This is a genomic window from Sphingomonas sp., from assembly GCF_004799495.1.
Classification (GTDB): Bacteria; Pseudomonadota; Alphaproteobacteria; order Sphingomonadales; family Sphingomonadaceae; genus Sphingomonas.
In genome coordinates, this window is sequence record NZ_SSMY01000005.1 from 1 (window position 1) to 56167 (window position 56167).

General features: G+C 66.9%; 55 protein-coding genes and 4 tRNA genes (1 of these 59 cut by a window edge). 14 read left to right on the forward strand and 45 right to left on the reverse strand.

Annotation, left to right across the window (positions count from 1 at the left end; all coding sequences use genetic code 11):
- Positions 1–146: 146 nt before the first annotated feature.
- From xrtA to E7773_RS05285, 11 genes are all read right to left on the reverse strand, one after another.
- On the reverse strand, positions 147–1697 hold the full coding sequence (gene xrtA, locus E7773_RS05235; RefSeq protein WP_293989062.1) for an exosortase A: 1551 nt from the start codon (positions 1695–1697) through the stop codon (positions 147–149).
- Positions 1694–2890: a TIGR03087 family PEP-CTERM/XrtA system glycosyltransferase gene (locus E7773_RS05240; protein ID WP_293989064.1), complete on the reverse strand. Its 1197-nt coding sequence runs from the start codon at positions 2888–2890 to the stop codon at positions 1694–1696. The genes xrtA and E7773_RS05240 overlap by 4 nt, the downstream gene beginning before the upstream one ends.
- On the reverse strand, positions 2890–3963 hold the full coding sequence (locus tag E7773_RS05245; RefSeq protein WP_293989067.1) for a FemAB family XrtA/PEP-CTERM system-associated protein: 1074 nt from the start codon (positions 3961–3963) through the stop codon (positions 2890–2892). The genes E7773_RS05240 and E7773_RS05245 overlap by 1 nt, the downstream gene beginning before the upstream one ends.
- Positions 3960–4799, reverse strand: coding sequence for an XrtA system polysaccharide deacetylase (locus E7773_RS05250; RefSeq protein WP_293989070.1), 840 nt, complete (start codon positions 4797–4799; stop codon positions 3960–3962). Before E7773_RS05250 ends, E7773_RS05245 begins: the two co-directional genes overlap by 4 nt.
- 18 nt (positions 4800–4817) lie before the next feature.
- Complete coding sequence (locus tag E7773_RS05255) at positions 4818–5855, reverse strand: AAA family ATPase (RefSeq protein WP_293989073.1); 1038 nt, start codon at positions 5853–5855, stop codon at positions 4818–4820.
- Positions 5856–5866: 11 nt separating this feature from the next.
- The gene (locus E7773_RS05260) at positions 5867–7492 is read right to left on the reverse strand and encodes a hypothetical protein (RefSeq protein WP_293989076.1); all 1626 of its coding nucleotides are present in this window, start codon (positions 7490–7492) and stop codon (positions 5867–5869) included.
- Positions 7489–8445, reverse strand: coding sequence for an AAA family ATPase (locus E7773_RS05265; RefSeq protein WP_293989079.1), 957 nt, complete (start codon positions 8443–8445; stop codon positions 7489–7491). Before E7773_RS05265 ends, E7773_RS05260 begins: the two co-directional genes overlap by 4 nt.
- The gene (locus tag E7773_RS05270; protein WP_293989082.1) at positions 8442–9953 is read right to left on the reverse strand and encodes an XrtA system polysaccharide chain length determinant; all 1512 of its coding nucleotides are present in this window, start codon (positions 9951–9953) and stop codon (positions 8442–8444) included. The genes E7773_RS05265 and E7773_RS05270 overlap by 4 nt, the downstream gene beginning before the upstream one ends.
- 15 nt (positions 9954–9968) lie before the next feature.
- A complete protein-coding gene (locus E7773_RS05275; RefSeq protein ID WP_293989085.1) occupies positions 9969–10616 on the reverse strand; it encodes an XrtA/PEP-CTERM system exopolysaccharide export protein in 648 nt (215 codons plus the stop codon).
- A 103-nt stretch (positions 10617–10719) separates the two neighbouring features.
- Positions 10720–11895 (reverse strand): pyridoxal-dependent decarboxylase, exosortase A system-associated, encoded by a 1176-nt coding sequence (locus E7773_RS05280; protein WP_293989088.1) that lies wholly within the window; start codon positions 11893–11895, stop codon positions 10720–10722.
- The gene (locus E7773_RS05285; RefSeq protein ID WP_293989091.1) at positions 11892–13379 is read right to left on the reverse strand and encodes an acyl-CoA ligase (AMP-forming), exosortase A system-associated; all 1488 of its coding nucleotides are present in this window, start codon (positions 13377–13379) and stop codon (positions 11892–11894) included. The genes E7773_RS05280 and E7773_RS05285 overlap by 4 nt, the downstream gene beginning before the upstream one ends.
- An 80-nt stretch (positions 13380–13459) precedes the next feature.
- Here E7773_RS05285 and E7773_RS05290 point away from each other — a divergent pair, with 80 nt between their 5' ends.
- From E7773_RS05290 to E7773_RS05300, 3 genes are read left to right on the forward strand one after another with little or no spacing between them, the layout of a single operon-like run.
- Positions 13460–13732, forward strand: a complete 273-nt coding sequence (locus tag E7773_RS05290; RefSeq protein WP_293989093.1) for a phosphopantetheine-binding protein — start codon at positions 13460–13462, stop codon at positions 13730–13732.
- Positions 13729–14421 carry a hypothetical protein gene (locus E7773_RS05295; protein ID WP_293989096.1) on the forward strand — a complete coding sequence of 231 codons (693 nt, stop codon included), beginning with the start codon at positions 13729–13731 and terminating at the stop codon, positions 14419–14421. The genes E7773_RS05290 and E7773_RS05295 overlap by 4 nt, the downstream gene beginning before the upstream one ends.
- Positions 14409–15173 (forward strand): hydrolase 1, exosortase A system-associated, encoded by a 765-nt coding sequence (locus E7773_RS05300; RefSeq protein ID WP_293989098.1) that lies wholly within the window; start codon positions 14409–14411, stop codon positions 15171–15173. The genes E7773_RS05295 and E7773_RS05300 overlap by 13 nt, the downstream gene beginning before the upstream one ends.
- A gap of 35 nt (positions 15174–15208) precedes the next feature.
- On the opposite strand, the gene trxB is transcribed toward E7773_RS05300, so the two are convergent.
- Positions 15209–16177, reverse strand: a complete 969-nt coding sequence (trxB, locus tag E7773_RS05305) for a thioredoxin-disulfide reductase (protein WP_293989100.1) — start codon at positions 16175–16177, stop codon at positions 15209–15211.
- An 88-nt stretch (positions 16178–16265) separates the two neighbouring features.
- Here trxB and E7773_RS05310 point away from each other — a divergent pair, with 88 nt between their 5' ends.
- The gene (locus E7773_RS05310; RefSeq protein WP_293989102.1) at positions 16266–17324 is read left to right on the forward strand and encodes an alpha/beta hydrolase; all 1059 of its coding nucleotides are present in this window, start codon (positions 16266–16268) and stop codon (positions 17322–17324) included.
- Between the two features lie 531 nt (positions 17325–17855).
- Here the strand turns inward: E7773_RS05310 and E7773_RS05315 are convergent.
- Entirely contained in the window at positions 17856–19052 is a 1197-nt protein-coding gene (locus E7773_RS05315) for an acetyl-CoA C-acyltransferase (RefSeq protein ID WP_293989105.1), read from the reverse strand.
- Between the two features lie 65 nt (positions 19053–19117).
- Between E7773_RS05315 and E7773_RS05320 the strand changes: the two genes are divergently transcribed.
- Positions 19118–19990 (forward strand): CoA ester lyase, encoded by an 873-nt coding sequence (locus E7773_RS05320; RefSeq protein WP_293989108.1) that lies wholly within the window; start codon positions 19118–19120, stop codon positions 19988–19990.
- Positions 19991–20112: 122 nt separating this feature from the next.
- Here E7773_RS05320 and E7773_RS05325 read toward each other — a convergent pair.
- The 4 genes from E7773_RS05325 to E7773_RS05340 form a co-directional block, all read right to left on the reverse strand.
- Positions 20113–20189, reverse strand: a tRNA-Met gene (locus tag E7773_RS05325).
- Between the two features lie 55 nt (positions 20190–20244).
- A complete protein-coding gene (locus tag E7773_RS05330) occupies positions 20245–20751 on the reverse strand; it encodes a 2'-5' RNA ligase family protein (protein WP_293989111.1) in 507 nt (168 codons plus the stop codon).
- Positions 20748–22637 (reverse strand): potassium transporter Kup, encoded by a 1890-nt coding sequence (locus E7773_RS05335; protein WP_293989366.1) that lies wholly within the window; start codon positions 22635–22637, stop codon positions 20748–20750. The genes E7773_RS05330 and E7773_RS05335 overlap by 4 nt, the downstream gene beginning before the upstream one ends.
- Positions 22638–22790: 153 nt before the next feature.
- The gene (locus E7773_RS05340) at positions 22791–23234 is read right to left on the reverse strand and encodes an Lrp/AsnC family transcriptional regulator (protein ID WP_293989114.1); all 444 of its coding nucleotides are present in this window, start codon (positions 23232–23234) and stop codon (positions 22791–22793) included.
- Positions 23235–23358: 124 nt separating this feature from the next.
- On the opposite strand from E7773_RS05340, the gene ald reads away from it, so the two are divergent.
- Complete coding sequence (gene ald / locus E7773_RS05345) at positions 23359–24465, forward strand: alanine dehydrogenase (RefSeq protein WP_293989117.1); 1107 nt, start codon at positions 23359–23361, stop codon at positions 24463–24465.
- A gap of 26 nt (positions 24466–24491) precedes the next feature.
- On the opposite strand, the gene E7773_RS05350 is transcribed toward ald, so the two are convergent.
- From E7773_RS05350 to E7773_RS05420, 15 genes are all read right to left on the reverse strand, one after another.
- Positions 24492–25130: a hypothetical protein gene (locus E7773_RS05350; RefSeq protein WP_293989120.1), complete on the reverse strand. Its 639-nt coding sequence runs from the start codon at positions 25128–25130 to the stop codon at positions 24492–24494.
- A 141-nt stretch (positions 25131–25271) separates the two neighbouring features.
- On the reverse strand, positions 25272–26321 hold the full coding sequence (locus tag E7773_RS05355) for a Glu/Leu/Phe/Val dehydrogenase dimerization domain-containing protein (RefSeq protein ID WP_293989123.1): 1050 nt from the start codon (positions 26319–26321) through the stop codon (positions 25272–25274).
- Positions 26322–26340: 19 nt separating this feature from the next.
- Positions 26341–26417, reverse strand: a tRNA-His gene (locus E7773_RS05360).
- A gap of 47 nt (positions 26418–26464) precedes the next feature.
- On the reverse strand, positions 26465–27184 hold the full coding sequence (gspN, locus tag E7773_RS05365; protein ID WP_293989125.1) for a type II secretion system protein N: 720 nt from the start codon (positions 27182–27184) through the stop codon (positions 26465–26467).
- Positions 27181–27654, reverse strand: a complete 474-nt coding sequence (gene gspM / locus E7773_RS05370) for a type II secretion system protein GspM (RefSeq protein WP_293989128.1) — start codon at positions 27652–27654, stop codon at positions 27181–27183. The genes gspN and gspM overlap by 4 nt, the downstream gene beginning before the upstream one ends.
- Positions 27651–28748, reverse strand: a complete 1098-nt coding sequence (gene gspL / locus E7773_RS05375) for a type II secretion system protein GspL (protein ID WP_293989131.1) — start codon at positions 28746–28748, stop codon at positions 27651–27653. Before gspL ends, gspM begins: the two co-directional genes overlap by 4 nt.
- Positions 28745–29722: a type II secretion system minor pseudopilin GspK gene (gene gspK / locus E7773_RS05380; RefSeq protein ID WP_293989134.1), complete on the reverse strand. Its 978-nt coding sequence runs from the start codon at positions 29720–29722 to the stop codon at positions 28745–28747. Before gspK ends, gspL begins: the two co-directional genes overlap by 4 nt.
- Entirely contained in the window at positions 29712–30326 is a 615-nt protein-coding gene (gene gspJ, locus E7773_RS05385) for a type II secretion system minor pseudopilin GspJ (protein ID WP_293989137.1), read from the reverse strand. The genes gspK and gspJ overlap by 11 nt, the downstream gene beginning before the upstream one ends.
- Positions 30323–30730 carry a type II secretion system minor pseudopilin GspI gene (gene gspI / locus E7773_RS05390; RefSeq protein ID WP_293989140.1) on the reverse strand — a complete coding sequence of 136 codons (408 nt, stop codon included), beginning with the start codon at positions 30728–30730 and terminating at the stop codon, positions 30323–30325. The genes gspJ and gspI overlap by 4 nt, the downstream gene beginning before the upstream one ends.
- On the reverse strand, positions 30723–31166 hold the full coding sequence (locus E7773_RS05395) for a GspH/FimT family pseudopilin (RefSeq protein ID WP_293989143.1): 444 nt from the start codon (positions 31164–31166) through the stop codon (positions 30723–30725). The genes gspI and E7773_RS05395 overlap by 8 nt, the downstream gene beginning before the upstream one ends.
- A 6-nt stretch (positions 31167–31172) precedes the next feature.
- Positions 31173–31619 (reverse strand): type II secretion system major pseudopilin GspG, encoded by a 447-nt coding sequence (gspG, locus tag E7773_RS05400; RefSeq protein WP_293989146.1) that lies wholly within the window; start codon positions 31617–31619, stop codon positions 31173–31175.
- Between the two features lie 7 nt (positions 31620–31626).
- Entirely contained in the window at positions 31627–32853 is a 1227-nt protein-coding gene (gene gspF / locus E7773_RS05405; protein WP_293989149.1) for a type II secretion system inner membrane protein GspF, read from the reverse strand.
- A gap of 89 nt (positions 32854–32942) precedes the next feature.
- Positions 32943–34421 (reverse strand): ATPase, T2SS/T4P/T4SS family, encoded by a 1479-nt coding sequence (locus E7773_RS05410; RefSeq protein WP_293989369.1) that lies wholly within the window; start codon positions 34419–34421, stop codon positions 32943–32945.
- Positions 34422–34501: 80 nt separating this feature from the next.
- The gene (gene gspD / locus E7773_RS05415) at positions 34502–36709 is read right to left on the reverse strand and encodes a type II secretion system secretin GspD (protein ID WP_293989152.1); all 2208 of its coding nucleotides are present in this window, start codon (positions 36707–36709) and stop codon (positions 34502–34504) included.
- Positions 36706–37482 (reverse strand): type II secretion system protein N, encoded by a 777-nt coding sequence (locus E7773_RS05420; protein ID WP_363129929.1) that lies wholly within the window; start codon positions 37480–37482, stop codon positions 36706–36708. Before E7773_RS05420 ends, gspD begins: the two co-directional genes overlap by 4 nt.
- 121 nt (positions 37483–37603) lie before the next feature.
- On the opposite strand from E7773_RS05420, the gene E7773_RS05425 reads away from it, so the two are divergent.
- Both E7773_RS05425 and E7773_RS05430 read left to right on the forward strand, forming a co-directional pair.
- Positions 37604–38290, forward strand: coding sequence for a 2OG-Fe(II) oxygenase (locus E7773_RS05425; RefSeq protein ID WP_293989158.1), 687 nt, complete (start codon positions 37604–37606; stop codon positions 38288–38290).
- A gap of 200 nt (positions 38291–38490) precedes the next feature.
- Positions 38491–41148: a TonB-dependent receptor gene (locus E7773_RS05430; RefSeq protein WP_293989161.1), complete on the forward strand. Its 2658-nt coding sequence runs from the start codon at positions 38491–38493 to the stop codon at positions 41146–41148.
- A 231-nt stretch (positions 41149–41379) separates the two neighbouring features.
- Here the strand turns inward: E7773_RS05430 and E7773_RS05435 are convergent.
- The 3 genes from E7773_RS05435 to lon all read right to left on the reverse strand — a co-directional run bounded on the left by E7773_RS05435 (position 41380) and on the right by lon (position 44343).
- A tRNA-Val gene (locus tag E7773_RS05435) sits at positions 41380–41454 on the reverse strand.
- 55 nt (positions 41455–41509) lie between these two features.
- The gene (locus E7773_RS05440) at positions 41510–41782 is read right to left on the reverse strand and encodes an HU family DNA-binding protein (protein ID WP_293989164.1); all 273 of its coding nucleotides are present in this window, start codon (positions 41780–41782) and stop codon (positions 41510–41512) included.
- A 167-nt stretch (positions 41783–41949) separates the two neighbouring features.
- Complete coding sequence (gene lon / locus E7773_RS05445) at positions 41950–44343, reverse strand: endopeptidase La (RefSeq protein WP_293989167.1); 2394 nt, start codon at positions 44341–44343, stop codon at positions 41950–41952.
- A 247-nt stretch (positions 44344–44590) separates the two neighbouring features.
- Here lon and E7773_RS05450 point away from each other — a divergent pair, with 247 nt between their 5' ends.
- Together E7773_RS05450 and E7773_RS05455 are read left to right on the forward strand one after the other, a co-directional pair.
- Entirely contained in the window at positions 44591–46135 is a 1545-nt protein-coding gene (locus tag E7773_RS05450) for a M1 family metallopeptidase (protein WP_293989372.1), read from the forward strand.
- A 12-nt stretch (positions 46136–46147) separates the two neighbouring features.
- On the forward strand, positions 46148–46753 hold the full coding sequence (locus E7773_RS05455; protein WP_293989170.1) for an isoprenylcysteine carboxylmethyltransferase family protein: 606 nt from the start codon (positions 46148–46150) through the stop codon (positions 46751–46753).
- Here the strand turns inward: E7773_RS05455 and E7773_RS05460 are convergent.
- From E7773_RS05460 to E7773_RS05475, 4 genes are all read right to left on the reverse strand, one after another.
- Complete coding sequence (locus E7773_RS05460; protein ID WP_293989173.1) at positions 46750–47328, reverse strand: GNAT family N-acetyltransferase; 579 nt, start codon at positions 47326–47328, stop codon at positions 46750–46752. The genes E7773_RS05455 and E7773_RS05460 overlap by 4 nt on opposite strands.
- Positions 47325–47573: a DUF1272 domain-containing protein gene (locus E7773_RS05465; protein WP_293989176.1), complete on the reverse strand. Its 249-nt coding sequence runs from the start codon at positions 47571–47573 to the stop codon at positions 47325–47327. Before E7773_RS05465 ends, E7773_RS05460 begins: the two co-directional genes overlap by 4 nt.
- Positions 47573–48838 (reverse strand): ATP-dependent Clp protease ATP-binding subunit ClpX, encoded by a 1266-nt coding sequence (gene clpX, locus E7773_RS05470; protein WP_293989179.1) that lies wholly within the window; start codon positions 48836–48838, stop codon positions 47573–47575. The genes E7773_RS05465 and clpX overlap by 1 nt, the downstream gene beginning before the upstream one ends.
- A gap of 113 nt (positions 48839–48951) precedes the next feature.
- On the reverse strand, positions 48952–49629 hold the full coding sequence (locus E7773_RS05475) for an ATP-dependent Clp protease proteolytic subunit (protein ID WP_293989182.1): 678 nt from the start codon (positions 49627–49629) through the stop codon (positions 48952–48954).
- Between the two features lie 310 nt (positions 49630–49939).
- Between E7773_RS05475 and E7773_RS05480 the strand changes: the two genes are divergently transcribed.
- Both E7773_RS05480 and E7773_RS05485 read left to right on the forward strand, forming a co-directional pair.
- Positions 49940–50965, forward strand: coding sequence for an aldehyde reductase (locus E7773_RS05480; protein ID WP_293989185.1), 1026 nt, complete (start codon positions 49940–49942; stop codon positions 50963–50965).
- Positions 50962–51360: a DOPA 4,5-dioxygenase family protein gene (locus E7773_RS05485; protein ID WP_293989188.1), complete on the forward strand. Its 399-nt coding sequence runs from the start codon at positions 50962–50964 to the stop codon at positions 51358–51360. Before E7773_RS05480 ends, E7773_RS05485 begins: the two co-directional genes overlap by 4 nt.
- 141 nt (positions 51361–51501) lie before the next feature.
- Here the strand turns inward: E7773_RS05485 and E7773_RS05490 are convergent, their stop codons facing one another.
- The 3 genes from E7773_RS05490 to E7773_RS05500 form a co-directional block, all read right to left on the reverse strand.
- Complete coding sequence (locus E7773_RS05490) at positions 51502–52440, reverse strand: glycosyltransferase family 2 protein (RefSeq protein WP_293989192.1); 939 nt, start codon at positions 52438–52440, stop codon at positions 51502–51504.
- Positions 52441–52502: 62 nt separating this feature from the next.
- Positions 52503–54101, reverse strand: a complete 1599-nt coding sequence (gene tig / locus E7773_RS05495; RefSeq protein WP_293989196.1) for a trigger factor — start codon at positions 54099–54101, stop codon at positions 52503–52505.
- A 100-nt stretch (positions 54102–54201) separates the two neighbouring features.
- Positions 54202–54286, reverse strand: a tRNA-Leu gene (locus E7773_RS05500).
- 94 nt (positions 54287–54380) lie between these two features.
- Between E7773_RS05500 and E7773_RS05505 the strand changes: the two genes are divergently transcribed.
- On the forward strand, positions 54381–54530 hold the full coding sequence (locus E7773_RS05505) for a hypothetical protein (protein ID WP_293989199.1): 150 nt from the start codon (positions 54381–54383) through the stop codon (positions 54528–54530).
- 4 nt (positions 54531–54534) lie between these two features.
- The gene (locus E7773_RS05510) at positions 54535–54672 is read left to right on the forward strand and encodes a hypothetical protein (protein ID WP_293989201.1); all 138 of its coding nucleotides are present in this window, start codon (positions 54535–54537) and stop codon (positions 54670–54672) included.
- A 78-nt stretch (positions 54673–54750) separates the two neighbouring features.
- Here the strand turns inward: E7773_RS05510 and E7773_RS05515 are convergent, their stop codons facing one another.
- The 3 genes from E7773_RS05515 to E7773_RS05525 all read right to left on the reverse strand — a co-directional run.
- Positions 54751–55095, reverse strand: a complete 345-nt coding sequence (locus tag E7773_RS05515) for a hypothetical protein (protein ID WP_293989204.1) — start codon at positions 55093–55095, stop codon at positions 54751–54753.
- A 276-nt stretch (positions 55096–55371) separates the two neighbouring features.
- Complete coding sequence (locus E7773_RS05520; protein ID WP_293989207.1) at positions 55372–56007, reverse strand: peptidylprolyl isomerase; 636 nt, start codon at positions 56005–56007, stop codon at positions 55372–55374.
- A 93-nt stretch (positions 56008–56100) separates the two neighbouring features.
- A protein-coding gene (locus E7773_RS05525; RefSeq protein ID WP_293989210.1) for a GNAT family N-acetyltransferase crosses the window boundary here: on the reverse strand, positions 56101–56167 show its final stretch. 266 nt of this gene lie beyond the right edge of the window; only the last 67 of its 333 coding nucleotides appear in the window; the start codon falls outside the window, past its right edge; the stop codon is at positions 56101–56103.

Here is a 56167-nt window from a genome sequence, read left to right on the forward strand (position 1 = left end):
GCAGGTCGCCGTGTCCCCCGGACACGGCTAAACCGTCCGGGGGACGGTTTACCTGCGCATCGTCACTTGCTTGCGCGTAGCTTTGGCTACGCGACTGCGCTGCGTTCCTTGCCAGCGGGCTTCTCCGGGCGATCACGATCCCCATCCTAATTGAGTTTGGACCCTGAGTTCGCCATCCCCGCGCTGCGATCCGCCAGCCCATCGAGCGGGCCGAGCGCCGCGAGGAACCTCGCCATCGCCGCGCGCGCATCATGCCCCGGCAGTACTTCGGCCGACAGATGGATCGCCACCGCGCGTTGCGGACCACCGAACAATTTGGCCTTGAGCGTCTGGAGCTTCACGATCTTCCCGCTGCTGGTCGTCACGTCGCCGACGCGGTACCATGTTGCGACGTAACGCTCCACCGGTCCCGCCGCGGTCATGTCGATCACTTCGCCGCCGTCGAGGTCGTCGAGTTTCTTGACGAACACCCAGCGGTCGTCCTGCTGCATGATGCCGATTCCGAACCCGACAATCTCCTTGCCCTGGCGCTGGCTGCCATAGACCGCGATAGCGAGATCGACCGCGTTGCCGTCGGCGTCGACATAGCGGCCGAACAATTGGTGGTCGGCGCCGGGATAGGTCGGCGTCCACGGCGCGCGGGTGCTGACCGGGCCGCGAGTCCAACCCGCGACTTCGGGCAAGTCGATATGCGCGGGGAGCGGTTGCGACCGGCCGGCGATCGCCGCGCTCCACGCCGGGAACACCGCAGCGGTCGCCAGCACCAGCGCGCCCGCGACAGCGAGATCGAGCCGCCAGCGGATTGGCCCCTGCAACTTTGCCGGATCGAATGCCGGCGCATCGGGCGCGCGGTCGAACCACTTCCACCCGATCGCCAGCACCGCCGCCATCACCAGCCCGAAGAACACCCAGCCGAACACGATATGGTCGTACCCCGTCGCTTGCTCGACGCTGGTCAGCACCGCGGCGTAGATCGTCCCGAACGCGCGCACGCCGTTCGCCAGCACCGGCACGACGATCGCCATCGCCATGAAGACCATGCGCCGCGGCCAGGTGCGATAGCAGAGGTTGGCGACGAGCACGCCATACGCCACCATCGCGATCACAAACTTAGAGCCCGAGCATGCTTCCGCCACCTCGAAATATTTGTCGCCCGCGGTGATCAGCACGCCGTTCACCGTCGCGGCCACGCCGACGAGGTGCAGCAAATGCATCGTGATCCACACCGTGATCGTCTGGAGCGGCGGCTCGAGGAAATCGCCGAACGGCACAAGGAACAGCGCATAGGCAAGCGGGAAGAGCAGCCCGCGCGCGACATTTGGACCGAGCGTCGTCACCGCCGCGCCCTGCAGCATCATCACCAACCCGAGATGCCGCGCGAACGACACCCCCGCCGCATCGCCGAGCAGCCAGCCGAATCCGCCCGCCGCGACGAGCGCCAGCCCCGGCGCCCACGACTGCGGCGTCAGCTGCGCGAGTTCCCCGCGTCGGATCCATACCAGCCAGGCGATCACCGGCGCGATGAACAGGCAATGCCCGAAGGTCGTGTTGGTCCAGTAGAGCGTCGCCAGATCGCCGACGTCGCGGCGAAACATCAGCAACAGCGCCGCCGCGACGATGCCGAGCGCGAGCAGCGGCCGGCGCCAGGCGGGCGCGACCACGAAACTCTTCGGAACGCGTTGGGCGATACTGGTCATGCCGCATCCCTCACGGATCGCTCGGCACTAATAAACGCGTCAAGCGGCGCGAGCCGAGCGGCCCAGCCATAGCGCTTGCGCACCTGCTCGCGCGCACGCCGCCCCAAGGCTTCCGCCTGATCTTGGTCCTCGAGCAGACCGTTCACCGCCTGCGCGATTCCGTTCGCTCCCCGGCCAACGCGGATAGCGTCCTCGTGATCGATGCCCTCTGCCGCTGGCCCGCTCACGACGACGGGCCGCGCCATCGCCATCGCTTCGAGCACCTTGTTCTGGATCCCGCGCGCGATCTTGAGCGGCGCGACGACGCACGCCGCCGCCGCAAGCCAGCCGCGTACATCGGGGACTTCGCCGGTGACGATGACCGCATCGCTCGCCAACGCGCGGACCTCCACAGTCGGATTGCGCCCGACGACAGCGAACCGCGCGGCGGGGTGCGTCGCGCGGATAGTCGGCAGGATGTCACGCGCGAACCACGTCATCGCATCGACATTTGGCCGGTAATCCATCTGGCCAGTGAAGACGATGAGCGGCCCACCCCCGCCCACCGCGTCGAACCGCGCGGCAGGATCGAATAAATCGGTGTCGATCCCGTTCTCGACCACCATCACGTTCGCCGCGCCCGTCTTCTGCCGAAACAGATCAGCCTCCGCCGCACTGACAAACAGGCTCGCATCGACGCGGCGCGCGGTCGCCCGCTCGAACGCTTCCAGCTTGTCCGCCTCGCGCGTCATCAGCCAACGCATCGGGCCGTGCGCGTCCTTCGCGTAATCGGCGAACTTCAGCGAATCCATGTCGCAGAAATCCATGATCACGCGCCCACCGAAATCCGCCGGGACGTACTGCGCCATCTGGCCAGAGAAGACGTAGATCGTGTCGATCGCTTCGCGCGCCAGCACGTCGGCGACCGCATCGCGCATCGCCGCGCTGTCGAACGCGGTCAGCGAGGCCGGCTTGCCCTGCGCCAGCGCCTCCAGCGTCGCCGCAACGCGCGACTTGCCGCGCCACAGCACCTTGCGGCTTGCGGTGAGCGGCGCCAGCCCGGTATCGTCCAGATCGCGCCGGTCGTCGGCGAAGGCGAGCAAATGCACGCGCTTCTTCGCCGCCAGATATTTGAGTACGTTATACGCTCGGATCTTGTCCCCGCGGTCGGGCGGGAACGGCGATCGATGCGCAAGGAATAGCAAGTCGCCCATCAGCCCAGGCCTTTGGCGATCACCGGCCCCATCGTGTTGGCGAGCCATAGCGGCAGTTTCTTCCACACCGCGACCTGCAGCCGGTATTTGGGGCTCATCGGGTTCATTTCGCGTGGGCGTTCGCCCGCCGCGACGCGTTTCGCATAGCGCAGCGGCACGCCCTCGAACCCCCAATTCTTCTTGAACGCGGCGACCCCGGTGCCAGCCTTCGATCGCCCGAAATCGTACCGCGTGCAGCCTTTGTTGGCGCGCGCATGCCGCATCAGTTCGTAATAGAGCCGGTCGTTGGCCTTGAGCGCCCGCGCCTCGCGCGTGCCGCCGCCCCAGAACGGATAGACGGTGCCGTTGAGATAAAGGCTGAACACCGATGCGTGCGGCGTGCCCTTGTGGCTGATGGTGACCACATCGGCACGGTCGCCGAGTTCCTTCGCCACCTCGCGAAACAGCTTCGCCGGGAACACCGGCGTGCCGAGGTTGCGGACGCTTTCCGAAAACACCGTGTAGTGCATCGCGAGGTCGTTCGGCCAGTTGCCGATGGCGACCTGCAGATCGCCGTCGAGCGACTTTCGCACCTCGGCGCGCTGCTTGCGCGGGATCGCGAGCAGTTCGGCCTCGTCGTCCTTCGCCAGATCGCGCGAGAAGCCGAGATAGGTCGTTTCGTCGACGATCCACCCCTGCCCCGGCGCCGGGCCGCCGCGCAGTTCGAGGCTGGGGCAGCCGAGCTTTTCCGCCAGCACCCAAGCCGACGCCGCCAGCGCTTCGGCCACCGCGTCGCGCCGCGTCAGGATGCCGCCATCGACCGCGAACCCGATCGACACCAGCGCCTTGCCGAACAAGGGCGAGCGGATTTCGGTGAGCGGCAGCACGCCCGCGATCTCGCCGTCGGCCTGCTCGGCGATCAGGCAATGCGCGGTCTGGCCGCAGGCGCGCGCGACCGCGACGTTCCAGCCGGCCAGGTGGAACGGCGTCGCATCGGGATGCGCCCGCACATAGTCGTCGATCCGCGCCCGCGTCGCGGGATCGGTCAGGTCCGCCGGGACGATCGCGACCAGGGTGGAGATGGGCGCGTTCATGACAGCCGCTTTGCTTCGGCCGCGACGACCGCATCGACCCGGCCCCAATCGTGCCGCGACACCAGCCCGCGCAATTTGCCCGCCATCGCGCCGAGCCGGCTGTAATGCCGCAGCCGCGACTTGAGCGGTGCGCGCGCGACGCGCGGCTGGTCGGGATCGACCTCCCACGGATGGAAATAGAACACCGCCGGGCGCGCTTCGCCGTTCGCGCGCGCGATTGCGGCATCGGTGATCGACGCAGGGAACAGCCGAAAGAACCCGCCGCCCGTCGTGATCGGTTTCCCCGCCACGCTGCCGAGCGTGATCGGCAATTCGATCAAATCCGACCCCGCGACGGGCCGATAGGCGTGCTTCGGCGCGTCGGCCCAGCCATAATGGTCGTGCGCGAGCGGCGCGACACTCGATGAGTAACGATAGCCCTCTTCGGCCAATACCTGATGCGCCCACGGCGTGCGCCGATCGATCGAGAAGCTCGGCGCGCGATAGCCGGTTACCTTCTGCCCCGACGCATTCTCCAGCGCGACGCGCGCGCGCTTCAAATCCGCGCGAAAGGCATCGACAGTGAAGGTGAACACGCGATCATGGTCCCAGCCATGGCTCGCCACCTCATGCCCCTCGTCGGCGATGCGGCGGATTAGCGCAGGATAGCGTTCCGCCACCCAGCCGAGCGTGAAGAACGTCGCCTTCACTCCGCTCTCGCCGAACAGGTCGAGCACCTTGCCGGTGTTATATTCGACGCGGCTGCCCAGGCCGTCCCAATCGCTCTTCGCGATCACGCGTTCGAACGCGCCGACCTGGAACCATTCCTCGACGTCGACCGACAGGCCGTTCAGCACGGTGTCCTCCTCGGGGCGTCAGGCCGCGCGGCCGCCGCGCGCGGCCGCCTCGTTACCCTCTACCCAATCGACCAGCAACGCCAGCACGCGGCGCAACGCGGCATCCTGTTCCTCCAGCCGCGCCTCGATCGCGGCGAAGCGGTCGGGCGACACCGTGACGGCGTCGTTGGCGGGGCGCGACATCGGCAGCGGCTCGGCAACGGGCTGGGCCGACGGCGACGGCAACGGCAAGTGAACCACCGGCATGTCGCCCGCGATGTCCGCCGCGACCAGATCGACGGTGCGGCCGTCGATCACGTCGATCTTCTCGATCGCGCCATGCAGCAGCACGCGCGCTGCCAACTGGTTGAGCCGGCGCGGCACGCCGTCCGACCCGCGATACAGCGCGGCGAGCGCTTCCTGCGTGAAATCGGGGCGGCCCTGCCAGCCGGCGAGCGACAGGCGGTGCGCCATGTACGGCTCGACTTCCTCGGGTCCCATCGGGTCGAGGTGATGCACCGCGATCACGCGCTGGCGAAGCTGTTCGAGCCGGTCGGAGCCGTTGAGCGCCGCGCGGAACTCGGGCTGGCCGAGCAACACGATCTGCAACAGCGCGTGTCCGCCCGCCTGGAAGTTGGACAACATGCGCAATTCCTCGAGCGCGCCGGTGTGCAGCGCCTGCGCCTCGTCGACGATCAGCAAGGTGCGCCGCCCGGTGCGCGCCATCGCGTGCAACCCGCGCTCGATCGCCGTCAGCAGCTGCGCCTTGGCGAGGCCGGCGCTGTCGACACCCAGCCCGTCCGCGACCATCCGCAACAAGTCGTCGGCATCGATCTGGGTCGACACCAGCTTGATCACGTGCAGCCGTTCGCGGTCGATCGTCGCCATCAGGTGCCCGACGAGCGTCGTCTTGCCGGCGCCGACATCGCCGGTGATGACGATGAACCCCTCGCCCTGACTCAGGCCATAGCCGAGATAGGCCATCGCCTTGCGGTGCGTGGCGGTATCGAACCAGAATTTCGGATCGGGCGTCAGCGCGAACGGGCGTTCGCTCAATCCGTAATGGTCTTGATGCATCGTCACCATCCTCAGAACTGATACCGCGCGCCGAGCGTCGCCTGCGCCTGCGTCTGGTCGTTCTGGCCGTCCTGGCTGAACGTATAGACCCCGACCGACGCGGTCGTGCCGAGCCGTCCGAAGCTGCGCGAGAGTGACCCTGTCCCTCCCAGGCTCAGGATGCCGGGCGCCAACCCGCTGTCGTAATAATTGGCGAACAGGTCGCCGCTGAACGACGTCCGCGCGCCGATCGCCCGCGAATAGAAGAATTGCGCGTAATAGCTGTCGTCGCTGACGCCGTTGATCACGACGCCCGGGCTTTGCGGCGCGTAGAATTTGCGCGTGGCATAGCCGGCGCCGAAGCCCATCGACGTGCTGCCGCGCGTCAGGCTGATCACGCCGTCGACTCCACGCGCGCGATACGTCGCGTTGGACACCGACTGGAACACCGAATTGAGGCACCCGCCCGTGGCGCCGCCGCCCGTAGTACCAAACGTGCAGCCGCTGAACTGCTGCATCAGCAGGTCGCGCGTCGCGGTGAATTCCTTGGGCAGGCCGCGGATACCGCGCTGCAACTGGGTGCCGAACGTCTCGACATCGTCATACACGCCGACCTGGAGCCCGACCCCGGCGCGCGGCGCGTAGCTGAGCGATCCGGTATAGGTCCACGAATCGTAGCGCCGACCGACCCGCGCCTCCAACGTGGTGCGCGGGCTGGGACGCCACAGCACGCCGGCGTCCCAATAGATGCCGTCGGTATTGTAGGCGATCCGCCGCGGCGAGTTGGGATCGGTGACGAAGCGGCCGTGGCGGTCGAGCACCGGATTGCCGCCCGCGTCGACCAGCGGGTCGCGCGAGCTGGACTTGATCTTCTCGTACCCGACGCCGCCTTCGACCGCGAAGGTGCCGCTCAACGGCTGAACGACATCGCCGCGCGCGTAGAGCCCGTCGAAACGGCCGTCGAGCTGCCCCTGGTCCTCGCGCGTCCACCCCACGCTCAGCGTCGCGCCGAACGGGGCCACCGTGCCCGACTTGAACCCGACCGACGCGGTCGCGAGCTGAGTCGTCGAATCGTCGAAATAATCGAGCGACGGGCTGCCCGGGGCGACCCCGGTCGAATTCGGCTGAGTCACCTTGGTGTAGCCGAACAGGTACGACGCGTTGATCCCGATCGGGCCGCGCCCAGTCGACAGCGTCGGGCCGATATAGGCCGAATAGACGTTGCTGACGTTGCGGTCGTTGTTGCCGAAGAAGATCGGCGCCGCGCCGCGGATATCGGTCCGCGAGCGAGTCGCGATCCCGCCCGCGTCGATCGACAGCCCGCGCGCGACGCGCACCTGCGCGTTGGCGAGGCCTGTCACGACATCGGCATCGCTCGACCTTTTGTCGTAGGCGAACTGATGCTCGTAGCGCGCGCTGATATTGACCGACACGCGCTGCGTCTCGACCGACGCATCGACCCCGGCCGCGGCCGAGGTGTAGGTCAGCACGTCGTCCGACTGCGAATCCCAGGTCAGCACCTGGTCGAGCTCGATATACGGAGTGATGCTCACCCGCCGCTGGCTCTTCGCCGCCCCTGCATCGCGGTCCTGCGCGACCGCCGGCGTCGCCGCCAGCAGCATCGCGAGCGCGACCCCGCCTGAAATCCTGCCGATCATTGGCCCTCGTCCTCCTGGCCGTAATAGCTGCCGAAGCGTGCCCCCCCCGGGGCGAACGAAACGCTGTTCAACAAAAGCTGGATGTGCTCGCACCCGTCGAGCCGGTGCACCGCGTCGCGGATGTCGCTTTCGGGCGTGCGGTCGGCACGCACCACGAGCATCACTTGCCCGACGTGCAGCGCCAGCACCGACGCCGGGGATGCGGCCAGCGCGGGCGGCGAATCGAAGATCACGACACGTTCGGGATCGGCGGCGAGCAACTGCGCGATCAGTTCGGGCGTGCGCCCGCTCGCGATCAACTCGGTGTCGGAGGTCGACCCGGCGCCCGCGGGCAACAGGCTGAGATTGGGGATGTCGGTACCGACGATGCACGGCTCCACGTCGATCGCCGGATCGCCTAGCGCGTCCATCAGGCCGGGACCGTCGGACACGCCGAGGCGGTTCATCACGCCCGGCTTGGCGAAATCGGCATCGACCAGCAGTACGCGCAGGTCGCGCTCCGCCGCCATCGAGATCGCGAGATTGACCGCGCAATAGGTTTTGCCGTCGCCCGGCTTGGGCGAACAGACGAGCATCGTGCGCGCCTTGGCCGGATCGCTTGCGGCGAGGCGGCGTGCGGTCAGCAGCAACTCGCGCTTGGCGAGCCGGAATTCCTCGGCGAGCACGCCGACCGGGGCGCCGGGCACGAGCAGGCCGTTGTCGGCCAGCAGCGCGCGGTCGATCTCGGCGTGGCGGCTCGGGACCGGCGGCGCGCTGCGCGGCACGGGCGCGAACGCGACCGGCGACGGCGCGACCGGAGCGGCTGCCGCCGGCGCGCTGATCGGCCTGGCCACCGGCGCGGGCGGCAAATCGTCGAGCGGGATCGGCGCGCTGCGGAAATGCGCCGAGAAATCGTACGCTTCTGCCGCGCGTTCGAGCAGCGAACCCTGTTTGTTGATGATCGGCTTGTTCATGCCGCGAGCCCCCGCATCAGCATTTCGACGCCCAGCAGCCCGACGAACGCGACCGCCAGCCCTCCGGCCGCCCCCGCGAACAGCACGAGCTTGCGGCGGCGCAAGGCCGCATCGGCGCGCGACACGCGCTCGCTAATCGATCCGATCACGGGCAGCCCGGTCGCCTTTTCGAGACGCCCCGCGGTCGCGAAGGTCGGCTTCAACTGCGCCACGCCGAACGCCGCGGCGAGGCCGCCGCCGATCGCCAGGATCAGCACGCCGAACAGCAGCAACGGACGGTTGGGCGCGGCCGGCGCGCGCGGTGCCGCCGGCGGGTCGATCGTGCGGAACTTGATCGCATCGGTCTGCGCCTGCGCCTCCGCGCGGACGCGCAATTCCTCGCGGTCGCTCAGCACCTTATCGTATTGGTCCTTGAGCACCTGATAATCGCGCTCGATCTGGCTCTGCTCGCTGGCGACCGCGGGGTCGCCGTTCAGCTTCGCCATGATCGCGTTCATGTCGCCCTGCAGCTGGCTTTTCCGCGCGCTAAGCGCCGCGACCGCCGCCTGCTTGTCGGCCTGCATCGACTTGAGCGACAGATAGACCGGGTTAGGCGTGCCGCCCCCGCCCGCGCCGATCGGCTCGCTCGCCGCCGCGGCGCGCGCCGAGGCGAGCTGGCTCTTGAGCGCGACGACGTCGGGATGGCTTTCGGTATAGCCCCGCGCCCGCGCATCGGCGAGCTGGCCTTCGATCGCCGCCAGCCGCGCGCGCGCCGGGCCACCGGCGACACCGTTCGCGCCCGCGACGGTCTGCTGCGTCCCCGCCATCTGGCCGTTGATCGCCGCGAGGCTGGTCTGCGCGCCGGCCAGGTCGCCGTCGATCTGCGCCATCTGCGTGCGCGCCTGCGACATTCGGTCCTGCAACGTGCCGCTCCCGGGCAGCGCGCCGAGATATTGCGTCTGGAACGCAGTGCGCTTCGCATCGGCGTCGGCCAGCCGGTTCTGCATCTGCTCGACCTGGCTGTCGAGGAAGCGCAACGTCGTCTGCGTGTCGTTGCGGTCGTCCGACAGATTCTGGTCGACGAAGATCGAGATCAGCTTGTCGACGATCTGCTTGGCGAGCTTGGGGCTCGAGGCCGACGCCGTGATCTGGAACAAATTGTTCTGCTGCGCGACGATCTGGATGTTGGTCTGCAGCCCCGCGACGCGGTCGGCGATGTCCTGCGGGCTCGACACCGTGTTGGCGAGGTCGGTGCCGCGCACGACCTTTTCCAGATTGACCGCGCTGGTCAGCGTCTGGCGGATCGTATCGACATCGTTCTGCTGTTCCTGCGCGTTGATGCCGACCTTCGCCGACAGCACTTGCCCCATCTGGACGAACACGCGCGCCTTGGCTTCGTAGCGGTTGGGCAGCTGGCTGACGACCAGCCAGCCGAGGATCGCAATCCCCCACGCCACCGCCAGCGCGAGCCAGCGGCGTTGCCAGATCGAGTGCATTGCGACGCGAAGTTCGTCGTACAGGCCGTTCACTGGTCCCGGCCTCCCTTAGAACATCGATTCGGGGATGATGATGACGTCGCCCGGCTCCAGCCGGACGTTGGCCGACGGGTCGCCGTTCTTCAGCAGCTTGCCGATCCGGATGTTGAATTCCTGCTGCTTGCCGGTATCGCGGTTGTAGCGGATCAGCCGCGCGCGGTTGCCCGCCGCGTACTGGTTGAGCCCGCCGACCGCGATCATCGCGTCGAGCAAAGTCATGTTGGCGCGATACGGCAGCGACGCTGGCTTTTCGGTCGCGCCGACGATGCGGATCTGCTGGCTGAACGTGCTCTGCGCCGATTCGACGATGACCGAGACGATCGGGTCCTTGATGTAGGTCGACAGCGCGATCTTCATGTCGTCGGCGAGCATCGCGGGGGTCTTGCCGACCGCGGGCATGTCGCTGACCAGCGGCGTGGTGATGCGGCCGTCGGGACGCACCTGGACCTTCGCCGAGAGCTCGGGATTGCGCCACACGAAGATGCTGAGCTGGTCGAGCGGGCCGATGACATATTCCTCGCCCGGCTGCTCCTTCGCCGCGACGAACGGCGCGGACGGCAGCGAGCCACGGTCGCCGCCACCGCCAAGGCACCCCGTCAGCGCGCTCGCGCTGACGCCGACGAGGGCCAACGCCCTGGAAACATGCAAGAAACGCATAACCGGCCTCCGTGCTCACGCTTCAGATGCCGGTGACGTCATTCCGGCGCATGAGACTTTCGGGGCCGGCTATGCGGCCGGGCAGGTAAAGATAGCGTTAGGATTACGCGATCGCACCGACCAGCAGTTCGGCGGGGCGCGCGTGCCCGAGGAACTCCCACGGCGACGCGGTCAGGCCGTAGGCGCCGGCCATGAACACCGCAATGACGTCACCCGGTTGGGCGACGGGCAGCTCGACCTGGTCGGCGAGGCGGTCGAGCGGGGTGCAGAGTGGACCGACGACGGTCACCGTCTCAGCCGGGGCGCCGGACGCGGCGGTGACGACGGCGAGTGGATAGTTGCGACGCACAACAGTGCCGAGGTTGCCGGTCGCTGCCAACTGATGGTTGAGCCCGCCGTCGCACACCAAGAAGGTCTCGCCGCGGCTTACTTTCCTGTCGACGACGCGCGTGAAATACACGCCGGCCTCGCCGACCAGCCAGCGCCCGAGCTCGATCGCGAAGCGCGTGTCGGGAAATGATGCCAAACGCGGCACGAGTGCCGCGCCGATCGCCTCGACATCGACCGGCGCTTCACCCGGGAAATAGGGAATGCCGAACCCGCCGCCCAGGTTGACGAGCGGCGGCGCGGCGCCCGCCTCGTCGGACAGCCGCGCGACGAGGTCGATCGTGTGCGCTTGGCTGTCGATGATCGCCTGCGCATCGAGCGCCTGCGACCCGGCAAACACGTGGAACCCCTGCCAGTCCGCCCCCGCCACTATCAGCCGCTTGACCAAGGCCGGCACGCGGTCGGCATCGACCCCGAACGGCGACGCGCGCCCGCCCATCCGCATTCCCGATCCGCGCAGCTCGAACTCGGGGTTCACGCGCACCGCAAGCCGCGGCGTCTCCCCAATCTGCCCGGCGAAGGCGAGCGCACGATCGGCTTCGCCTTCGCTTTCGAGGTTGATCGTGATCCCGCTGCCGATTGCCATCGCCAGCTCGCCGTTGGTCTTGCCCGGCCCGGCAAAGCTGACCGGCTTGCCGTACATCGACACCCGCCCCGCTTCGCCGATCGACGCGGCGTCGAACCCGTCGACCAGCGGCGCCAGCGCCTCGAGCAGTGCGCCGAACGGATTGGCCTTCACGGCATAGTGGAGATCGATCCCAGGAAATGCTGCGCGGAACCGGGCGATGCGGTCGGCGACGATGCTGGTGTGATAGACGAACGCGGGCGTCGCGTCGGGAATGGCCAGCGCCAGATCGTCGAAATCGCGCGGGATTGCGCCCATCGGCTTCATGACGTCACTTCCCCCTTCAGCCGCGCGCGGTCGAACTTTCCGTTGGCGTTACGCGGCAATTCCGCGCGCCAATCATAGCGTGCAGGCTGCATGAAGTTCGGTAGCTCGCGGCGCAAGCGTTCGCGCAAAGCTCCCTCGGCCGATCCGTCCCCCTTCGCGACGACCAGAATCGCCTGGCCGAGCTTGTCGTCGGGTACGCCGAGCGCCACCGCCTCGCTCGTCTCGCCGCCAGCGGTGACCGCCTCCTCGATCTCGGTCGGGCTGATCCGGTTGCCCGCCGACTTTATCATCTCGTCGTCGCGCCCGACGAAGCGGAGCAGCCCGTCGGCGTCCGCGACCACGGTATCGCCTGACCACACCGCCATTCCACCCGATTTCGCCCAATCCGGCGCCGGCCGGAAGCGCACCGCCGTGCGATCGTCGTCGCGCCAATAGCCCTGCGCGACCAGCGGGCCGGCGTGGACCAGCTCGCCCGCCTCGCCCGGTCCAGCGCGGCCGCCATCGGGGCGGACGACCATCACCTCCGCGAACGGCACCGCGCGGCCGATCGAGTCGGGGTGATCGGCGACCAGCGCCGCGTCGAGACAGGTCGAGCGGAATGCTTCGGTCAGTCCGTACATCGGATAGAGATCGGCTTGCGGGAAACGATCGCGTAAACCGGCTATCATCTGCCGCGTCAGCGCACCGCCAGAATTTGTCACCCTCTTCAAGCTATTTAGCGATATTTCCTGTAGATCGATGTCAAGTAGTTGCACCCACAGGGGCGGCACGCCGGCCAGCGTCGTGATCCGCTCGCGCTCGATCGCGAGATACACGTCGCGCGGCAGGAGATAGTCGAACGGCACGACGCTCGCCCCGGCGGCCCAGGTCGAAAACAGCTGGTTCTGCCCGTAGTCGAAGCTGAGCGGCAGCACGCCGAGCACGCGGTCGGAGGGCGTGAGCTTGAGATAATGCGCCACGCTGATCGCGCCGAGCCACAGGTTCGCGTGGCTGAGCATCACGCCCTTGGGCCGCCCGGTCGATCCGGAGGTGTAGAGCAACGCCACGAGCGCATTCGGATCGGCTTCGGACGGCGGCAAACCCGGCCCGTCGAGCGGTGGCTCGTCGGTCACGACGCGGCAAGCGACGTCATCCAGCGTTTCCGCTCGCGCGGCCTGCGTCAGCAACAACGCCGCACCGCTGTCCGCCAGAATATGCTGGACCTGCAACTGCTTGAGCAACGGATTGATCGGCACATGCACCAATCCCGCGCGCGCCGCCGCGAGCGGCATCAGGCAGGCGATCCGCGTCTTGGGCAGCCATGTCGCGACGCGATCGCCCGGTGCTAGCCGTTGCCCCGCCAGCCACGCGGCCAGCGCGCCGACCGCTGCCTCCAGCCCGGCATAATCGAGCGCGCCCTCGCGCGTCACCAGCGCCACATTGCCCGGCGCCCCACACAACGTCAGGTGATCGATCGGGCGCGGCACGGGATCGAGCGGGATCATGGCCGCCCTGATAGCCGTCCCGCGCGGCTTCCCCAACATACTTCCCAACGCGGACCGGCACAGGTAACGCGCGGGACACGATGACCACGCGCCATGCCCCTTCCGTCGACACTGTCGTCCGTACCGTCCTGAAGGATGTGCTCGCGCTCAGCGACAAGCGCGTCGCGGCGTTCGACGATGCGACGCCGCTGTTCGGCAGCCTGCCCGAGCTCGATTCGATGGCGGTGGCGGGCGTGCTGACCGAGCTCGAAGACCGGCTCGGCATCCTGATCGAGGACGACGAAGTCGACGGCGAAATGCTTGAAACGTTCGGCGCGTTGCGCCGCTTCGCCGAGCACAAGGTGAAGGGTTGAGCGGCTTCTACAATTGGGCGGGCGGGCGCGAGGCGATGACGCGCTTCGGCCCCGCGGCGGGGCCGGCCGTGCTACTCGCGCTGCCGCTGTTCGAGGAAGCCAATCGCACGCGCACCTTCGCGGTCAGATTGCTACGGCACCTCGCCGTGCGCGGGATCGGCGGCGCGCTGCCCGACCTGCCTGGGCAGAACGAAAGCCCGGTCGCGACCGAGCACGCCATGCTCGCCGGCTGGCGCGCAGCGTTCGCGGCGGCGGTCGCATCAATCGGGTGCCCGGTCCACAGCGTGACGATGCGCGGCGGGGCGCTTATCGATCACGACGCCCAAGTCGTCAGCCGCTGGCAGCTGGCGCCCGCCAAGGGCGAGGCATTGATCCGCGAGCTGTTCCGCACCGCGCAGGCCAGGGGCGAGCCCATCAAGATCGAACTCGACGCCTGGAGCGACGAAGGCGGCCCGGTGACGATCGCCGGCAACCGCATCGGTAGGCCGCTGTTGCGCGACATCAACGCCGCCGATTGCGTGCGCGACGGCAAGGTGCGCGTCGTGCGGCTCGACACCGACCCTGCGGTTGCCGACCGCAAGGTAGAGGGCACGCCGTTGTGGCGGCGCAGCGAACCGGGCGACGACCCGGCGCTCGCCGCGCTGCTGGCCGACGACATCGCCGACTGGATCGCGAAATGCGCGAGCTGATTTCCTTCCCGTGCGAGGGCGACACGCTCGCCGGAACGCTCGACGACGCGCCGCGCAGCACCGGTCTGCTGATCGTGTCCGGCGGCAACGAAATCCGCTGCGGCGCGCATCGCGGCATGGCGCTGCTCGCGGCAGAGCTGGCCGGGGGCGGCGTACCCGTGTTCCGCTTCGACCGGCGCGGGATCGGCGATTCGGACGGACACAACCACGGCTATGCCGAAAGCGGGCCGGACATCGCCGCCGCCGTGCAATCGTTCCGTACGCTCGCGCCGCAGGTGAAGCGCATCGTCGGGTTCGGCAATTGCGACGCCGCGACCGCGCTCGCGCTGTTTCATCGCGACGCCGGGATCGAGTCGCTGGTGCTCGCCAACCCTTGGGTCGGTGAAGAGCATGACGGGCTGCCGCCAGCCGAAGCGATCCGCTCGCATTATGCCGACCGGGTGAAAGACCCGAAGCAATGGCTACGGCTCGCGACCGGTAGCATCAATATCGGCAAGGTGTTCAAAGGCTTGCGCAAGGCTTCTACCGCGCTGTCTGACACCGGCAATCCGATCGTCGAGCGGATGGCAGCAGCGCTGGAGGGCACACCGCATCGTTTCCTGCTGGCGAACCGCGATAACACCGCGATCCGCTTCGCCGGCGCGTGGCCGTATGGCGGCGACAAGCGCGAATGCTCGACCGACAGCCACAGCTTCGCGCGGCCCGGCGACGCTGCGTGGCTGGCAGCGCAGTTGAGGGAAGCGCTGAGCTAATTCCCCTCCCGGAAGGCCGGGAGGGGAGAAAGACGTTATTCCGCCGCCTCGGCGACCTTTTCGAAATCGGCCTCGGCCAGGAACTTCTCGGCATCCAGCGCCGCCATGCAGCCCGTCCCTGCGGCGGTCACCGCCTGGCGATAGACCTTGTCCATCACGTCGCCGCACGCGAACACGCCGGGGACGCTGGTGCGCGTCGACCCGGTCTCGACCTCGATATAATGGTCGGCATCGAGCTTCAGATGCCCGCGAAACAGTTCGGTCGCGGGATGATGCCCGATCGCGACGAACCCGCCCTCGACATCGACCCGCGACAGTTCCCCGGTCACCGTGTCGCGCAGCTCGAGCGCGACGAGCCCCGCCGTCCCGCCGCCGTCGACGAAGCTTTCGACTTCCTTGTTCCAGATCACCTTGATCTTGTCGTTGGCGTGGAGCCTTTCCTGGAGGATCTTCTCGGCGCGCAAGCTGTCGCGCCGATGGATCAGCGTCACGTCGGGCGAATGGTTGGTGAGGTACAGCGCCTCCTCGACCGCGGTGTTGCCGCCACCGATCACCGCGACCTTCTTGCCGCGATAGAAGAAGCCGTCGCACGTCGCACAGGCGCTGACGCCCTTCCCCTTCAACGCTTCCTCGCTGTCGAGCCCGAGCCACTTGGCCTGCGCGCCCGTCGCGATCACCAGCACCTCGCCCTCGTAGACATCGCCGCCGTCGCCGACGAGGCGGAAAGGACGCTTGGTCAAGTCGACCTCGACGATCGTGTCCCACATCATCCGCGTGCCGACATGCTCGGCCTGCGCCTGCATCTCCTGCATCAGCCACGGGCCCTGGATGACCTCGCGGAAGCCCGGATAATTCTCGACATCGGTGGTGGTGGTCAGCTGGCCGCCGGGCTGGATGCCCTGCACGACGATCGGCGAGAGGCCCGCGCGCGCGCCGTAGATTGCGGCGCTGAGGCCGGCGGGGCCGGAGCCGAGGATAAGCATGCGAGTGGTGTGCGTGGTCATGCGTGAAGTCCTACGGGCGAAGGCCCGGTCGGTGCAAACGTGGGTGCGCGGTTATCCACAACAAGGTGATGGCGGCGCGTAGAATTGCTTGCCTGACCCCAAGCGCCGCAACACGATCCGCCTTCCCAACGAGGAGACGATCGTGCTGCGCTTTCGGTTACCGCTGCTCGGCGCGCTAGCGCTGACGAGCATAGCGTGCGGCGCTTCCCCTGCACCGCAAGCGGACAAGCAATTCCCGCCCGCCAAGAACGAGCCGCCGGTCCGCACCACCGGCGTTTGGCAACCCGCGGCGGGGCTGACGCAGCAGCCGATCTGGCCGGGCAGCCCGCCCGACGGGACGCTCAACCCGCAGCCGCCCGAAAGCGTCGATACCTACCAGGAGCCGCCCGAATTCGGCGGCAAATCCTATGCCGTCAACGACATCGCCATCCCGACGATGACGGTCATGCCGCCCAAGGGCCGCAACACCGGCACTGCCGTGATTGTCTTCCCCGGCGGCGGCTTCCAGAAGGTGTTCGTCACGCTGGAGGGGACTGAAATCTGCGACTGGCTGGTCGCAAGAGGCATCACCTGCATCGTGTCCAAATATCGCGCGCCGGGCGGCAACGATTATTGGAATGCAGCGCTCAGGCGCCAGATCACGCCCAAAATCCCGCGCGCATTGCAGGATGCACAGCGCACGATCCGGCTGGTGCGGTCCAAGGCGAAGGAACTCGGCATCGACCCGAACAGGATCGGCGTGATGGGCTTCTCGGCAGGCGGCTATCTCGTCGCGCAGACCAGCAACATCCTGACGCCCACGTACAAGCCGGTCGACGCAATCGACAGCATCAGCAGCCGCCCCGACTTCGCCGTCGCGCTCTATCCCGGCCATATCTGCCGCGATGACGGCAAGACGTTCGATCCCAAGCTGCCGGTCATCAAGACCGCTCCGCCGACCTTCATCGCGCAGGCATGGGACGACCCGACCGACCCGATCTGCAACAGCCTGATGTACGCCAGCGCGCTCGATAAAGCGGGTGTATCGACGGAGGTTCATTTGTTCGCGAAGGGGGGTCACGCCTTCGGACTGCGAAAGAGGGGCCAACCGGTAGGCGAGTGGCCAGAGCTGGTCGAGCGGTGGCTGAACCAGATCGGCATGATGTAACGTGAGGATCGAAGTACCGGCAGCTACGACCCAATTGCGGACGTCGGTTTGATCGGCGATAAGCATCGATATGGCGACAAAGCGGTTGGTCGCCCTACTAATCTTTGCCGTCGTGCTACTCACGCTGATCGCGGTCGCTGCTCAATTTGGCCAAGGCTGTGCGACCCTAAATGGTAGGGGTGTCGTGCATCACAAAACCGACCCATCAGCTCATTGTGAGCGGTTCGGTTTCTGGCAGCGCTTCTTTTAAGCGCGCGTGATGGCGGGTCTGACCGCCAGCTTCCCACTCACTTGCAGCCAAGCCTTGAAATGTAGGATTTCGCCTGACACGCTCGCGGTTTGCTCTTTGACATCGTGAGTCGGCGACGATCTGTCGTTTTTTGTAAACGCCGCAAGGGCGACGGCGGGCCAGTATACCATCCCATAGCCAGTGCGAACTTTGGGAACATTCGGCCGTCGGGATCGCGGAGCCCCGCCGCTCGCGCTGGTGGCAACGTGCTAGTGTGAAGCTAGTGTGAAGTTAGCCGGCGATCAGGGTATCTCGAACAACCCCGCAGCGCCCATCCCGCCCGCGGTGCACATCGACACGACGACGTGGCGCACCCCGCGCTTGCGGCCCTCGATCAGCGCGTGGCCTACCAGGCGGCTGCCGGTCATCCCGAACGGATGCCCTACCGCGATCGCGCCGCCATTGACGTTGAGCTTCTCGGGATCGATCCCCAGCGTGTCGCGGCAATAGAGGCATTGCGACGCGAATGCCTCGTTGATTTCCCACAGGCCGATGTCCGCGACGCTAAGCCCGGCGCGCTTGAGCAGTTTGGGGATCGCGAAGACCGGGCCGATCCCCATTTCGTCGGGCTCGCACCCGGCGACCTGGAAGCCGCGATAGATGCCGAGAATGTCCTTGCCCTCGGCGTCCGCCGTCTTGCGCTCCATCAGGATCTGCGCCGCCGCACCGTCCGACAGCTGGCTGGCATTGCCCGCGGTGATGTTCCTGCCTTCCTTGATGACCATGCCGTCCTTGAACACGGTGCGCAGGCCCGAAAGAATTTCCGCCGTCGTCCCGCCGCGAATGCCCTCGTCCTGCGTGACGGTGACCTGTTCGGTGCCGGTCTGGTTGCCTTCCTTGTCGAAGTTCGCCTTCTCGACCGTGATCGGCGCGATTTCCTCGGCGAACGCGCCCTTCTGCAGCCCGTCGAAAGCGCGCTGCTGGCTCATCGCGGCGAATTCGTCCTGCGCCGCGCGGCTTATGCCGTAGCGCTCCGCCACTACCTCCGCCGTCTCTATCATCGGCATGTAGGCATAGGGCTTGGCCGCGATGACCGAGGCGTTCTGGTACGGCTTGGGCGCCTGTTTCATCGTCAGCGTGATCGATTCCATCCCGCCCGCCAGCGCGACGTCGAGCTCGTCGCACATGATCCCGCGCGCCGCGAGCGCGATCGCGGTCAGGCCCGAACCGCACTTCCGGTCGAGCGTGAACGCCGGCACGCTGGTCGGCAGCCCCGCCGCGAAGATCGTGTTGCGCGCGACGTTGTACCCCTGCGTCCCCCATTCGTTGCCCGCGCCGTAAAACACGTCGTCGATCCGCGCCGGGTCGATCCCCGCCCGCTCGACCGCGGCGTTCATCACGTGCGCGCCCAGCACCGGCGCCTCGGTCGCGTTGAAATAGCCGCGCCCGGCCTTGCCGATGCCGGTGCGGGCGGTGGACACGATGACGGCTTCGCGCATGGCGCTCTCCTGCTGGTATCGCGAGGACACTAGCGCGTGAGCGCCACCTCCGCCAGAATGCGGGCATGACGATCGCACCCCTCGCCGCCCGCTCGCTCCTGTTCGCGCCGGGCGATTCGCCGCGAAAGCTCGAGAAGGCCGGGCTGAGCGCTGCCGACCTGGTGATCGTTGATCTAGAGGATGCCGTCGCGGAAAGTGCCAAGCCCGACGCGCGCATCGCGGTGGCCGAGCACCTCAAGGCGACGCACCGCCGCCAGCCGCATTGGGTCCGCATCAACCCGCTCGACACGCCGCATGCGCTCCCGGACCTCGCGGCGATCGTCGCCTCGCGCCCCGATGGCGTCATGCTGCCAAAGGCGACGCGCGCCGATGCCGACCGGCTCGACAATTATCTGACCGCGCTGGAGACAGCCGCCGGCCTGCCGGTGGGCGAGATCGCCGTGCTGGTGCTCGCGACGGAGACCGCCGCTGGCATCTTCGACCTCGGCAACTACGCCGGTTGCCCGCGTCTCGTGGCACTGAGCTGGGGCGCCGAGGACAGCGCGACCGCGCTCGGCGCGACGGGCAACCGCGACGAGACCGGGGCGTACGACTTTCCCTACCAGATGTTCCGCGCGCTGACACTGACCGGCGCGGCGGCGGCCGGAGTGACCGCGATCGAGACGATCCATGGCGATTTCCGCGACACGGAAGGGTTGGACAAGGTCGCCCGCACCGCGCGCCGCGCGGGCTTCCGCGGGATGCTCGCGATCCATCCCGACCAGGTGCCGGTGATCAACGCCGCCTTCTCGCCCAGTGCCGAAGAAATCGCCCACGCCGAAGCAATCGTCGCTGCATTCGACGCCAATCCCGGCGCGGGCACGGTCGGCCTGAACGGCGCGATGCTCGACATGCCCCACCTGAAGCGCGCGCGCGCAGTGCTGGCGATGAAGCGGTAAGCTGCCCAAGCCCATCGCCATTGCGAGGAGCACAGCGACGCGGCAATCCAGACTGGCGCGCTGATGATGGATTGCTTCGCTACGCTCGCAATAGCGAGAAAGAGTTGGACGCCGACCAAAAGTGGTAGCGGAGGAGGGACTTGAACCCCCGACCCCAGGATTATGATTCCCGTGCTCTAACCAGCTGAGCTACTCCGCCCCGAAAGGCCCGCGTTGCCGCGAGCGGCGGGCTATAGGTAGCACCCCCGAGGCGGTCAAGCGCACATGTGGCGCGACAGCGGCTCCCACGGCCCGCCGCGATACCACCAGGCGGCATAGCCCGCGATTTCGACGGCACGCGGGCGAAAATCGGCCTGCAATCCGGCAAGCAACGCCTTGGCGGCGGCGGGCTCGACCTTGTTCTGGATCGTGACGTGCGGTCGCCACACGCTCGCGTCCTGCGGGGTCAGCAGCGGCGCCCAGCGATCGACCAGCGCCGCGCGGATTTCCGCCAGGCCGTCGCTTTCGATCCGATAGGCGACGCCACGCCCAAGCGACACCAATCCCGCGATCCGCGCCGCCGGCCGCCCCTCGCGCGCCGCCGCCGCGAGTTGCTCGCGCACCTCGTTGGCCAAGGACGGCGGCAAGTGATGGAACATCGTCAGATGCGCCGACAGGACATTGCGCTCGGGCGGGAAATACGCGTCGCGCTGCCGGTCGAACCACACCTGATCCTCGCGGCCGAACAATGCGGTCACCACGATCGGCGCCGGACCGGTCAAATCTCGACCTGGCTCCCCAGCTCGACCACGCGGTTGGTCGGCAGGCGGAAGAATTCCATCGCGCTTTCGGCGTTCCGCAGCATCCACGCGAACAGCTTTTCGCGCCACAGCGCCATTCCCGGCTTGGCCGAGGGCAGCAGAGTCTGGCGCGCGAGGAAGAAGCTGGTGTCCATCATCTTGAACTTGTCGCCGCACCCGGTGACCAGGGCGAGCGCGGCGGGCACGTCGGCTTCCTCCATGAAACCGTATTTGATAACCACGCGGTGGAAGCCGTGGCCGAGATGATCAAGATAGATGCGCTCGCCGACCGGGTGATACGGCACATCGGCGATCTTAACGGTCAGCAGGATGATGCGTTCGTGCAGCACCTTGTTGTGCTTGAGGTTGTGGAGCAGCGCGTGCGGCACGCCGTCGGGCGACGAGGTCATGAACACCGCGGTGCCGGGCACGCGGCTCGCCGACGTCGCGGCGGACTGGATGAACACCTTGATCGGCATCGCCGCCTCGCGCAGCCGCGCCATCATCAGCTGACGCCCCTTCGCCCAGGTCGTCAGCACGGTGAACACGATCAGCCCGACCAAGAGCGGGAACCAGCCGCCGTCGGGAATCTTGGTCAGGTTCGCGCTCAGGTACGCGCCATCGACCAGGAAGAAGAGCCCGAGCAGCGGCGCGATCGCCCATTTCGGCCAATTCCACACGCGGTACAGCGCGACCCCGAGCAGGCAGGTATCGATCGCCATCGCCCCCGTCACCGCGATCCCGTACGCGCTCGTCAGGTTGGACGAGGTGCGGAAGAAGGCAACGAGCAACAGCACCATCACCAGCAGCATCCAGTTGATCAGCGGGATGTAGATCTGCCCGGCGGTCGATGCGCTGGTGTGCTCGATCCGGAGGCGCGGCACGAAGCCGAGCTGGATCGCCTGCTGCGTGACTGAAAACGCGCCCGAGATCACCGCTTGCGACGCGATCACCGCCGCCGCGGTCGCCAGGATGACCAGCGGGAGCTGGAGATATTCGGGGGCGAGCAGGTAGAACGGGCTTTCGAGCGCCGAGTGCCCGGTGCGGGTCAGCAACGCCGCTTGCCCCATGTAATTGAGGATCAGCGCCGGCAGCACGAAGAACAGCCACGAAATGCCGATCGGCTTGCGCCCGAAATGCCCCATATCGGCGTACAGCGCCTCCGCGCCCGTCACCGCCAGCACGACCGAGCCGAGCGCGAGAAACGCGCGGCGCGGATCGATCAGGAAGAATTCGACCGCATAATGCGGCGAGAAGGCCGCGAGCACGCCCGGCGTCTGAACGACACTGAGCAAGCCGAGCGTCGCGATCACCGCGAAATAGAGCAGCATGATCGGTCCGAAAAACAGGCCGACCTTGGCCGTGCCCTGCTTCTGGATCGCGAATAGGAAGATCAGGATCGCGGCGACGATCGGCAGGACGAGATGCCCGAGTCCCGGCTGCGCCACCGCGAGGCCCTCGACCGCCGACAGTACCGACACCGCCGGCGTGATCATGCTGTCGCCATAGAACAGCGACGTCGCGAACACGCCGAGCAGGATGATCCCGGTCGTCCAGCGCTTGGTCTTGGTCCGTCCCGACACCAGTGCGAGCAGCGCGAGACTGCCGCCCTCGCCCTTGTTGTCGAACCGCATGATGATCGCGACGTACTTGACCGTCACGACGATCATCATCGACCAGAACATCAGGCTGGTGACGCCCATGATGTGGGGGTGATCGAGGCTCAGTTTGTGGTGACCGTTGAACGTTTCGCGGAACGCGTAGAGCGGGCTGGTGCCGATGTCGCCGAACACGATGCCGATCGCGCCGATCGCCAGCTTGATCAGCCCGTCATTGCCGTGGCCGTGCGCGTGTGCCGCGGGCGCGATATCCTCGCGCCCGATGGGTTCGGTGCCGGCGGGTGAAGTCGCTTCGCTCACGCGATCGCACGAAAGGTCATGATGACCGTTGATAGCCCCTGTTCACGGTGGCGGCGCGGTAGCATCCGACTGCAACGCCCGCAATGCGGATTGGATGCATCGTTACGGACGGCGAATTACCTCGCGGATGACGAAGTGCGAGGCGAGCCGGGTCACGCCGGGCAGCCGCGACAGCGTCTCGCGGTGGATTCGTTCGAAACTGTCGTCGCGCTTGACCTCGACGTGGAGCATGTAATCGGCCTCCCCGCTCATCAGAAAGCAGTCGTGCACCTCGGGAATGTCGCGGATTTCCGCCTCGAACGCCGCCATCGTCTCCTGCCGCTGGTCGCGGAGCGTCACGTTGACCATCACGACGCTGGGATTGCCGCGCGCTTCTTGCGACAGCACCGCGCGGAACCCCGCGATCAGCCCGCGGTCGCGCAATTGTCCGACGCGGCGATGCGCGGCGCTGGCCGACAGCCCGACCTTCTCGCCGAGCTCGGCGCTGGTCAGGTCGGAATTGGCCACGAGCTGGCTAAGAATCTTGCGGTCAAGCGCGTCGAGCATGATTTCGCGTCCTATCGGTATTCGATGCAAGATTATCCCGCTATTCGTCGCAACTACGGATAATTTTGCGAACCTCTCCCGGCCGTCTGGCGGTATTCCCGCCGCAGCACAATAGGAGAGCGAAATGCGAGTCGGTGTCCCCAAGGAAATCAAGAACCACGAATACCGCGTCGGGCTGACCCCCGCCTCGGTCGCCGAGCTGGTCCACGCCGGGCACGAAGTCATCGTCGAGACCAAGGCGGGCTGCGGCATCGATTTCGACGACAGCGCCTACACCGACGCCGGCGCGCGGATCGTGCCGACCGCGCAGGACGTGTTCGACCAGGCGGAGATGATCGTGAAGGTCAAGGAGCCGCAAGCCGTCGAGATCGCGATGCTCAAGCCGCATCACTTGCTCTTCACCTACCTCCACCTCGCCGCCGACAAGCCGCAGGCCGAAGGACTGATGAAGTCGGGCGCGACGTGCATCGCCTACGAGACGGTGACCGACCGCAAGGGCGGGCTCCCGCTGCTCAAGCCGATGTCTGAAGTCGCGGGCCGTATGTCGGTCCAGGTCGGCGCGCATTATCTCGAGAAGGAACAGGGCGGCCGCGGCGTCTTGCTCGGCGGCGTCCCCGGCGTGGCGCCGGCCAAGGTCGCGATCCTCGGCGGCGGCATCTCCGGCGTCAACGCCGCGCAGATGGCGGTCGGCATGCGCGCCGACGTCACGATCTACGACATTTCGAACGACCGGCTGGCCGAACTCGACATGTTCTTCTCGTCGCAAATCAAGACCGAATATGCCTCCAAGGCGGCGATCGCGAAGGCGGTGCAGGAAGCCAGCCTGGTGATTGGCGCGGTGCTCGTCCCAGGCGCGGCGGCGCCCAAGCTCGTCACGCGCGAGATGATCAAGACGATGCAGCGCGGTTCGGTGCTGGTCGACATTGCGATCGACCAGGGCGGTTGCTTCGAGACGAGCCATGCGACGACGCACGAGGACCCGGTGTTCCTGGTCGACGATGTGATCCATTATTGCGTTGCCAACATGCCCGGCGCGGTCGCGCGCACGTCTGCATTTGCGTTGAACAACGCGACGCTCCCGTTCGCGCTCAAGCTCGCCAACATGGGCGCCGAAGCCGCGATGAAGGCCGACCCGCACCTCGCGGCTGGCCTCAATGTCTACAAGGGCAAGATCGCGTTCAAGGCGGTCGCCGACGACCTCGACCTGCCGTTCGAGGCGTGGAACGGCTGAGTTTGCGAGCCGCGCGCCGTCGCGGGTTACTGCGGCGGCGCGGCGCCTGCTTGCGCAATATAAGCGTCGAGCATCGCTAGGCGTTGCGCGATGCCGTCGCGATACTCGGATTGTTGCGGCGCGAGCGCGAGCGCGAGCGCCCAATATTGCCGCGCCACCACGGGCTGGCCGTCGCGTAGATAGGCGAAACCGAGGAAGAAGGGCGGCCCCGGGTACTGCGGTGACAGCTGCATCGCTCGCTTGAACGCGAACAGCGCGGTCGGCGAGACGGCGCCGTGGTCGTTGATCGCGAGAACGTTGCCGAGCTCGGTCCAGAACGCCGTATTCTTCGGCGCGTATTGCACCGCACCGATCAGCACCGACGCCGCAGCCCGCGGATCACCCCCGCCGAGCTGGCTGTCGGAAATGCCGAAATAGATCGATTCGCCGCCGAACCGCCCGAACATCGCGTCGCGCATGTCCTTGTACGCTGGATCGACGGGATATTTCACCGCGTCGGCGACCACCGGATGCGCAGCCAGTGCCGGTTGGCCCTGCCACGCATAGCCCGCCGCCCCGAGCATCAGGAACGACGCCACCAGCGACCACAGCAACCGCGGCACGCGTAGCGCGACGAGCAGCCCCGCCGCCGCGATCCCGATCCCCGCGAGTGTGAACCAGCCCATGGATCAGCACTTCCAATGTAGGATTTCGTGTGTCAACGTCGCAGATCGCTCTTTGACATCGCGGCACCTTTACGCTCGGCCGTTCCGACGTGCGCGCTAGTGTGACCCTAGTGTGATCTTTCACCGCTCGGCCGCGGCCGATCAGCCCCGACCAATTAAACGCCGCGCGATCGCGTCCGCCACGTCCGACGCCGGCGCACCGGTACGGTCGCTTTCGTCCCACACCTCGACCAGCCGGTCGGGGATACGCGCGATCCGCGCCTCGACCTCGGCCTGGTCGCCCTGGCCGAGATATTCGAGTCCAACGTTGATGATCCCGCCCGCGTTGATCACGTAATCGGGTGCGTAGAGGATGCCGCGGGCGTGGAGCCGCGCACCGTCTTCCCTGGTCGCGAGCTGGTTGTTCGCGCCGCCCGCGATCACCCTGGTGTTGAGCGCCGCGATCGACGCTTCGGTCAGGATCGCGCCGAGCGCGTTGGGGCTAACCACGTCGGCCTCGATCGACAAGATGTCGTCGGTCGACACCGTCTCCGCACCGAGTTCCGCCGCCAACGCCTTCGCGCGGTCGGCGTTGACGTCGGCCAGCGTCAGCTTCGCCCCGTCCTTCGCCAGCAATTTCGCCAGCCCGCCGCCGACGCTGCCTACGCCCTGGATCGCGACATGCACGCCCGCCACCGTCTCGACGCCCAGCCCGCGCCGCGCGGCCGCGACGACGCCTTGATACACGCCGCTCGCGGTGTACGGCCCGGGATCGCCGCCCGCCCCGCCCGCCGCGACGGGCAAGCCGGAGACGTGACGCGTCCTGGTCGCGATGATCTTCATGCTCGCTTCGGACATCCCGACATCCTCGGCCGTCACGTAGCGCCCGCCGAGCGACTCGACCGCACGGCCGAACGCCTCCAACTGCGCGTCGGTGATCGTGTCGCCGGGCTTTGCCGCCAGCACCACGCCCTTGCCGCCGCCCAATGGCAGGCCGGCCATCGCGTTCTTGTAGCTCATCCCGCGCGACAGGCGCAGCGCGTCGGTGATCGCGCGGTCGCTGTCGGCGTAATGCCAGAAGCGCACGCCGCCCGCCGCGGGGCCCAGGGTGGTCGAATGCACCGCGATCACGGCCTGCAGCCCCGATGCCGGGTCGGTGAACAGATGGACGCCTTCGTGGTCGTCGAAGTCAGGGAAACCCCAGTTGGTCACGGATGAGCCTTTGAAAGAATGGGGCGACCGACGGGACTTGAACCCGCAACTTCCGGCATCACAAGCCGGCGCTCTAACCAATTGAACTACGGTCGCCGCGAAGCCGTGGCCCCTAGCGGGCGGTGGGGCGCATGGTCAAGGTATCAGAAGTTGCCCGCGACGGTCAGGCTGTATCCGGCGCCGACCTGCCTGAAGCCCGCGGCCAACAACCCGGTCGCGACTGTCGGGTCGGTTGGGCGCACCGACAGGACCGCGCGGTACTTGCCGTCGGCCTCGATCGTCAGGGCGATCGATTCGGTCTGCGCCTGACCGGTCAGTGGCACGAGCAGCGCGCCGCCCTCGCACCGGACGTTGCCCGATAGCGTCGGCGGCAAAGCGAGTTGCGGCATCGTCGCGGCGATGTTCGCGGTGATCTTGCCCTCTGCGCGTTCGCAGCGGCCGTCGCGGAAGCGCACGCTGACGTCGTCGAAGCCGATCGAGGCGATCGGTACCGGCGCGAAGGCATCGCCCGCCGGCACGGTCGCGGTGACGTCATCCATGCCCGCGGTGTTGCGGCTGAAGCTGAGCGCGCCATGCAGACTTTCGTTGGGCATGCCCTGCTGCCCTTCGACGTCGATCCGCGCGCGGCCGACGAACAGCTGGATCGGCGACAGCCCGGCGCTCACGTCGCCCAGCGCGACATTGCCGTAATGCGCCTCGTTCACGCCGCCCCACCAGACCGGTCCGGTCACTTCGCGCGCGCTCAGACCCTCGTCGGCCAGTCCGAACGCGCCGAGCGCCAGCCGCAGCGGGAAGAGCGCGACCAGCGCCACCGTCAGCATCGCGCCGAACAGCGCGACGGGGCGAGTCCTGAGCCCGATCATGGCGCCATCATCCGGAAGGTGATATCGGCGGCGACATTGTGGTTGCCGGCATCGGTGACGCTGAGCTGGTCGACCAGCACACCCTGCCCCTCGAGCTCGCCCAGCCAGCCGAGCAGCGCCCCCCCGCGCGCCGAGGCGATATGGACGCGCAACTTCGCCCCGTCCGCCGCGACCGAATCGAGCGCGAACCCGGCGTTCGACGCCGATTGCCGGACGACCAGATCAATCGGATCGGCCAGCACCACCGGCCGCGTACGGCGCAGGGCGCGAACCGCGTCGACCTGCCCGCGCGTCTGCGCCAGCTGGATCGCAGCGTCGGCGTTGCGTCGCCGCGCCGATGACAGCGCGTCGTCGATCGGCAGCACCACTAGCCACACGATCGTCACGCCGAGCAGCGCGAGCATGACCAGAATCATCCACTTCTCGCGCCGGCTACGGCCGTCGAACCAGGTTCTGAAGCGCGCGATCATTGCGGGCTCACCGTCAGCACGCCCGTCAGCCGCCCGGCGGTGCCGGTAAAGGTGCTCGGGTCGGCGTTGAACCCCTCGGCGGCGAGGCGCGTCTGGACGTCGACGATCTGCCCTTGGTTCGCCGCCGCCAGATTGACGCGCAGCTTGCCGGCGGGGTCGAATGACAGCCCGGTGATCTCCGCCCCCGGCACCGCCGCAACCGCCGCCGCGACGCTCGCGGCGGTCTGGCTGAACCCCGCGCCGCCGCCGCGCAACCGGACGAGGCGGTCGCTTAGCTGCTGGCCGGCGTCGTTGACCGCCTCGCCCCGCGCCAGCCCGGTTCGCGCCAGCGCATCGGCTTTGGCTTCGAGCGCGTCGGCGGACAGATTGTACTGCACGATCTTCACGAGCGTGATGAGCAGCGTCACGCTCATGATCGCGACGATCAGCCAGGCGAGCCGGCGCACCAACGGCCAGTCGATCGCGGCGCGCTTGCGCAGCGCAAACGCCCCTTGCCTTAGGTCGAGCGGTGGATCGGCGAGCGCGGTCACGACCGCCGCCTCCAACGCTTCGCCGTCGAGCGTCTCGACCGGCGCGTCGCCGACGATCAATGCCGTCAGTCCGTCTTCGTCGGCGAACCCGCTCGCCGCACCGCGCACGACGCGGCCATCGCCGAGATCGCCGATCACATATCCCTCGTCGGGACGCGGCAGCAGCATCGGCGCGGGCACGATCGACACCGGCTCGAGTCCCGCGTCGTGCAGCGCCGCGAGCCACGTGACCATTTGCGCAACGGCGACGACGCCGATTGGGCGCTCGACGACGTCCGCCTCCCGTCCCACCGCAACGTGAAGATCGCCGACCGGAGTAACGCTGGCCTCGGCGACGAGCAGCCGCGCGGCGGCGACCGCCTGCGCGAGCGATCGGTCGGGCAGATCGGCCCAATGCAGCGAGACCGCCTCAGCGGGAGCGATCGCGACGATAGCGGTATCGGCCGGCTGGTCCGGATTGGGCAGCCCTTCGGCCCGCGTCACGATGGCGCCATCACGAATCGCGAGCCAGCGCCACGGCGCATCGGCCTGCGCGGGCAGGAACAGAGCGAGCACCTCGCTCATCCCCCCTCGCCCCATTGCCGCGCAACGAGCCGTGGGTGCGCTTGCGACGCGTCGATAAGCCCGGTCTGGCGCAGCGATGTGCGCCCGATCGTAACGTCGGTGACCAACGCGAACCATTGCGTGGTAACCGCGGTCGCGGCGAGCGCATCGCCCGGCGCGGCACCCGCCAGCGCACCCCTTGACCAAAAGTCGTTGGTCGATGCCCAACCGGCATCGGGCCGCGTCAGTAACGCCTGGCGAACTTGCTCGACGCCGACGGTATCGGGCGCCATCGCCGCGATCAGCGCGGCGCGCTCCGGTTCGATCGTGTTGACGTTGATCCGCGCGGGCTGCGTCGTCGGGAACGTGCAGACGAACGGGCGGATTTTGTCATAAGTCTGCGGCGTCACCCCCAGCACCGCGCGCAACTCGCTCGGGTCGGCCATCAACGTGTCGGCGGGGCGATAGGCGGGTTGCAACCCGCTGTACGCCGCATCTTCCGCCCCGCCCGCGATCGGCGCATTGTCGCTGTCGATCCAGTCGGCGCTCGCCGCGGCGATCGAGTCGCCGCCGGAAATGCCGATCAGCCGCATCAGGCGGGCGAACTGCGCGACGCCCGGCATCCGCACGCCATAGGTATCAGGGCCAGTCTGAACGACGAGACTGTTGAGGTTGAAGCAATTGCCGCCGTCATGGACGCGCACGGTTACTGTGCCGTCGGGGATCGGCAGCGGAAATGGCCGGTCGCTCCATCCGCCGACCAGCGACACGCGCGAGCGGTCCTGCCCCAGCACCGCCTCGATCCGGATCAGCGCCATCGTCGCCGCCGCCTGCGACCAGCCGCGCGCCTGTTCCATGGCCTTCGCATTCGACGCCTGCCGCGTCGCGAGGTTGAGCTTTTCGAGCGTCGCCGCCGCCATCGCGCCGACGATCGCGACGAGCAGTAGCACGGTCAGCAACGCCGCGCCGCGCTCGCTGTGGCGGTCATCCCGCATTGGTCGCCCCCGCCGCCATGGCATTGCCCGTACCGACCAGGAACAGTTCGCGAAAGACCGTACCGTCGGTGCGCGCAATCGTCATCTCGACCGCGTCGGGCAACGGGACGTTGGGCCGCGCCTGCCACGTGTCGCTCCATGCGCCGGCGAGGCGATAGCGCAGGCGGACCGACCCGACATTGGTCAGCATCGTCGCGGGCGGCAACGGCGCGGCGCCGTCGAGCATCGGATAGGCGACGCGCTGTATCGTGCCGTCGTCGGTGAGCACATACGCCAGCTTCTGCACGCTCGCGCGCGGCGCGCCGTCGATATTGTCCCAGCCGCTCCGCACCAGCCGCAACAGTGTCCGCCCGTCGCTCCCCTCGAATGCGGGATGCACGCTCCCGCTTTCGTCGCGCGTCCGGCGCGGCACCGCCTGCGCGAGGTCGGCGACCATGACGCCGTCGAGCCGCGACAGTGCCGCGACATCGTCGAGCTTCTTCCCCGCCACGGCCTGCGCGCGCACCCCGAACGACAGCAGCGACACCCCCGCCGCCGCGAGCAGCCCGAAGATCAGCAGCGCAATCATCATTTCTACGAGGGTGAAGCCGCGCTCGTTGGTCATGGCGTCGGCGTTGGGCTGGGCGTTGGAACTGGCGCGGGCGGCGGATTATCGCGCAGCACGGTGAGCTTGCCCGCCGTCCCTTGGGCATCCGCGACCGTAATGTCGACGCGCAACACGCGGTTGCCGTCGCCGACCGGCGCCACGGTCCGCGTCCAGCGCCACGCGCGATGGCCGTTCGTCTCGTCGCCCTGCGTCGTGCCGAGCACCGGCGGCTGGGCTGAGGTCAGCGCATCGACCGCGACGTTGCGCGCCACGATCCCGGCGAGCAGCGAGCGGTCGACTGTCGCCGCGCCGCGAAAGCTCGCACCTTCCAGGCGGATCAGCGCGAGCGCCGCCAGGCTGAACACGACGAGCGCGACCATCATCTCGATCAGCGTAAATCCACGTTGCGAGCGCTTACCCACCGACCCGCACCGCCCCGTTGACGCCGATCGATACGCGCTCCGACTGTCCGTCGCGGCGCAGCTCGACCAGCAGCGGCTGGTCGCTCATCCCGGTCGGATCGAATATCACGCGGTCGCGCCCGTTCGCCGCCGTCGTCACCGCCTGCACGCCCTTGCCCCATTGCACGACGCGCAAGGCCTTGTCGCCCATCGCCTGCCAACGTCCGCCAGCGCGCTCGTCGAAACCATAGCCGCCCGCCGTCACCCACACGCTGACCGGTCGTGCCTCGACGATCGCCGCGTCGTGCGCAGCCCGGATGCGCGAGGCAAAGCGCTCGGCATCGTCGCGCACGCCCCCGCGCGGGTCGGGAATCACCATCACGACAACGACCGACGCGAGCGCGAAGATCGTCAGGACGATCATCAATTCTATGAGGGTGAAGCCGTTCTGGCGCATGGCCGCCTATTGCCAGCTGCCGATATCGGCGTCGGCACCGGTGCCGCCTTCCTTGCCGTCGGCGCCCAGGCTCCAGACGTCGAACGCACCGTGCTGGCCGGGCGAGGCGTAGAGATACGGGCGCCCCCACGGGTCCTTCTCGAGCTTCTTGATGTACCCGCCCTTCTGGTATTGCGACGGATCGCTCAGGTCTGCAGGCGGCGATACCAGCGCCTGCAACCCGTCCGCGGTCGACGGATAGCTCCCCATCGACAGCTGATACGCGTTCACTGCGCTTTCGATCGTCGCGATATCAGACTTGGCCTTCACCACGCGCGCCTTGTCGCCGAACGGCACGACATTGATCACGACGATTGCCGCGAGCAGGCCGAGGATGACGATCACGACCATCAGCTCGACCAGGGTAAACCCCTGTTCGTCGCCGCGGCGGCGATCCGGGTTCAGAATACGCATAAACACCTCATTGTCCGGCCAGGGTTTCGAGTTGCAGGATCGGCAGCAGGATCGAGAGAACGATCGATGCGACCACACCGCCCATCACAACGATGATCAATGGTTCGAGCAGCGACAGCGCGGTCGCGGTGAAGCGGTCGAACTCGCGCTCGAGATAGTCGGCGGCGCGTTCGAGCATCTCGTCGAGCCGCCCCGCTGCTTCGCCCGACGCCGCCATATAGGTCAGGAGGGGCGGGAAGACGGCGGACCGCCGCATCGCGGTCGACAGGCTGCCGCCACCGCGAATCGCATTGACAATCTCGTCGGTCGCCAGGCGCAGGCGCAGGTTATTGATCGTCCCAGCCGTCAAAGTCAGCCCGTCGAGCAGCGGCAGCCGGCTCGCCACCATCGTCGCCAGCGTCCGCGCCATCCGCGCGGCATGGAGATCGCGGATCAGCCGGCCGAGGAACGGCAGCCGCAGCAGCCAGCTGTCGAACCGCAGCTTGAACGCCGGGCTCTTCATCAGACGCCAGAACGCAAACCCAAGCCCCGCGACGACGATCAGCGCGAGCCACCAATAATGCGCCATTACCCACGACACGCCCATCACCGCGCTCGTCAGGAACGGCAGTTGCTGGCCGACATTGTCGAACTGCTCGACGACTTGCGGCACGACGAAGATCATCAGCGCGGTCACCACGACGACCGCGACCAGCGCGAGCACGCTGGGATAGGCGAGCGCGGTGATGATCTTGCCGCGGATCTCCGCCTGGCGTTCGAGCAGGATCGCAAGCCGGTCTAGGATCGTCGGCAAGGTCCCCGATCCCTCGCCCGCCGCGACCATTGCACGGTAGAGCGGGGGGAAGCTCTTGGGCTCGCGCGCCATCGCGTCGGACAGGCGGCGGCCCTCGACCACTCCCACATGGACGTTCTCGACCACCGCGCGAACCGCATCCTGCTCGGTCTGGCGGACGATCGTGCGGAGCGATTCCTCGAGCGGGGCGACACGGTTGAGCGTCGCGAGCTGGCGCGTAAAGAGCGTCAGCGCCTTACCGTTCATCCGCTTGGTGCCGCCAATTTCAAGCGTTAACAGCCCGCGCGACCTGGGCGGCGCGCCCGCCCCCTCCTCGATCCGGACGACGTACATTCGCCGCCGGTCGAGCGCGATCCGTGCATCGTCGATCGACGGCGCGGCGATATGCCCCTTCTTCTCGCGGCCGCCGGTGTCGATCGCGATGTAATCGAAGTCAGCCATGCCGACCTCTTTCGCCGTTCGCTTCGAGCGAAGTCGAGAAGCACTGCCAGCGTGTCTCGACTTCGCTCGACACGAACGGAGAGTCTGTATCAGCCATCGTCGGGCAGCTCGGCCATGTCGGCGCGCGACACGCGGACCGCTTCCTCGGGCGTGGTCAGCCCGTCGCGGACGAGCTGACGCGCCGCGGCGGCGAGGTCGGAGGACTTGGTGAACGCATGCTTGGCGATCGCGGTTTCGTCGGCGCCGTCATTGATGAGGCGGCGGATCGTCTCGTCGATCCGCACCGCCTCGAACACGCCGATGCGGCCCTTGAACCCGGTCTGCGAGCATTGATCGCACCCAGCTGGCTCATACACCGTCTCTCCCGCTTTGATCCCAAGCAATGCGGCCATGGACTCAGTTGCGGGTTCAGCTTTGCGGCAAACCTCGCACAACCGCCGCACCAGCCGCTGCGCGATCACCGCGCGCAGCGTGCTCGCGAGCAGGAACGGCTCAACCTTCATGTCGCGCATCCGCGTGATCGCGCCGACCGCGTCGTTGGTGTGGACGGTCGACAGCACGAGATGCCCGGTCAACGACGCCTGTACCGCGATCTCCGCCGTCTCGCGGTCGCGGATTTCGCCGACCATCACGACCTCGGGATCCTGCCGCAGGATCGCGCGCAGCCCGGCGGCGAAGGTCAGCCCGACCTTCGGGTTGACCTGCGTCTGGCTGACCCCCTCGATCGCATATTCGACCGGGTCCTCGATCGTCAGGATGTTACGCGTGCCGTCGTTGAGCAGCCGTAGCGCGCCGTAGAGCGTCGTGGTCTTGCCCGATCCGGTCGGACCGGTGACCAGAATGATCCCGTTGGGCTCGGCCAGCGCGCGCTTGAGCAGCTTGTTGGTGGCGGGCGTCATCCCGAGCACGTCGAGGTCGATTCCGGCATTGTCCTTGTCGAGGATGCGCAGCACGACGCGCTCGCCCGCCCGGCTGGGTAACGTTGAGACGCGCACATCGAGCAGCTTGCCGCCGAGCGTCAGGCCGATCCGCCCATCCTGTGGCACGCGGCGCTCGGCGATGTCGAGCCGCGCCATCACCTTGATCCGGCTGACCACCACCGGCGCGACGTGCGGCGGCATCCTGAGCGTCTCGCGCAGCACGCCGTCGATCCGCATCCGGACGACCAGCCCGGTCTCGTACGGCTCGATATGAATGTCCGACACGCCGTTGCGCGCCGCATCGGCGATGATGCCGTTGATGAGGCGGATCGCGGGGGCGTCGTCGGCGGTGTCGAGCAGATCGTCGGCGGTGGGCAGGTCGGTCGCGAGCATGTCGAGCTCGCCGATCCCGAGCGACCCAGCCGCCATCGCAGTCGCCTGCCCGTCCATCGCGTAGCGGTCGCCGAGCAAGCGGTCGAATGCGTCCGCCGCGACGCTTTCGACCGAGAATGGCCGTCCCAGCGCGCGGCGCAGCTCGAGAAGGACTTTGGGGTCGGCGCCCTCGCGCATGCTCACCGACAGCGCCTCGCCGTCACGATCGAGCACCACGCCGAAGCGCCGGGCGAACAGATACGGCACCGCGACCATCTCGACCGGCAGCACAGCGGGCTCGGGCAGCACGATCGCCTCGTCCCCCGTCGCGATCATCTCGCCGGTGCGGATGACGGTCATTTGGGCCGCTTGATCCGGGCGGTGGTGGTCGAGGTGCTGATCGTCGGCACGGCGATGCGCGGGTCGTCGATGTTGCCGGGGATCGGCGCGGACGGGATCAGCGGTGCGGCGCCCATGTAATCGCGCACGAGCTGGTCGATCGACGGCTCCTCGTCGGGGCGCTGCCCGGCCTGTTGCAGGCGCAGATAGCCGTAACGCTGCTCGGTCACGCGCCGCGTGTCTTCGGGCGTGCGCAGGATCGTCGGGCGGATGAACACCATCAGATTGGTCTTGGCGCGCGACTTGCCCTTCGACTTGAACAGATTGCCGAGCACCGGAATGTCGCCGAGCAGCGGGATCTTCTCGATCGTCCGCCGCTCGTCGTCGCTCAGCAATCCGCCGATCACCGCGATCTGACCGTCGTCGACCGTCAGCACGGTCTCCACCTCGCGCTTGTTGAGGATCAGGTCGGAATTGTCGTTGCTCACCGGTCCGGCGATCGAACTGACCTGCTGGCGCAGATACAGTTTGATCGCGCCGGACGAATTGACCTGCGGGCGCACCTGCAACTGGATCCCGACATTTTCGCGCTGCGTCGTGCGGAACGCATTGTCGAAATTGCTCGACAGCGCCTGACCCGTGGTCACCGGCACTTCTTGGCCGACCAGGATTCGCGCCTCGGTATTGTCGATCACCACCACCGACGGCGCCTGCAGCAGATTCGACGTCGTGTCGCTCTTCACCGCGTTGATGATCGACCCGAAAATCGCGTCCTTGCCGATGTTGAACGCGCCGCCGCCGAACCCGCCGCTCGCGCCGAGGATCGAGCTGATCGCCGACTGCGCGAGGCTGTCGCTGGCGGCGCTGCCGGTCGTCGTGACCGTCGTCGTGCCGTTGACCGTGGTCGTCGTGCTGGCGAGCGACCGCGCACCGATCGCGCCGGCGATCGTCAGCAGGTTCGGCGCCGAATTGCTGAAGGTGGAGGCGAAGCTGGGGATGCCGCTGCCCGGCAGCCCGCCGAGCAGGAACTGGACGCCCAGCTTCGACGCGGTGGTATCGGATACTTCGGCGACGATCGCCTCGACCAGCACCTGTTCGCGCCGCGTATCGAGCTTGGCGATGACGTCGGCGAGTTGGCGCTGAACCTCGGCGGGCGCGGCGATGACGATCGCGTTGGCGCCGGCGAAGCGCGTGATCACCGACGCGCTGCGCCCGCCGACCCCGGTGATCGCGGGCGTCCCGCCGCCGGTCGTGGTGGTCGTCGTGACCGGCACCGCAGCGACTGGCGCGCTGGTCGTGGTCGTCGTGGTGCCGCTCGACGCGCTCCCGCCGAGATTGCTCGCCGGACTCAGCCCCTGCGTCTCGGGCGGCTGCGTCACCGCCTGCCCGACAAGCTGCTGGAGCACCGGCAGCAATTGCGCGGCATCGGCGTTTTCGAGGAACACGACGCGGATTTCCTGCCCGCTCCTGGCCTTGCGGTCGAGGTCCTGCGCCAGCACCGCGAGCCGCGACACCGTCGCCGCGTCGCCGCGGATCGCGACAGCATTGGAGCTTTCGATCGCCACCACGCTGGCGTTCGACGTCCCCGTTCCTGGCCCGCCCGCCGCACCGCCCCCGATCAGCGCGGTCAGCGCCGCCGCGATTTCCTTGGCATTGGCGTTCTGCAACCCGACCACGCGAGTCGAGGCGCCATCGGTGTCGAGCCGCCGCAGCACTTCGCGCACGCGGCGGACATTGTCGGCGAAATCGACCACGACGATCGCGTTGCTGCCGCGGTTGGCGCTGACCGATCCTTGCGGGCTGACGAGGCTGCGCACGCTGTCGACCGCTTGCGTCGCGTCGACCGAGCGCAAGCGGATGATCTCGGTCACGAACTGGTTGCGGTTGGCGCCCGTCGCGCCGATCCGGCTGGGTTGCGCGGCGGCGCCCTCGATCGGCTGGATGCGGAACGCGCCGTTGGTGGTCGGCACCGCGACCAGGCCGTTGGCGCGCAGCGTCGACAGGAACATCTCGAAATATTCGGATCGCGACAGCGGCCGTTCGCTCACGACGGTCACCTTGCCCTGCACCCGGCTGTCGATGATGAAGGTGCGCCCGGTGACGCGTGCGGCGTCGGCGATGAACGCGCGGATATCGGCATCGCGGACGTTGACCGTGGTCTGCGCCAGCAACGGATCGGCGAGCGTCAGCGCGATCAGCGCGGCGGCGAGCGTAAACTTTTTCATTGGCCTCTAATCGTGACGGTGATCGGGAGCGTCTCTGCACCACGCTCCACGGTGATCGAAAGACTGCCGCCGGGGGTGACACCGGTCAGTACGCGGTCGAGGTCGGCCGGCGCAGTGATCGCGCGGCCGCCGGCGGCGGTGACGACGTCGCCGTCCTTCAGCCCGATCGCGCGAAACGCCGCGCCGCTGCCCTGCGCGCGGACGACGAGTCCGGTGACTCGCCCGCCATCGATGCGCGGCGTGAACTGCACGTCCGATCTGATCTGCGACGCGGCAATGCCTGGACCGGCATTGCCGGACGCGCCGAGCGGCGCGTTCCCCGGCGCAGGTGCCGCTACCGCAGGTGCCGCGGCGACCGATTGGTCGATGTACAATTCCTCGACCTTGCCGCTGCGGTCGATCGTGACGTGATCGAACGCGACCGACTTGAGCCGGACGCCGGGAACGATCTCCTCGCCCACGCCGACGCTGTTCTGAATCCCGTCGGGGCCGGCGATGATCGCCGCGCTCGTGCCCCCGGCGTCGTCGATCCGCGTGCCGAACAGCGTGAGCTGGAGCGAAGTCACGGTCGAAGTCGATACCGTCGCGCCGCTCACGCGGAAGAACGGGTCGGACCCGCGCAGGATCGCGACCGGCGACCCGCCCACCCCGGGCTGCGCGAGCCGCCAGTCGCCGAGCGGCCCGACCGGCGTGACCAGCGCCCAGAACAGCCGCGCGCACTGTACTGCCAGCACCGCGAGCAGGAACAGCTCGCCGAGCGAGTACAGGTTCACCGCCGGTATCCGGCGCAGTATCGCGCGCAGGCGTGGGCTGGGGCTAAGGCGCATAGGGGCATGGTTTTAGCGACTCAGGCTGATGTGGCGACAACCAAATTCGTTGGCTAGGTGAATAACGATGACCGCGCCTGCTTCCTCTGCGACGAAACCCGGTTTCGGGTCGGGTCACCCGTCCGAGCCCGTCGTCGCACACATCCTGTCGCATCCCGGCGTTCAGCGCACGCCGAGCGCCAAGCTGACCTTGTTCCAACAGCGCGGCTTTCTGCTGCCAGACCTATGTGCCGATTTGATCGCGCTGATCGACGCGCGCCGCCGCCCGTCGACGGTGTCGGATTATAATGGCGACGACGCCTATCGCACGAGCGAGACATGCGACCTCGACTCCGCGATTCCCGTCGTCGCCGAGGTCGAGCGGCGGATCATCGAGTTCATCGGGCTCGACGCGGCGCATGGCGAACCGATCCAAGGGCAGCGCTACGCCGTCGGGCAGGAGTTTAAGGGCCACACCGACTATTTCGAGCCGCAGGGCCTCGACTTCCACAAATTCTGCGCGGTCGCGGGCAACCGCACCTGGACGGTGATGCTCTACCTCAACGAGCCCGAGGCCGGCGGCGCGACTCGCTTCAAGGCGATCGACAAGACGATCCAGCCGGAGATAGGCAAATTGCTCGCGTGGAATAACCTTCGCCCCGATGGATCACCCAACCCGAGCACCATCCATCAGGGGATGAAGGTGCGTGCAGGCGTCAAGTACGTGATAACCAAATGGTTTCGCGAACGGCGCTGGGGGTTCAGCGAGGCCTGACCGTCACCGAACCGTCACAAGAGTCTCCAAAGCTTCATCCAACCGTTACGCACGCGTCACGCAACTGACCCCGAAGAGTCGCGCGGCCTTCCTAGAGCAGCCTTCGACGAGGCCACGCGGGGGATACCGATTCGCGGGCGGATCGTCGGCACTTTGATCGCTTGGCGACGCTTCGCCGCGCCACTCTGGGGACCGAAAACATGTACGCTGACCGACGCCTTCGCGCTCATCTGCTGCTGGGCAGCGCGCTGCTGGCCTTCACCGCCACGCCCGCGCTCGCGCAGACCACGCCGGCCACGCCACAATCGACGCCAACCCCCGCGCCGGCATCCACCGACGACAATGGCGAAGGCTTGAAGGACATCGTCGTCACCGCGACCAAGGTCTCGACCAACCTGCAGAAGACGCCGATCTCGATCAGCGTGGTCGACACCAAGGCGCTCGCCGACCGCCACGTCCTCAGCCTGTTCAACCTGGCCGACGGCTCGGTCCCGTCGCTGCGCGTCGCGACGTTCGAGGCGCGCCAGTCGGCGCTGACTATCGGCATCCGCGGCATCGTCCCCTACGACCAGAACCAGACCGCGCGCGATGGCGGGGTCAGCGTCTATATCGACGGGGTCGCGCTGGGTAAGACGCAGGGGCTCAACGCCGCGCTGTTCGACATCGAGCGGATCGAAGTGCTTAAGGGGCCGCAGGGCACGCTGTTCGGCCGCAACACGGAAGGCGGCGCGCTGTCGCTCGTCACCAAGGCGCCGACGGGTGAGCTCGGCGGCAACTTCACGGCCGGCGTCGGCAACTACGGCAGCCGCAACGCCAACTTCAACATCGACCTGTCCGAGTTCTTGGGCTTTTCGTTCAAGTTCGACGGCGTCTACCAGCACCAGGACGCGACCGTGAAGGATCCGCTCGCGGGCTCGACCGGCTGGAATTATTACGACCGCAAGGGTGGCCGGGTCGCGGCGCGCTGGAAGCCGTTCAGCGGGTTCACCGCCGACTTCGCCTATGACTATGCGAAGGACGACAATACCCCGCAATACAGCCAGCTGCTTAACTACAACCCGAACGGCTACACCGTCGGCACGTTCGTCAACCCGCTGACCGGCACGGTCGACGCATCGCCGACGCTGTATCTGCCGGGCACCCCGGCCGGCATGGCCGGCACCAAGTGCGGCGGTACCATAACCGCCGGCGCGACGACGCCGATCTGCATCGCGCCCAAGGCACCGCTCGTCGGCGTTCATCCCGGCCGCCAGACCGTCGCCGATGTCGGTGTGCCGCAGCAGCCGAGCGTCGACATCACGCATGGTTTCTCGGCGAACCTGCGTTACACCGCCGCACCGTGGCTCGAGTTGCGCTCGATCACCGCGTGGCGTGGCGTTTCCACCGACCAGTGGGATAACTCGGGCGGGCCGGAGCGCGTGACGTTCCAGCCCGGCGTTTCGGCGTCCACGGGCCTGTTCAGCCGCTACAGCCTGTCGTACCTCCGCCAGCACCAGTTCAGCCAGGAACTCCAGGCAGTCGGCAGCTTCGACAAGTTCAATTACGTCGTCGGTGCCTACTACTACACCGAGCATGCTACCGAATATGCGGCGACTCCGTCGAGCAATCAGTGGAACATCGACGGCACGGCTTACACGATCCGCAGCCCGATCGTGACCGGCACCGTCACCTCGGCCAATTCGGGTTATCAGCCTTATGCGGCGTCATGCATCAACACGCTGGCGACCACCGTCCCGCAGTTCGCCAACAGCTGCCAGTTCATCACGCGCGCCAGCGAAGCGTATGACCACAACTACTCGCTGTTCGGCAATCTCACCTATTCGCCGATGGACACGGTCCACATCTCCCTCGGCGGGCGCTGGACCAGAGACAAGCGCCGTGGCCAGCTCTATGTCGTGAACAATCGCGCCGACCTTGTTACCGCCGGCACCGTGTCACCGTTCACGTTTTCGAACAGCATCAGCCGGTTCGACCCGATGGTGAACATCGCGATCGACGCGACGCCGGATGTCCACCTCTACGCCAAATACTCGACCGGCTTCCGCGCCGGCGGCGCCAACGACCGGTCGCAGCGCTTCGACCAGTTCGGGCCGGAATCGGTGAAGTCGTACGAAATCGGTCTCAAGACCGATTTCTGGGAGCATCGCGGGCGCTTCAACCTGGCCGGCTACATCATGGACCGGACCAACACCCAGTTCGACTTCGACATTTATGATACGCAGGCAGGCAGCCCGACCTTCAACAGCCATATCGAGCAGACGGTGAACGCGGGGAGCAGCAAGATCCGCGGCATCGAAGCCGACCTGACGTTGAAGCCGATCCCGCAGCTGCAGCTGTCGGCGTCGTACGCCTACACCTACTGGAAGGCGCCATCGGCGGTGAACCCGACGCTGGGCGGCCCGCCGCAGCAGTTGTACATCGTCTACACACCGAGGAATGCGGCGTCGGGCGCGATCGACTTCGAGCAGCCGGTCGGCGGCGGCAGCGCCAAGGTGCGCGTCCACCTCGACGCGAACTATGCGAGCAGCCAGTATAGCTTCCAGCTCGAGCCGACCAAGACCGACCCCAGCTTCATCGTGAACGGCCGGATTTCGCTGGCGGACATCGCCGTGTCGGCCAACGACAAGGCCACGCTGGCATTCTGGGTGCGCAACCTGTTCGACCGGACGTACATCTATCGCCGGTCGGCGGCGAACTCGGCGCCGGTGCTCAACTATTGCGGCAGCAACGGCTTGAACGGCGCCACGCCGTGCACGCCGAACACGCTGATCTCGACCAACTATGGCGGCATCCTGGGCGACTACGGCAACCTCAACCCGCCACGGACCTGGGGTTTCGAGCTCAGCGCTAAATTTTGATTTTCCTCTCCGGAAAAACACTAAGGGGCGGCCTTCGCGGGCCGCCCTTTCTTTTGCGCGGGCGTACAGCGAGTACGCGAAGCAGCCTCGTCTGACGGCGTGGTGTTCTGGTGCAGGAATGGATGCAGCGCCGCGGCAAAGCCGCGGCGTCGGACCTCGGCGACGCCGAGGCCGGCCGCGCTTGGCGGGCCTGCGGATTAGCTTCGCTAATCCGTCTCGCCGCCGGCGCGATGGTGGGCGCGACAGGGATTGAACCTGTGACCCCACCCGTGTGAAGGGTGTGCTCTACCGCTGAGCTACGCGCCCCGATCCCGTCGGGAGAGCGCGCCTTAGAGAGCGGCGCGCAGGCTGTCCAGCCGCTTTAGTTGACCGAGTCCTTCAGGCCCTTGCCCGCCTTGAACTTGGGCTGGGTCGACGCCTTGATCGTCATCGGCTCGCCGGTGCGCGGGTTGCGGCCGGTCGACGCCTTGCGCTTCGACACGGAGAAGGTGCCGAACCCGACCAGGCGGACCTCGTCGCCCTTCTTGAGCGAACCGCTGATCACGTCGAACACGGCCTCGACCGCTTTCGAGGCATCGCCTTTGCTCAGGCCGGCCGTGTCGGCGACAGAAGCGATCAGCTCTTGCTTGTTCATCGGACTCGAAACCCCCGTTTTGAGTTTGCTGTCGGTAAGAGACTCGCCGTTGGCGGCAAGTCGCGCAGTAAGGCGATTGACCCCAGCCGAGTCAAACCGAATCCGCCGCAAATCCAATCCCGTCGGGGGAATTTGCGGCGGACCGTTTCGGTTGCGGATCGAGGCCCCTAATGGTGCATTTCGCCGGCGGGCGCGATCGGCGCGGGTGGTTGCGCGGCCAATTCGTCCGCTTCGGTCCAGTCGATCGCTTCGAGCGGCCCGGTCAGCGCAAGTCGCAGCACTTCGTCGACATGCTCGACCGGCACGATCTTGAGCGCGCTCAGGATGTTCGCCGGAATTTCGGCGAGATCCTTCTCGTTCTCCTTGGGAATCAGCACGGTCTCGATCCCACCGCGCATCGCCGCGAGCAGCTTTTCCTTCAAGCCACCGATCGGCAGCACGCGCCCGCGCAGCGTGACCTCGCCGGTCATCGCGACTTCGCGTCGCACGGGCACCCCGGTCAGCGTCGAGACGATCGACGTCACCAGCCCGACGCCCGCTGACGGCCCGTCCTTCGGCACCGCGCCCTCGGGCAAGTGGACGTGGATGTCCTTGCGCCCGAACAGGCTCGGCTTGATGCCGTAGGACGGCGACCGCGCCTTGATGAAGCTCATCGCGGTCTCGGCCGACTCCTTCATCACCTCGCCGAGTTTGCCCGTCAGCTTGATTGCGCCTTTCCCGGGCACCGTCACGCTCTCGATCGTCAGCAACTCACCGCCGACCTCGGTCCAGGCGAGCCCGGTGACCGCGCCGATCTGATGCTCGGTTTCCGACAGGCCGTGACGATACTTCTGCACGCCGGCGAATTCGTGAAGGTTGTCGGGCGTGATCGTCACGCTCGTCACCTTGCCCTCGAGGATCTGGCGGAGCGCCTTGCGCGCCAGCTTGGCAATCTCGCGTTCGAGTGTGCGGACCCCCGCCTCACGCGTGTAGCGCTGGATCAGCGCGCGCAGGCCTTCGTGGGTCAACTCGAACTCGTCGGGCTTCAGGCCATGCGCCTCGATCTGCTTCTGGAGCAGGTGCCGTTCGGCGATCTCGACCTTCTCGTCCTCGGTATAGCCCTCCAGGCGGATGATCTCCATGCGGTCGAGCAGCGGCTGCGGCAGGTTGAGCGTGTTCGCGGTGGTCACGAACATCACGTCCGACAGGTCGATGTCGATTTCGAGATAATGATCGTTGAACTTGTTGTTCTGTTCGGGGTCGAGCACCTCAAGCAGCGCAGAGGCGGGGTCGCCGCGGAAATCCTGGCCGAGCTTGTCGATCTCGTCGAGCAGGAATAACGGGTTTGACGCCCCCGCCTTCTTGAGGTTGGTGACGATCTTGCCCGGCAGCGAGCCGATATAGGTGCGCCGGTGGCCGCGAATCTCGGCCTCATCGCGCACGCCGCCGAGCGACTGGCGGATGAACTCGCGCCCCGTCGCCTTGGCGATCGACTTGCCGAGCGAGGTCTTGCCGACGCCGGGAGGCCCGACGAGGCACAGGATCGGGCCCTTGAGCTTGTTGGTCCGCGCTTGCACCGCGAGATATTCGACGATCCGGTCCTTGACCTTCTCGAGCGCGTAATGGTCCTCGTCGAGCACCGCCTGCGCCGCCGCAATATCCTTCTTGAGCTTGGACTTCTTGCCCCACGGGAGACCGAGCAGCACATCGAGATAGTTGCGCACGACGGTCGCCTCGGCCGACATCGGCGCCATCGTCTTCAATTTCTTGAGCTCGGCGGTCGCCTTGGTGCGCGCTTCCTTCGACAGCTTGAGCGTGGCGATCTTCTGCGTCAGCTCGGCGATCTCGTCGCCGTCGCCTTCCTCGCCCTCGTTGCCGAGTTCGCGCTGGATCGCCTTCAGCTGCTCGTTGAGGTAATATTCGCGCTGGGTCTTCTCCATCTGGCGCTTGACCCGCGACTTGATCTTCTTCTCGACCTGCAGGACGCCGAGCTCGCCTTCCATGAAGGCATAGACCATCTCGAGCCGCTTCGACTGGTCGAGCTCGACCAGCAGCGACTGCTTGTCGGCGACCTTGATCGCAATGTTGCCGGCGATAGCGTCCGACAGATGGCTGGCGATGTCGATCTCCGAAAGCTGAACGGCTGTTTCGGCGGGCAATTTACGGTTGAGCTTGGAATAATTTTCGAACTGCTCCACGACCGATCGCATCAACGCAGCAATTTCGACACCCGACATCGGCGGCTCGTCGATCCGCTCGATCGTCGCGGTCAGGTGATCGCCGCTGCCCGACAATTCCTTCAGCGTCGCGCGTGCCTTGCCTTCGACCAGCACGCGCACCGTGCCGTCGGGAAGCTTGAGCAGTTGCAGGATCGTCGCGACGACGCCCATGTCATAGAGGTCGTCTCGTCCAGGGTCGTCCTGGCCGGGATCGAGTTGGGCGACGAGGAAAATCTCCTTGTCGGCGGCCATCGCGCTTTCGAGCGCCGCAACCGACTTGTCGCGGCCGACGAACAGCGGCACGATCATGTGCGGAAAGACAACGATGTCGCGCAGCGGCAGTACGGGGAAGGATTGGGTCATGGATACTCCGACGGCGCCCGATCCGGACGCATTTGCCCTCTTATATGGGAATGGTGAGCGAACCATCAATCGCACGCGCCGTTTTGCCGCAGCATTGCTGGGGATAAGCGCGGTGCTGGCGGTCGCGGCGAGTGCGGCGACCTTGCCGAAGAAAGGCGAACCGCCGATCAGCGCGCAGACGCAGCGGTCGGGCGGGCCGATCGATCCCGACCAGGCCAAGCTGCAATTCGACGTCGCCGATCTGGCGATGGAAGTGCTGCCCGAAACGGAGCAGATCAAGGGGCTCGCCCGCCTCGCCTTCACCGCCAAGGCGCCGATCGACAAACTGGTGATCGACCTCGACACCAACCTCGGCCCGACTGCGATCGCGATCGACGGCCAGCGGCTGCCCGCAACGGCGTTCGCCAATCCCGACGGGCGGCTGACGATCAAATTGCCCCGCACCTACGCAGCCGGTGAAAAACTGGTCGCCACGATCGCTTATGGCGGCACGCCGCACGTCGCGGTCAACGCGCCGTGGGACGACGGCATGGTCTGGTCGAAGACCAGGGACGGCCGCCCGTGGATCGCGAGTACCAGCGAGGGCTATGGCTGCGACATCCTCTGGCCCTGCCTCGACTTCCCGACCGGCGAGCCGGACAAGGTGATGCTCCACATCACCGTGCCCAAGGGGTTGAAGGCGCCGGCCAACGGCGTGTTCAAGGGGATGGATACCGAAGCCGACGGCCGCACGACGTGGAACTGGGAGGTGCGGCATCCGAACACCTATGCGATCGCGCTCAACATCGCGCCGTACGAGGTGATCGAGGGCAGCTACAAGAGTCGCTTCGGCAACACGATCCCGATGTTCTACTGGTACCTGCCGGGCGAGGAAGCGCAGGCCAAGGCGCTGTTCGCCGAATTCGCCCCGACGCTCGATTTCTACGAGGCTAACATCGGCCCCTACCCGTTCGGCGACGAGAAGGTCGGCGTGGTCGAAACGCCGCATCTCGGCATGGAGCACCAGACGATCAACGCCTACGGCAATGCCTATCGCAAGGCGCCCGAGGGGTTCGACTGGCTGTTCCAGCACGAATTCGGCCACGAATGGTTCGGCAACCAGATGACGGCGGCCAATTGGGACGATTACTGGCTGCATGAGGGATACGAGCAATACATGCAGCCCGCCTACGGCCTGTGGCGCGAAGGGTTCGCGCGATACGCGACGATGATGGACAAGCAGCGCAACCAGGTCCTCAACCTCGTCCCGATGGTGCGCGACCGCGAAGTGACCGAAGAGGAAGTCTACGAACTCGACAAGGGCGGGCCGGGCCAGGATATCTACAACAAGGGATCGTGGATGCTCCACACCCTGCGCTGGCTGATCGGCGACAAGGACTTCTGGGAGGTGACTCGGCTGGAGGTCTACGGGCGTACCGACCCCAAGCCCGGCAATTTCGCGCCACGCTACGGTTCGACGCGCGAATATCAGGGGTTCGTCAACAAGGTGACGGGCAAGGATTACGACTGGTTCTTCGACGTGTACCTGCGCCGCGCGGCGCTCCCCGAACTGGTCGAGGCACGGAGTGGCGACAAGCTGACCCTATTGTGGATCACGCCCGACAATCTCCCCTTCCCGATGCCGGTCGAGGTGATGGTCGGCGACAGACTGACCAAGGTGGCGATGCCCGACGGCACGGCGACGATCGACGCACCCGCCGATGCCCATGTCGTAGTTGATCCGTATGCCCGAGTGCTCAAGCGGTCGAAGGCGGTCGAGGATTATCAAAGGGGCCTGCGCAAGCCGAGTTGAAGAGGACAGGCGATGCTGAAGTATTTTCCGAACGACCCGGTCGGGCTGCCGGGTTTCTTCATGATCATGCTCTGGTTCGTGGTGTTCATTGCCGCACTGGCGGTGGCACGGGCGCGGGTGAAGCGCGTCGCGGCAGCGCCCATTTCGCAGAGTGCCCCGATCACGCGGCTGTGGATCGTCGTACAGGGGATCGGCATCGGCGCCGCAGGGTTCGGCCCGATCCGCATCGCGCTCGATCCATGGTCGATCACGGCGATCGTCGAGGCGATCGCGATCGCGCTGTTGATGGGTGGCGCGACCGCGCTGTTCAACGCCTCGTCGCGCGCGATGGGCGCGAACTGGGCGATCGTGGCGCAAACCCGTAGCGACCATGTCCTCGTCCAGACCGGCCCCTTCGCCTGGGTGCGCAACCCGATCTATGTCGCGATGACGCTGTTCCTGTTCGCGATGACGCTGGCGTTCGGGCATTGGCGCAACCTGATCGTCGCGGTCCCGGTCTTCGCGCTCGGGACGTGGATGCGCGTGGTGCGCGAGGAGGGGCTGCTGCGCAGGCAATTCGGCGCGGCGTACGATGACTATGCTGCGCGGGTGAAAAGGTTCATCCCTGGGCTATTCTAGGCCGGGCGCAGCATCGACCAGAATTTGGGACCGCCCCTGGGCACGTGCCATTCGCTCGTCACCTCGAAACCGAGCGATTGGTAGAGCCCGACGTTGCGCTCGGTCGCGGTCTCCAGATAGGCGGGCAGTCCGTCCCCCGCGACGCGCGCCAGCCCTTCGCGGATCGAGGCGCCGCCCAGTCCCTTCCCCTGTCGCGCCGGATCGACCCCGGCGATGTGGAGATACCAGTGCCGCTCGGGCGGAGCGTGCTCGTCGAGCGCAGCGCCCACGCGCATTGCGCGTGGTAAGGCCAGCCCCAGCGCGCCGAGCAGCGGGCCGGCGCGGCGCAGCGCGTCGAACAGGGTCGGCGCGGGCGTGCCCGGGCGCTGCCACAAGGTCGTGGCCTCGGCGTCCCCGGTGATCAGCCGCATCCCCGGCGCGTCGGCATCGAACAGCAGCGCGAACAGGCGCGGCAGACGCTTGGCGCGATCGCGCGGGTCGGGGAAGATATAGCTCATCGCCGGATCGTCGGCGAACGCGCGTGCCAGCATCGCCGCGACGGGTTCGCGATCGGCGAGAGCAGCGTCGCGTATCATACCGCCGCTTCGCACCCCTCGGGCTTCAGCACGCGCTCGGTCGACGCCGGATAGCGTTCGAGCATCGCCGCCGGGCGGATCGGCCGCGGCACGAACCCGCCGCCGCAATTGGGGCAAACGCCGGCGAGCAAGCCATCGACGCAATCGGCGCAAAAGGTGCACTCGAACGTGCAGATGCGCGCGTCCGCACTATCCGGCGGCAAGTCGCGGTCGCAACATTCGCAGTTGGGCCGCAACGCCAGCATCAGGCGGCGTCGCCGGTCTTTTCCTTCTTGGCATAGACCCGAATCGGCTCCTTGGTGCCCGCGACCACGTCCTTGTCGATCATCACCTCGTCAACGCCGTCCATGCCGGGCAGGTCGAACATCGTGTCGAGCAGGATGCCTTCGAGGATCGAGCGCAGCCCGCGCGCGCCGGTCTTGCGGTCGATCGCCTTCTTCGCGACCGTCACCAGCGCGTCGTCGGTGAAGCCGAGCTTCACGTCCTCCATGTCGAACAGCTTCTGATACTGTTTGACCAAGGCGTTCTTCGGCTCGGCGAGGATCTTCACCAGCGCGTCGGTGTCGAGGTCCTCGAGCGTCGCGATCACCGGCAGGCGTCCGACGAATTCGGGGATCAGCCCGAACTTGAGCAGATCCTCGGGCTCGACATTCTTGAGCACGTCACCAGTGCGGCGCTCGTCGGGCGCGGCGACATGCGCGCCGAAGCCCATCGATTTGCCTTCCAGGCGGTCGCCGATGATCTTTTCGAGGCCCGAGAACGCGCCGCCGCAGATGAACAGGATGTTGGTCGTGTCGACCTGGAGGAATTCCTGCTGCGGATGCTTGCGGCCGCCTTGCGGGGGGACGCTCGCGACGGTGCCTTCCATCATCTTGAGCAGCGCCTGCTGCACGCCCTCGCCCGACACGTCGCGCGTGATCGAGGGATTCTCCGCCTTGCGGCTGATCTTGTCGATCTCGTCGATGTAAACGATCCCGCGCTGCGCCCGCTCGACGTTATAGTCCGAGGCCTGGAGCAGCTTGAGGATGATGTTCTCGACGTCCTCGCCGACATACCCCGCCTCGGTCAGCGTTGTCGCATCGGCCATCGTGAACGGCACGTCGAGGATGCGCGCGAGCGTCTGCGCGAGCAGCGTCTTGCCGCATCCGGTCGGGCCGACGAGCAGGATGTTCGACTTGGCGAGCTCGACATCGGCGCCCTTCGCGCCGTGGTTCAGCCGCTTGTAATGGTTGTGCACCGCCACCGACAGCACGCGCTTGGCGCGGCGCTGGCCGATCACGTAATCGTCGAGCACGTCGCAGATTTCCTGCGGCGTGGGCACGCCCCCATCCTTCTTCGAGACGAGCGCCGACTTGGTTTCCTCGCGGATGATGTCGTTGCACAGCTCGACGCATTCGTCGCAGATGAACACCGTCGGGCCGGCGATGAGCTTCCTCACCTCGTGCTGCGACTTGCCGCAGAACGAGCAATAGAGCGTGCTTTTCGAATCGCCGCCGCTGAGTTTCGTCATTCAAATCTTCCTTCGCCCGAACCGGGCTTGAGCGCCGGGCAGTGTAACCCGACGCTCCCGAATACCACAATCACCAAAATCAGGCGTTTACGACGCTGCCGCTTAACCCCGTCTTACGCCGCGGGCGTCTCACCGTCGGCGGGCGCCGGGCGCTTGTCGAACACTTCGTCGACCAGCCCGAATTCCTTCGCCTCGTCGGCCTCGAGGAATTTGTCGCGGTCCATCGCCCGCTCGATCACCTCGAGCGGCTGGCCGGTGTACTTCGAATAGAGCGTGTTCATCCGGTGCCGGATGCGCAGGATTTCCTTGGCCTGGATCTCGATGTCCGACGCCATGCCCTGCGCGCCGCCCGACGGCTGGTGGATCATGATCCGCGCGTTGGTGAGCGCGACGCGCATCCCCGGCTCGCCCGCCGCGAGCAGGAAGCTGCCCATCGACGCCGCCTGGCCCATGCACACCGTCCCGACGCGCGGGCGGATGTATTGCATCGTGTCGTGGATCGCCATGCCCGCCGTGACGACCCCGCCCGGCGAGTTGATGTACATGAAGATGTCCTTCTTCGGATTTTCCGATTCGAGGAACAGCAGCTGCGCGCAGATGACCGAGGCCATCATGTCCTCGACCCCGCCGGTCACGAAGATGATGCGTTCGCGCAACAGCCGCGAGTAGATGTCGAAGCTGCGCTCGCCGCGGTTCGACTGTTCGATGACGATCGGCACCAGGCCACCGGTGATCGGGTCGACGCGAAAGCCCGGAGGCGCGAAATTGCCGGTGTCGAACGGGTTATGCATAGAAAGTCTCGTGGTCCTTATGCCCTTGCGAGAGCCTACATCGGCGCTCGGTTCGCGGGGCGCAAGGGGGGCACGTGGTGAATGGTCAGGCGCCGCGGTTCGCATTGGAAGATTACAAAGATTACACACTCTCCCCCGGGTTTTGACGCGGCCGAATGTTCCCAATGTTCGCACTCGCCATGGCGGCGCTCGGAAGGGCCATCGCCCCGAGACGCCGATATCGCTGGTTGACGGGCGAAATCCTACATTGCCAGCGCAATCTTGCGCCGTGGCGCGCCGCGTCCCAGATTGGCGCCGAAGGGGAGCGGTCATGAGCACGGTTCTGGTCACCGGCGGGTCCGGGTTCGTCGGCGGGCATGTCATCCTGCAATTGCTCGCGGCGGGGCACGAGGTGCGGACGACGGTACGCAACCTCGCCAAGGAAGACGCGGTGCGCGACACGCTGGCAAGTGCGGGCGCGACCGATCTTGGCAAGCTGACCTTCTTCGCCGCCGATCTCGAAAAGGACGCCGGTTGGGCAGAAGCGGTCGCGGGGTGCGACTATGTCCAGCACGTCGCCTCCCCCTTCCCGATCGCCCAGCCCAAGGACGAGAACGAACTGATCCGCCCCGCGGTCGACGGCACCTTGCGCGTCCTGCGCGCGGCGCGCGACGCCGGGGTGAAGCGCGTCGTCCAGACCTCCAGCTTCGCCGCGGTGGGGTACGGTCACGGGCACCGCGATACGCCCTACACCGAGGAAGACTGGACCGACGTCGACGGCCCCGCGGTCCAGCCGTACATGAAATCCAAAACGCTAGCCGAGCGCGCCGCGTGGGACTTTATCGCGCGCGAAGGCAACGGGATGGAGCTTGCCGTGGTCAACCCGGTCGGCATCTTCGGCCCGGCGCTCAACAACGACCTGTCGACCTCGATCGAGCTGGTCAAGCGGATGCTCGAAGGCGCGCTTCCGGGCGCGCCCAGGCTCTACCTCGGCGCGGTCGACGTGCGCGACGTGGCGGGGCTACAGGTCAAGGCGATGACCGACCCGGCGGCCGCGGGGCAGCGCTTCCTGGCGGTCGCGGACGGCGCGCTGTCGATGTTCGAAATGTCCGAGATCCTGCGCCGCAACCTGGGCGACAAGGCCGCGAAGGCGAAATTCCGCGAACTGCCCGACTGGCTGGTCAAGCTGGTCGCGATCTTCAGCCCGCTGGCGCGCGAGGCGGTGCCGCGGCTGGGCATCAAGGGCGAGGCGAGCAACGAAAAGGCGCGGCGCGTGCTCGGCTGGCAGTTTCGCTCCAACGACGAAGCCATCGCCGCGTCGGGCGAGAGCCTGTTCGCGCTGGAGATCGTCCGATGACCGGCGCCAACGACAATGCGCCGTGGCACGCGCACATCTATTACGAGCCGAGCGATCGCGACACGGCGGAAGCGCTGCGCGGGCGGTTCGCGGAGATGATGACGGACGACGAACTGCCGATCCTGTTCGTCGGACGGATGACCGACCGCCCGGTCGGCCCGCACCCGATCCCACAATTCGAGATTCATTTCCCGGCGAGCGCGGGCGGCGTGGTGACGCGGGCGATCGAGCAGACGGGGTTGCGCGCGCTGATCCACCCGCTGACCGACGACGACGTCGCGGACCACACGAGCCTGGGGCACTGGATCGGGGAGCCCCTCGCGCTGGACCTGGCCGTGCTCGACCCGCCGGGCGAGAACAAGGGCGTCAAGCGGTTCGGGAAGAGCGACTTCTAGCGCCGGTGCTGAGCGATGGAGCAGCGGGTCAGCGGCCAACCCAGCCCATCCAAATAAGCGCGCCATGCATCATCATCACAAACACGGCGACGATCAGGATTCCGCCGGATATCAAGACGATGTCCGCGATCCTGCGCTTCATCATACCGACTTTTCACCGCCCGGCGCCTTATGCGCCAGATACGCCAGCCGACGAACCTCGCGCCGTCCCCGCACCACCGTGTCGAGAATCAGGCCAGCGAAGAAGCATAACGCCGCAAGGATGATCAGCCCCGTCGCCAGGATCGCGGTAGGCAAGCGTGGGACGAGGTGGGTGTGCATGTACGTCACCGCGAGCGGGATCGCGAGGATCACGGCGAGCGCGGCGAGCAGCGCGCCGATGCTGCCGAAGAACAGCAGCGGCCGCTCGATGCGGTAGAGCGTGGCGATCGTCTTGGTGATCCGCCAGCCGTCGCCATAGGTGTTGAGCTTCGACACCGATCCCTCGGGCCGCGCGAAATAGCGCGTCTCGACCTCGCCCACCGGCATGCGCAATTCGAGCGCATGGACGCTGATCTCGGTCTCGATCTCGAACCCCCCGGTCAGCACCGGGAAGCTTTTCACGAAGCGCCGCGAGAACACGCGATAGCCCGAAAAGATGTCGGTGAAGCTGCGCCCGAACAGCCCGGCGAGCAGCCCGGTCATCGCCTTGTTGCCCATCACGTGCCCGCGGCGATACGCCTCCGCCGCCTCATGGACGCGCGTGCCGACGACCATGTCGAGTTGCTCGTCGACCAGCCGCTCGACGAGTTGCGGCGCGGCCTCGGCGTCGTAGGTCGCGTCACCGTCGGCCATGACGTAGATATCGGCGTCGACGTCGGCGAACATGCGGCGGACGACGTTGCCCTTGCCCTGCATACGCTCGCTGCGAACGATGGCGCCCGCCGCGGTCGCGACCTCGACCGTGCGGTCCTTCGAATTGTTGTCGTAGACGTAGATCGCGGCGCCCGGTAGCGCTGCGCGGAACCCCGCGACGGTCTGCGCGATCGCGGCTTCCTCGTTATAGCAGGGCAGCAGGACTGCGATGCGTGGTTCTGTCATCCCGGCCGGCGCCCACCCCAATCAAAAACCCCGGCCCGTGATAGCACGGACCGGGGAAATTGTTACTTCTTCGCCGGCGCCTTCTTGGCGGCAGGCTTCTTGGCCGGCTCGGCCTTGGCGGCGGGCGCGGCCTTGGTCGCCGCCTTCTTCACGGGCTCCGCAGCCTTCGGCTCGTCCTTGGGCGCCGCAACCTTCTTGTCGGTCTTGGACGGCGCGGCCTTGGCGGCGGCCTTCTTCGCCGGTTCCTCGACCTTGGCAGCGGCCTTCTTCTTCGCCGCCTTGGGCTTGTGGTTGTCGTGGTCGTGGGTGTGCGTGCCGGTCGCGAAGCCGTCCTCGCTCTCGATCGCTTCCTCGAGCTCCTCGCGAGTCACGTCGCGGTCGCTGATCTCGGCCTTGCCGAACAGGAAGTCGACGACCTTGTCCTCATATAGCGGCGCGCGCAGCTGCGCGGCCGCCATCGGCTCCTGCTGGATGTACTGGATGAAGCGCTGCTGGTCTTCGGGACCGTATTGCTGCGCGGCCTGCGCGATCAGGCGGTTCATTTCCTGGCTCGTCACCTCGATGCCGTTGGCCTGGCCGATTTCGGACAGGAGCAAGCCAAGCCGCACGCGGCGCTCGGCGATCGCGCGGTAATCGTCCTTTTCCTTTTCCATCTCCGCCAGTGCGGCCTCGGGGTCAGGCTCGTGCGTCGCTTCGTGCTTCAGCTGTTCCCAGATCTGCGCGAACTCGGCCTCGACCATCGACGGCGGCACCGGGAAATCGTGCCCCGCGGCGAGCTGGTCGAGCAGCTTGCGCTTCATGTGCGTGCGCGTGAGGCCGTTCAATTCCTGCTCGACCTGGCCCTGCAGCAGCCCCTTGAGCTGATCGAGATCCTTGAGCCCCAGCGAGGTCGCCAGGCTGTCGTCGATCTTGGTCGTGCCCGCGGTCTTCACCGACTTGGCGACGAGGTCGAACGTCGCGGGCTTCCCGGCCAGTTCTTTCGCGCCGTAATCCTCGGGGAAGGTGACCTTGATCTGTTTTTCGTCGCCCGCCTTCATGCCGACGACCTGATCCTCGAAGCCGGGGATCAGGCGACCGCCGCCGATCTCGACCGCCATGTCGATGCCGGTGCCGCCGTCGAACGCGACGCCGTCGGCGGTCTTGCCGACGAAATCGACCGTGACGAGGTCGCCGTGCTTGGCCTTGTAGCCGTCCTTGGTATCGTCCCAGCTCTTCTGCTGGTCGGCGAACTTCTGGAGCTGCGCCTGCAGCGCGGCCTCGTCGGTCGGCACGCTCAGCCGCTCGAGCTTCAGCTTGTCGATCGCCGGGGTCGGCACGTCCGGCAGGATTTCCAGCTCGACCTTTAGCTCGGCGTCCTTGCCGGCTTCATAGTCGTTCTCGAGGTTGACCGACGGCTGCATCGCGGGGCGCAGCTTGTTCTTCGCGATCAGCGACTGGATGCCGTCCTGGATCGCCGCGTTGAGCGCGTCCTGCGTCAGCGCCGGGCCGTGCATCTTGCGGATCAGGTTCGCGGGCACCTTGCCGGGGCGGAAACCGGGCATGCGGATCTGCGGCGCGACCTTCCTGACCTCGGCATCGACCTTCGCGTCGATTTCCTTGGCGGTGATGGTGAGCGTGTAGGCGCGCTTCAGCCCTTCGTTCAACGTCTCGACAGTCTGCATTTCAGGCTTCGTCTTTCTCATGAATGTTTGCGACCCCTCGCTTGCGCTCGGGAGTTGCGCTGCCAAAAGCGTGCCCCGCACGCCTTTGAGTCAGCGCAACTGGTGCGGGCGAAGGGACTCGAACCCCCACATCTTGCGATACTGGAACCTAAATCCAGCGCGTCTACCAGTTCCGCCACGCCCGCTTGGGACACCGCCGGTCGGCGGCGTCTATAGCAAGTGCGCCCGTTGGGGCAACCCGGTTCGCATCGGCGCGTTGGGGATGCGAAAGGAACCCCCATGGCCACCCAGCCCCCGCCCGAATTCCCCGAGCCGAGCCAGCCCGGCACACCCGACACCGCACCGCCCGAGGTCACGCCGCCAGCACCCGATACCGACGTCCCCTCCCCTGGCGAGCAACCCACCGGCCCCGCCAACCCGCAGGGATAAGACGATGCCAGACCCCGATCCGCATCCCGACAGCCTACCCGACGAGGACAACGACAAGCGTGCCGACGTCGAACAGGCGACGGAGAATGAAGACGACGCCCAGCGCGGCGAAGTCCGCAACCAGGGCGCCAACGCGCAGTAGGATGGCGATGATCGCCACGGAAAAAAAGGGCACCGCCGAACGAGTCGGCGGTGCCCTTTTTTCAACCGCGAAGCGCGATCAGTTGGCCGGGCCGCTCACCTGCGTGCCGATGCACTGCTTCCAGGCAGCGCCGATGATGCCGAACTGGTTGCGGACCTCGGTCCGGCTACCCGTACCGCGCTCATGCACGGTGATCGCGATCGCCACGCCGCCATAGCCGTTCTTGATCAGCACGACGTGGCTGCCATCAGCCTGTTCGAGCGCCGGCACGTTGTTCTTGTTTTGCAGGCAGAACAGTACTTCCTTCGCCGACTTGTCCGATTCGTAGATCGCCGTTGGCGGCTTATCGAGCACCTTCTGGGTCGAGGCACAGCCGGCCAGCGCGACCGCGCTGCCGATCACTAACGATACTGCCAGTTTCACTCTTTTTCCCCTTATGAGCGTTGCGTTGTTCGCGTCCCAGCCGCGAGAGCTGGCACGATGCCGGATTGCGTAGAGGCGTGATCGATTGATGGACAAACCGCCGGGCAGACGCAGGACGGTCGCGTACAAACGTTGCCCTGCGGGCACCCGGCAAATCAAAGTCGCGCTATTCCCCCCTCGCCGCACCCCTCAGCGGCGTCACCATGCTGGCGTCAGAATATTCAGATCGCAAGGGAATTTTGAAGGGCGCGATTTTTCTCGCAGCGCGTGGCGCGTTCACGGCGATTTCACCCGCCGCGCCGACACGATCCGGACCGGCGCCACCGGCACCTCGCCCCGGAACGCGCCGCGGATCGACCCGGTCGGATTGTCGGGCGCGTCGAAGATCTTGAGCACGACATCCATCCCCTCGACCACTCGGCCAAATGCGGCATAGCCGAGGTTGTCGCCGGGCTTGGACGGATCGGCGTCCATCGACGGGCGCTGATCGCCGAGCATGATCGTGAAGTCGCCGCGCGCGCTGCCGGGGCGAAGCCGCGGCGTCGACAGCACACCGTCGAGATGCTGGATGCCGGTCAGCGTGGTCGGCTCGTGCTTGATCGGCGGCAGCACCTTGGCGGGGTCACCGTTGACGCCGAACTGGACGAACCCGAACCGATCCGCCGCCTTGACCACGCGATAAAAGGTGACGCCGTCGAGTTTCTTCATATCGACATAGCGCAGGAAATTGCCCGCGGTGATCGGCGCGCGCCTGGTGTCCGCCTCGACCACGATACGCCCGGCGGTGGTCTGGATCGCGACCAGCGGCAGGCCCGGAGTCGGCGGCGCGGGGGTGGCGGTCGGCGCGGGCGTGGTCTGCGCGAGAAGCGGAGCGGCCAGCATCCCCACGATGATTGTCACCAGCTTGCGCATGTAATCCCCCCGCCATTGCGAGCGCAGCGACGCAATCTATCGCGCGGCCCAACCGCTAGATTGCCGCGCGGCTGCGCCGCTCGCAATGGCGATTTAATCGGGCGACCAGCGATAGTGCGCGACGATGCGCTCGGGTTTTTCGGGATGCGGACCAGTGCTT

Coding starts and splice junctions, on each gene's coding strand:
- xrtA (WP_293989062.1), bottom strand. CDS start 1,697: ATGACCAGTATCGCCCAACGCGTTCCGAAGAGTTTCGTGGTCGCGCCC.
- E7773_RS05240 (WP_293989064.1), bottom strand. CDS start 2,890: ATGGGCGACTTGCTATTCCTTGCGCATCGATCGCCGTTCCCGCCCGAC.
- E7773_RS05245 (WP_293989067.1), bottom strand. CDS start 3,963: ATGAACGCGCCCATCTCCACCCTGGTCGCGATCGTCCCGGCGGACCTG.
- E7773_RS05255 (WP_293989073.1), bottom strand. CDS start 5,855: ATGCATCAAGACCATTACGGATTGAGCGAACGCCCGTTCGCGCTGACG.
- E7773_RS05260 (WP_293989076.1), bottom strand. CDS start 7,492: ATGATCGGCAGGATTTCAGGCGGGGTCGCGCTCGCGATGCTGCTGGCG.
- E7773_RS05265 (WP_293989079.1), bottom strand. CDS start 8,445: ATGAACAAGCCGATCATCAACAAACAGGGTTCGCTGCTCGAACGCGCG.
- E7773_RS05275 (WP_293989085.1), bottom strand. CDS start 10,616: ATGCGTTTCTTGCATGTTTCCAGGGCGTTGGCCCTCGTCGGCGTCAGC.
- E7773_RS05280 (WP_293989088.1), bottom strand. CDS start 11,895: ATGAAGCCGATGGGCGCAATCCCGCGCGATTTCGACGATCTGGCGCTG.
- E7773_RS05285 (WP_293989091.1), bottom strand. CDS start 13,379: ATGATCCCGCTCGATCCCGTGCCGCGCCCGATCGATCACCTGACGTTG.
- E7773_RS05290 (WP_293989093.1), top strand. CDS start 13,460: ATGACCACGCGCCATGCCCCTTCCGTCGACACTGTCGTCCGTACCGTC.
- E7773_RS05300 (WP_293989098.1), top strand. CDS start 14,409: ATGCGCGAGCTGATTTCCTTCCCGTGCGAGGGCGACACGCTCGCCGGA.
- trxB (WP_293989100.1), bottom strand. CDS start 16,177: ATGACCACGCACACCACTCGCATGCTTATCCTCGGCTCCGGCCCCGCC.
- E7773_RS05315 (WP_293989105.1), bottom strand. CDS start 19,052: ATGCGCGAAGCCGTCATCGTGTCCACCGCCCGCACCGGCATCGGCAAG.
- E7773_RS05320 (WP_293989108.1), top strand. CDS start 19,118: ATGACGATCGCACCCCTCGCCGCCCGCTCGCTCCTGTTCGCGCCGGGC.
- E7773_RS05340 (WP_293989114.1), bottom strand. CDS start 23,234: ATGCTCGACGCGCTTGACCGCAAGATTCTTAGCCAGCTCGTGGCCAAT.
- ald (WP_293989117.1), top strand. CDS start 23,359: ATGCGAGTCGGTGTCCCCAAGGAAATCAAGAACCACGAATACCGCGTC.
- E7773_RS05350 (WP_293989120.1), bottom strand. CDS start 25,130: ATGGGCTGGTTCACACTCGCGGGGATCGGGATCGCGGCGGCGGGGCTG.
- gspN (WP_293989125.1), bottom strand. CDS start 27,184: ATGATCGGGCTCAGGACTCGCCCCGTCGCGCTGTTCGGCGCGATGCTG.
- gspM (WP_293989128.1), bottom strand. CDS start 27,654: ATGATCGCGCGCTTCAGAACCTGGTTCGACGGCCGTAGCCGGCGCGAG.
- gspL (WP_293989131.1), bottom strand. CDS start 28,748: ATGAGCGAGGTGCTCGCTCTGTTCCTGCCCGCGCAGGCCGATGCGCCG.
- gspK (WP_293989134.1), bottom strand. CDS start 29,722: ATGCGGGATGACCGCCACAGCGAGCGCGGCGCGGCGTTGCTGACCGTG.
- gspJ (WP_293989137.1), bottom strand. CDS start 30,326: ATGACCAACGAGCGCGGCTTCACCCTCGTAGAAATGATGATTGCGCTG.
- E7773_RS05395 (WP_293989143.1), bottom strand. CDS start 31,166: ATGCGCCAGAACGGCTTCACCCTCATAGAATTGATGATCGTCCTGACG.
- gspG (WP_293989146.1), bottom strand. CDS start 31,619: ATGCGTATTCTGAACCCGGATCGCCGCCGCGGCGACGAACAGGGGTTT.
- gspF (WP_293989149.1), bottom strand. CDS start 32,853: ATGGCTGACTTCGATTACATCGCGATCGACACCGGCGGCCGCGAGAAG.
- E7773_RS05410 (WP_293989369.1), bottom strand. CDS start 34,421: ATGGTCGCGGTGCCGTATCTGTTCGCCCGGCGCTTCGGCGTGGTGCTC.
- gspD (WP_293989152.1), bottom strand. CDS start 36,709: ATGAAAAAGTTTACGCTCGCCGCCGCGCTGATCGCGCTGACGCTCGCC.
- E7773_RS05425 (WP_293989158.1), top strand. CDS start 37,604: ATGACCGCGCCTGCTTCCTCTGCGACGAAACCCGGTTTCGGGTCGGGT.
- E7773_RS05430 (WP_293989161.1), top strand. CDS start 38,491: ATGTACGCTGACCGACGCCTTCGCGCTCATCTGCTGCTGGGCAGCGCG.
- E7773_RS05440 (WP_293989164.1), bottom strand. CDS start 41,782: ATGAACAAGCAAGAGCTGATCGCTTCTGTCGCCGACACGGCCGGCCTG.
- lon (WP_293989167.1), bottom strand. CDS start 44,343: ATGACCCAATCCTTCCCCGTACTGCCGCTGCGCGACATCGTTGTCTTT.
- E7773_RS05450 (WP_293989372.1), top strand. CDS start 44,591: ATGGAAGTGCTGCCCGAAACGGAGCAGATCAAGGGGCTCGCCCGCCTC.
- E7773_RS05455 (WP_293989170.1), top strand. CDS start 46,148: ATGCTGAAGTATTTTCCGAACGACCCGGTCGGGCTGCCGGGTTTCTTC.
- E7773_RS05460 (WP_293989173.1), bottom strand. CDS start 47,328: ATGATACGCGACGCTGCTCTCGCCGATCGCGAACCCGTCGCGGCGATG.
- E7773_RS05465 (WP_293989176.1), bottom strand. CDS start 47,573: ATGCTGGCGTTGCGGCCCAACTGCGAATGTTGCGACCGCGACTTGCCG.
- clpX (WP_293989179.1), bottom strand. CDS start 48,838: ATGACGAAACTCAGCGGCGGCGATTCGAAAAGCACGCTCTATTGCTCG.
- E7773_RS05475 (WP_293989182.1), bottom strand. CDS start 49,629: ATGCATAACCCGTTCGACACCGGCAATTTCGCGCCTCCGGGCTTTCGC.
- E7773_RS05480 (WP_293989185.1), top strand. CDS start 49,940: ATGAGCACGGTTCTGGTCACCGGCGGGTCCGGGTTCGTCGGCGGGCAT.
- E7773_RS05485 (WP_293989188.1), top strand. CDS start 50,962: ATGACCGGCGCCAACGACAATGCGCCGTGGCACGCGCACATCTATTAC.
- E7773_RS05490 (WP_293989192.1), bottom strand. CDS start 52,440: ATGACAGAACCACGCATCGCAGTCCTGCTGCCCTGCTATAACGAGGAA.
- tig (WP_293989196.1), bottom strand. CDS start 54,101: ATGCAGACTGTCGAGACGTTGAACGAAGGGCTGAAGCGCGCCTACACG.
- E7773_RS05505 (WP_293989199.1), top strand. CDS start 54,381: ATGGCCACCCAGCCCCCGCCCGAATTCCCCGAGCCGAGCCAGCCCGGC.
- E7773_RS05510 (WP_293989201.1), top strand. CDS start 54,535: ATGCCAGACCCCGATCCGCATCCCGACAGCCTACCCGACGAGGACAAC.
- E7773_RS05520 (WP_293989207.1), bottom strand. CDS start 56,007: ATGCGCAAGCTGGTGACAATCATCGTGGGGATGCTGGCCGCTCCGCTT.